This is a genomic window from Streptomyces sp. NPDC096136 (assembly GCF_044763325.1).
Classification (GTDB): domain Bacteria; phylum Actinomycetota; class Actinomycetes; order Streptomycetales; family Streptomycetaceae; genus Streptomyces.
Genome location: NZ_JBIWFZ010000014.1, coordinates 57672 through 113246, shown reverse-complemented (window position 1 = coordinate 113246; position 55575 = coordinate 57672). Strand labels below are relative to the sequence as shown.

Here is a 55575-nt window from a genome sequence, read left to right as displayed (position 1 = left end):
GTGCGCACTCCCGCTCCGCCCGCTGCGGATCCCCGCTCCGGCCCAGCGTCAGGTGCGGGGTCCAGCCCCCGGAGCGGCCCCGGCAGCCCGGGAACCGGTCGGTGAGGGCCCGCCGCAGCTCCTGCCAGGGCACGTCCCCGTCCTCGCCCGCCGCGGGGTCCAGCCACAGCGTCGCGTCCTCGCGCCGGCCGAAGGAGTGCACCCCCTCCAGCCGGGCGGTGAACGGCCGCACCGCCGCCGCGGCCCCGGCCAGCAGCGGCAGCGCCCGGGCGAAGGAGGACTCCGGTACGAAGCCGAACAGCAGGTTGACGTGCGCGGGCCAGCGCTCCACGGCGGGGTCGTGCGCCCGGCGCAGCTCCGCGACCGCCGGATCGTACGGCGGCAGCCAGGCCACCGCCGTGCGCGCGGTCGCCGGTACGCCGAGCAGCGCCTCGGCCGTGTCCGGAGCCCCGTACTCCACCGTGGCCTCCACCCCGAAGTGGTCGGAGGGGAAGAGCCCGTCCGGCGCGGGGGAGTCGCCCCGCAGCGCCGCGCCCCGTGCGCGTGCTCCGCCGGCGCGGGACAGCAGGATCCGGTCCAGCCGGCCCGCCCGCCCCGTCAGCGATCCGACGGCGGCCAGCGGATTGGCCCCGGGGTCGAAGGTGGGCGTGTCGTCGGCGGGGCCGTGCACGTCGTTCCAGGCGTCCCGCAGCCCCAGCGCGGCGGCCGGCCCCTGGGCCCCGGAGCGGCCGTCGTTGAAGTCGCCCAGCAGCGCGAGCCCCGCGTCGATCCCGCCCAGCCCCTCCGCCAGCCGCGCCAGTTCGGCTGTCCGCCGCCCGGCTCCGTCCTCGGTGTGGTCGCTGGTGAGGTGCGTCGCGGCGACGACCAGGGGGCCGCCGGCGGTGTCCACGGTGACGGCGGTGACCGCCTTGTGCGGGCCGAGCACGTGCAGGCCCGCCTCCCGCACCGGCAGCCGGCTCAGCACCAGCAGCCCGCTGTCCGCCACGTCCGCGCCGTGCGGATCGGTGCCCAGCGCGTACCCGGCCCGCACCCACGGCTCCGCCATCAGCAGGGCGAGCAGGGCCGGTTCCACCTCCTGGAGGGCGATCACGTCGGCGTCGGCCACCGCCAGGTCCGCCAGCAGCATCGGCCTGCGCCGGGCGGTGGCGATGCGCGGGGCGTCGTACCGGTCCCACAGGGTGTTCCAGGTCAGCAGCCGCACCCGCGCCGGGGGGTGCGCGTCGGGAGTGGCCCGCAGGGGCCGCCAGGCGCCGCCGTCCGCGGGGTCCCAGGCGTACGGGGTCCGCGCCGTGAAGAACGGCCCGCCCAGCAGCCGCCGGCCGCGCACCCGTCCGGCCCGCGTCGCGTCGATCCGGTCCAGACCGGTCGCCCGGTCCCACACCAGCTCGCCGTCGGCCTCGACGAACAGCACCCGGTGCCACGGGATGTCCCCGCCGGGCACGAACGAGGGCAGCGGCACCCGCTTGGGGGCGGCCCCGCGCCGGCGCACGCCGAGCGTGAACCGCGCCGGATCGAACCGCGGGTCCCAGCGGACCTGGTGGTAGAGCTGCTCACTGGTGCGCATCAGAGGTCCTCCCCCGCGTCGGCCGCCCCGAGGGAGCCGGCTCCGTCCCCTACCGTTCCGTCCGCCCCGACGTACCAGGTCCGGTGGGCCTGCCCGGGATGGGGCGGGCTGAACCGGCGCAGCTGCGCGGCCAGTACGGGTTCCGGCACCGGGTGCGCGCGGACCGCGTTGCGCCGCAGCAGCTCGGCCTCCCCGACCAGCACCACGACCCGGGTCACCAGCGCGTCCCGACGCCGTGCGACCGCCCCGGCCAGGCCGCGCTGCCGTTCCGTCAGCGAAGTGGCGTCCCACACCACGGTGCCCCCGGCGGCCAGGGCGCGGTCGAGCCGGTCCAGGCCCTCGCGCAGCACTTCCGGGTTGGCCCTTTGGTCGGCCCGCGCGCCCCGGGCCTCGCGCAGGTCGTCCAGGGCGATGTACGCGTCCACCCCCGGCAGGCCGCGCGCGAAGGTGCTCTTCCCGCTGCCCGAGGGCCCGCACAGCTGGATCAGCCGCGGGTACGCCGCCGGGTCGCGCCACCGCCAGGTCGCTGCCACGGCCTCGTCGGCGGTGGAGAGCGCACCCCGGCCGAAGGCCTCGCGGGCCTCGGCCCAGCAGCGGTCGGCGGCGTCGGCGTCCAGCCCGCCGAGGGCCTCGCGCAGCCCGACCCGCAGGGGGGCCAGCGGGTCGGCGCCGAGCAGCCCGGCCTCCTCGGCGCACAGCGCGGACCACTCCGCGCAGTCGGCCTCCTCGGCCGTCGCGCCCGGAAGGGCCGACGCCAGCGCGTGGAGCACCCCCAGGTCGGCGGCGGCCGCCAGCCGGACCAGCCCGGCCCGCCGCTCCTCGTCCGGGTAGGGCCTGCGCAGCACCGGGTGGAGCCCCACCAGGTCGGCGACCCGCCGCGCGGTCCGCATCCCGAGCGGCCCCGCGGCGAGCCGCGCCGCGAGGGCGGCCCGCGGCTCGCGGTGCAGCGCGGCGGCCAGGACCCCGGCCAGCCGGGCCTCCCCGGTGCGGCCGGCGCCGTCGAGCCGCGCGGTGACGGCGGCCAGGGCCCGTTCGTCCCCCGGGCGGGCCGGAGCCCCGGTGCCGAGGGCGGACAGCAGCCCGCCGAGTTCGGGTTCGGACCCGGAGCGGACGGCCCACAGGGGGGCGGCGGGGCCGAGCCCGTTCACCACCACGGGCGCGTACATCCAGTGCGTGCCGGTCCGCACGTGCCCGCCGCGCACCCACTTGGCCACGTACCGCCCGAAGTCCGCGCGGTCGAAGCCGGCCGTCGTGCGGACGACGTACCCCTCCTGCCGGGCGGTGTCGACGCGCAGCCTGCGCAGCGCCCGCTCGTCGTAGACCCCGCGCCAGAGCACCCGGGGCACGGGGACGCCGAGGCCGCGCAGGAACCGCACGGTGCGGTCCCAGTCCAGGCAGTGGTCGCCGTCCCACACCGAGAACCCGTAGAACCAGCTGTCGAGTTCCTCGTAGCCGAGGGAGTGGCGGGCGTACAGGTTCTCCCCGCAGATCCGCCGGCCGGCCGGGATCCGCGCCCCGATCCGGCCCTGGAGCCCCTTGACCCAGGTGCGGGAGGGGTGGTGGCCGGAGTCGAGGGAGCGGGCGTGCAGCCCGTCCGGGTACAGGGTGGTGTTCTCCCCGTCGAGCTTCTCGGTGACCACCACCTCCCGCCCGGCCAGCGCCGCCGTGCCCTGGGCGCGCACGTCGTCCGCCGTGGCGCCCGGGGACCACGGCAGGTGCGCGGTGCGGGGGTAGTGCGTGCGCATGGTCGGCTCCTGGTCGGGGGGACGGGGTGTCCGGTCACTGTAGGTAGCCGGAGCGGGGGCATCCACCCAATTCCCGGGGTGGGCGCTCTAGTCGGGCCGGTCCAGCTCGTGGAACTCCAGGCCGTCCGCGCCGAGTTCGGTGTTCTGCGCGTGCTCGGCCATCCGCGCGGCGTACTCGGGATGCGCGGCGAGCGAGGTGTAGTCGTCGAAGTCCAGGTCGATGACGCCGGCGAGATCCGCGAGGTACACGTCGAGGCCGGGGTACATCACGGCCACGTACGGCAGGTCGTCGAGGTCGGTCACCAGCACCGGGTACTCGCCCGTGGAGTCCGGTGAGCCCAGGTAGAGCAGGCGGCGCGAGTCGCAGCCGCCGACGAGCGGCAGGCACACGGCGGGCAGGAGACCCTCGAAGTCGCCGAACATGCCGGCCATGCCGTCGCCGGTGCCGTACATCCACTCCGCCGTCGCCCCCAGCCCCCGGTCGCCGAACACGGGCTCGGCCGGGTCCTCGTACCAGCCGACGCCGGCCAGCCAGGAGCCGTCGAAGGCCAGCCAGCGGCGCAGGCTGGGCGGCAGCGGCCTGCCGCCGGGCAGCCTCAGCCGGTCGAGCACCTCCGGCGCGACCGGCACCGGCTCGTCGAGGTCCGGGGCGTCGCAGCAGGGCCAGCCCCGCTCCCGGACCCGTTCGATCACCCGGTCGATCAGTGCGGCGCCGTGCATGGGCTCGTTCATGCGGTGCACTGTGCCACGCGCCGCCGACATCGCCCGCCGCGCTACCGGCACAGGGCCACGATCGCGGGGTCCACCCTGCCCTTTGCCGCCTCGCACAGCGCGGACATGTCGTACGAACGCCGGGGCGCGGGCCGGGGCGCGGGGTGTGCGGGCTGCCGTGCGCGCGGCTTCGCGGCGGGCGCGCGGTGGGTCGGCCGGGCGGGGGAGGCGCGGCGCGGGGGACGGCCGTCGGAGCGGTGCGGCGCGGCGGGTGCGGGCCGCACCGGTACGGCTTCCGGCTCCGGGGCCCGTACGGGGGCCGCCTCCTCGGCGGGCGGCGGCGCGTCCTGCGGCTCCGGGGCGGGCCCCAGCGGCAGCCCCTCCGCCGCGGGCGGCCGGGGCGTCCCCGCGGTCCGGACCGCGGCGGGCTCCTGCCGGGGAGCCTCGACGGGCGCCGGCGGCCGTACGGTCACGCACCCGGCGGCCAGCAGGAGGACGGGGACCCAGAGCGGGAGGCGGCGGCGCGACGGCATCCGCCCACCCTGCCGTACCGGGGCACCGCCCGGCGCCCCCGCTCACACGGACGGGTGAGTGCGGGGTCGCATACGTGGTCGGACCAGCGACTTTCACACCGCCAGCCCGCACCACGGACCGTATCAAGATCGACATAATCGGGCAATAAGGAGGGTCTGGAAGGTATGCGGCCGGTAAAGCCGTGAGGCCCCCGCCACCCGCGGCCGCCGTAACCCGACGGTCGCGCCCGCTGTTGCACAGGCGGCGGACCCACCCACGGTGAACGGAGTGCCCATGCCCCAGCTGACCGACGACCCCGGACGGAAGGGCACCTGGATGACCCCGGCGGAGTACGGGGCCTCGCGCGCCGCCGTGTGGACCGGAGCACTCGTCCTCGTCACCGACACCGACGGGCGGGTCCTCGTGCAGAGCGTCGACTACCGCCCGGACCGGCTGCTGCCCGGCGGCGCGGTGGACGCCGGGGAGGCGCCCGCGGCGGCGGCCGCCCGCGAGGTGCGCGAGGAGCTCGGGGTCGACGGCCGCTACCCGCGGGGCCTCGCCGTGGACTGGATCCCCGCCGACACCCCCGGATTCCCGCCCGAGATGCGCTTCCCCGGCGAGATCCTGCACGTGTACGACGGCGGCACCTGGGCCCCCGACCGGATCGGGTCCATCCGCCTGCCCGCCCAGGAGATCACCGGCATCGACTTCGCCGAGCCCGCCGACCTGCCCGCCCTGATGGAGCCGGGCGACGCCCGCCGGGCGCTCGCCGCCCTCCGGGCCCGGATCGGCGGCTCCGGGCCCGCCCTGCTGGAGGACGGCCGCCCCACCACCCCCACCGCCCTCGACCGGCTGGGGGTCCTGCGCACCCGCCGCGTCCCGCAACACGGCACCTGGCACCCCGGCCCCGTCCCCGCGCACCTGCCCGTCCGCGGACACTCCGGCTGGCTCTTCGCCCCCGACGGCCGGGTCCTCCTGCTCGTCGCCCGCGCCACCGGCGCCGCGCACCTGCCCGCCCCGAAGGCGGAGCCCGCCGTCGGGGCCCTGCCGCTCGGCTACCGGTACGCCGACCGGTCCGCGCTGGCCCGTACGGCGGCCCGCCTCACGGGGCTCGCCCCGGCCGGGGACCCGGCGTACGCCCGGCTGCTGGCCACCCCGGAACAGGTGCGGGAGCTCAGCGACTGGGGCCCCGCGGGCCGGCAGGAGCTGGCGGCGGTGCACGCCGCCCGCACCCAGCTCGGCCTCCCGGTCCCGCCCCGCACCCCGCCCACCGAGCTCCCGGAGCAGGGCCTGCGCTGGTGAGCGGCCCGCGCGGGCGCGGCGGCGCGGCCCGCCCGCCCCGCCCCCGCCGGAGCCGCGGACTCCGGGCCCGACGCCGCCCCCGGCCCCCGGGCGGGCCGGGCGGTCGTGTGGAATGGGGGGTATGGGGACCAGCGAGATACAGACGAGCGGGACGCCGGGGGGCACCCGGCAGACTCCGGCCGCGCCGCCGGCGCCGGGGGAGGCCCGGGAGCCCGCCGGGCGGCAGGAGGCCGCACCGCCGGCGGCGCACGCCGCCCCCGACCGCTGGCGCTACGCCCGCCACCTCGACCTCCTCGCCGCCGCCGCGGGGGCGGCCGGCGGGGCGGACGAGGCCGGGGCGGTGGCGGCCGTCCTGCGCGACCCCGACCCGGTGATGGCGCAGAGCGCCGTGGTCACCCACATCGACCGCCGGGCCGTGCGGCTGCTGCCCGGCGCCGGGTTCCGCGACTGGGCCCGCGCGCTGGACTCCGTCCTCGACGGGCACCCGTTCCCGGCCCGCCGGCTGCGCGAGTGGACCCTGCTCAAGGCGATGGCGAGCGGCGGGAGTTGGTCCGCGGCCGAGCTGGCCGCCGCCTCCGACTGGTGCCAGCGCACCGCCGTCCAGTCGCCCGCCTCCGACGAGGCGCTGGCCCTGCTGGCCGCCTCCGCCCGGACGCGCCGGGTGCGCAACGCCGCCGCCCGGCGGCTGCACCGGCGCGCGGCCCCCCGCTCGGAATGATCAATCCCACGGAGCGCTCGCCATACGGCTGTTCGGGGGTTTAAGGTCGGCGTACCCGGCCGGGTATCAGCGTTGAACCGATGCCATTCCGCTGGAGGATGACTCTCCGTGTCGCACGTTTCACAGGCTCCCGTCACCACCCCCGACACCGAGCCCGCACCGCCCGCACCCCGCTCGTTCGGCGAGGTGAAGGGCTGGTTCTCGGCGTATGACCAGGTGCTCTTCGACTGGTTCCTGGCCCGCCAGAACGACAGCGCCGACACGAAGGGCGACCTCCTCGAACTGGGCGCCTTCATGGGCAAGAGCGCGATCTTCCTCGCCGGCTACCTGCGGGAGGGCGAGGGGTTCACCGTCGTCGACCTCTTCGACTCGCCCGCGCCCGACGACAGCAACCTCGAAGAGGTGCGGGACTCCTACCCCACCCTGACCCGGCGCGGCTTCGAGGCCAACTACCTGGCGTTCCACGAGGAGTTGCCGACCGTCATACAGGCGCCGACCTCCGTCGTGGCGGACCGGGTGCGCCCGGACAGCTGCCGCTTCGTCCACATCGACGCCTCGCACCTGCACGAGCACGTCGTCATGGACATCGCCTCCTCGAAGACCGTCGCCGCCCCCGGGGCCGTCGTGGTCTTCGACGACTACCGCTCGGCCCACTGTCCCGGCGTCGCGGCCGCGGTCTGGGAGGCGGTGGCCGTCGGCGGACTGAAGGTGATCGCCGTGTCCGCCGCGAAGCTCTACGCGACCTGGGACGACCCCGAGCCCCACCAGGCGGCCCTGCTCGCCTGGCTGGACGGCCGCACCGACCTGTGGCACGGCGTGGACACCGTCTGCGGACGGCCGCTGGTGCGCATCGGCGACCACGGCGTGGCCGCCCCGCCCGCCCCGCAGCCGCTGCGCGCCACGCCCGAGCCGGTGACGCCGCCGCCCGCCCCGAAGCCCGCTCCCCGGCCGGGGGCCGGGTGGCGCAGGCTGGCCAAGGACCTGCTCCCGCCGGTGGTCACCCGCGCGATCGTCTCCGCCCGGCGCCGCCGCCGGGCGTGAGCTCCGGGGGTGTCCGGCAGGTCAGGGCCGGACACCCCCGGGCCGTCACAGCCCCTTGCGGACCCGGGCCGCGCGGCGGGCCTCGGCGGCCTGGCGCGCCTCGATCGTCTTGCGGGACTCCTTGCCCCGGCCGGCCCGGCCCGGGCGCGTGCCGAGGCCGCGGAAGCCCAGCTCCGTACCGCTCGGCCGACCCTTGGCGTCCGTCGGCAGGGCCCCGGACAGCGGGACCCCGGAGGGCCTGCGGGCGCCGGTGATCCGGCTCAGCGCCGCCTCGCCCGAGCGGACCTGGGTGATGGTCGGCCGGATCTTCGCGTCGGCCATCAGCCGGACCATGTCGCGCCGCTGGTTGGGCGTGACCAGGGTGACGACCTTGCCCGACTCGCCCGCGCGGGCGGTGCGCCCGCCGCGGTGCAGGTAGTCCTTGCTGTCGGCCGGCGGGTCCACGTTGACCACGAGGTCGAGGTCGTCGATGTGGATGCCGCGCGCGGCGACGTTGGTCGCGACCAGGACGGTGAGCAGGCCGTCCTTGAACTGCCCGAGGGTCTTCGTGCGCTGCGGCTGGGACTTCCCGCTGTGCAGGCCCTCCGCCCGCACGCCCATGGCCCGCAGGTGCTTCACGAACTGGTCGACCCCGTGCTTGGTGTCCAGGAACATGATCACCCGGCCCTCGCGGGCGGCGATCTCCGTCGCGGCCGAGACCTTGTCCGCCGCGTGGATGTGCAGCACATGGTGGTCCATCGTGCCCACCGAGGCCGACTGCGGGTCCACGGAGTGCGAGACCGGGTCCTTCAGGTAGCGGCGCACGAGCTGGTCGACGTTGCGGTCCAGGGTGGCCGAGAACAGCATCCGCTGCCCGTCGTGGTGCACCTGGTCCAGGAGCTCGGTGACCTGCGGCATGAACCCCATGTCGCACATCTGGTCGGCCTCGTCCAGCACCGTGATCCGCACCCGCTCCAGGTGCACGTCGCGCCGCTTGACCAGGTCGCTGAGCCGGCCCGGCGTGGCCACCACGACCTCGGCGCCGGTGCGCAGCGCCCCCGACTGGCGGCCGATGGACAGCCCGCCGACGACGGTGGCCATGCGCAGCCGCAGGGCCTGCGCGTACGGGGTCAGCGCCTCGGTCACCTGCTGCGCCAGTTCGCGCGTGGGGACGAGGACCAGCGCGAGCGGCCGCTTCGGCTCCGCCTGCCGGCCCGCGGTGCGGGCCAGCAGGGCCAGGCCGAAGGCGAGGGTCTTGCCGGAGCCGGTGCGGCCCCGGCCGAGGATGTCGCGGCCCGCGAGGGAGTTCGGCAGGGTGGCCGCCTGGATCGGGAACGGCTCCCGCACCTCCTGCTGGGCCAGGGTCTCCACCAGCTCGGCGGGCAGTGCGAGTTCGTCGAACGAGGCCACCGGGGGCAGGGCCGGCGTGGCCGTCCGGGGCAGGGTGAACTCGCCCTGCGGGCCCAGGGTCCGCGGGGCCTTGCCGGCGCCGCCCCCGCCCTTGGAGCGGGAGCCTGCCGACGCCGCGGCCTTGATGCCGAAACGCCCGTGAGCTGACGGGTTCTTCATGCAGAACCTTCCGTGAGGAGAACCGAGCGGGGTGGGGAGCGGGGTCCCGAACGGCGACGAGCCGGGGTCCGTACCCCTCGGTACGGTCCCCGGCTCGTCGTACGCGTCCGCACCGGGCGAAAGCGCCCCGCGCCTGAAGTCTTCCGGCCATTTTACCAGCGGGCCGCCGCGGGGGCGGGGGCCCGGGCGTCCACCCGGGGGCCCGGGCGTCCACCCGGCGGGGCCGGGCGCTCCGCCGGGTCGGGCAGATGTTCGAAGCGCCCGGTTGGCGGTGCTCCGAGTGTGGCGTGCGGGACGGGTGGGCAGTATCGAGACGGCCGCGCAGGCGGCCCGAGCGGAACGTCGAGTGAGGATCAGTACCGATGGCAACTGGCACCGTGAAGTGGTTCAACGCGGAAAAGGGGTTCGGGTTCATCCAGCAGGACAACGGCGGCCCCGACGTGTTCGTGCACTTCTCCGCCATTCAGGCGCAGGGCTACAAGTCCCTCGACGAGAACGCCCTGGTCGAGTACGAGGTGACCCAGGGGACCAAGGGTCCCCAGGCGGAGATGGTGCGGCCCATCTGACCGCCCTCCGCGCGCCCCGTGCGTGACAGCGGCCCCCGCCGGTCCGGCCGGCGGGGGCCGCTGCGTCACTCCCGCTCCGCCGTCTCCCGGACGGTGATCGCCGACACCGGGCAGGCGCGGGCCGCCTCCCGGACCATCGGGCTGCCGTGGCCGTCCTCGCGGCCGGGCAGCACCTCGCTGAGCCCGTCGTCGTCCTGGGTGAACACCTGGGGCGCCGCCAGCACGCACTGGCCGGCACCGATGCAGACGTCCCGGTCCACGGAGATCCGCACGGCGCTCACCAGGCCACGGGCAGTTCGAGCATGCCCTGGACGGTGTCCCCGGGTTTGAACGGGATCGTGTCCGGGTCGGCGTCCAGGCGCAGCCCGGGCAGCCGGTCGAACAGGGTGCCGAGCGCGACCTCCATCTCGGCCCGGGCCAGGTTCTGGCCCAGGCACTGGTGGATGCCGAAGCCGAAGGCCAGGTGGCGGTTGGCCGGCCGGTGCCAGTCGAGTACGTCGGGGGACGGGAACACGGCGTCGTCGCGGTTGATCACGGAGGTGGAGAAGACCACCCCGTCGCCCGGCCGGATCGTGACCCCGCCGACCTCGATCTCCTCGGTGGCGAACCGCAGCATCGCGTCCGCGATCGACAGGAACCGCATCAGCTCCTCCACCGCCCCGGACAGCAGCGAGGGGTCGGCCCGCAGCTCCGCCAGCTGCTCGGGGTGGCGCAGCAGGGTGAAGGTGCCCAGGGAGATCATGTTGGCGGTGGTCTCGTGCCCGGCGATCAGCAGGATCGCGGCCAGCGAGACCAGCTCGTCGACATCGGTCTCCCCGGTCTCCAGCCGGGTGTGGACCAGCTCGTCCAGCAGGCCCTCGCCCGGCTCGGTGCGCTTGCGCAGGATCAGCTCCCGCAGGTAGTCCTGCAACCGCTTGCGGGCGTCGTCGACGTCGGCGGGCGCGGGGCCGCGCAGCAGCCTGCGGGACTGGGCCTCGAAGAACTCGTGGTCCTCGTAGGGAACCCCCAGCAGGGCGCAGATGACCATGGACGGCACCGGCAGGGCGAAGGCTCCGACCAGCTCGGCCCGCGGGCCCTCCGCCACCATCGCGTCGATCAGCCGGTCGACGGTCTCCTGGATCCGGGGCCGCAGGGCGGCGGCCCGTTTGACCGAGAAGCTGGGGATCAGCATCCGGCGCTGGGTGTTGTGGACGGGGTCGTCCTCCCCGAGGAGCGCGGTCCGCTGCCGGGTGATCCCCTTGAAACGCGCGCTGGGGAGGGGGAAGGCCTCGTGGGTCCGGTCGGTGGACAGCCGCCCGTCCGCGAGCAGGGACCGGGCCTCGGCGTGGCCGGTCACCACCCACACCGGGCGGCCGTCGAAGAGGGTGACCCGGCTCAGCGGCCGGGTGTCCCGCAGGGGCTGGTAGGCGGCCGGCGGGTGGTAGGGGCAGGTGCGGTCCTGCGGGAAGGCGAGGGCGCCGGACGGGGCGCCGGAGAGGGTTTCGGACATGGAGAACAACACCTCGCAAGGGATGGTTCCGTCGTGCCGCATCCATTACATGCCTCAGGCACCTATCTTACCCATGCCACTTTCGGCCAGTCTGCCCGAGTTCACACGCGGGAGGGCCGGCCGCCCCGCCCGCGCGCCGCTCTAGAACCCCGCCTCCTCCAGGAGGTCCCGCAGCCCGGACGCCGTCAGCGGGCCGGCGTGGGTCGCCACCGCCTCGCCCGAGCGCAGCAGGACCACGGTCGGCGCGCCCGCCACCCCGTAGCGCCGGACCGTGGCCGGGCAGCGGGTGATGTCCGTGCGGACGGCCGTCAGCCGGGCGCCGTACTCCCCGGCCACCTCCGCGACGACGGCGTCCATCGCCCGGGAGGCCTCGACGGCCTTCGGCCAGGTGCCGGTGAAGTAGGCCAGCACCGGGGTCCCCTGTGCCATGCCGGTGATGAAGTCGAATTCCCGGTCCTCCAGGGGCCGGTGTACCCCACGGGTCATGGGCGGTGCTCTCCTCGTTCCGTATCTGCTCGCCGCCCAGCCTAGGCGGCGCGGCGGGGCCCGTTGTCAGTGGCGCCTGTGATCCTGTGGGCATGGACCTCAGCACGCCGCGCCGGAGGGTCTACGGCGCCGACCACGACGATCCCGACCCGGGCCCGCGCCCCGGCCACGCCTACGGCGAGCTCGTCGGCGGACCCCTGGACGGGCTGCTCCTCGACGTCACCGGCTGGAGCCCCGCCCGGCTCGCCGAGGAAGCCCGCCTGCCCACCGAGATAGGCCGCTACGGGCCCGGCGGCCGCGCCCACTACCGGCGCCGCGCCGCGGACCCGGGCCGCTGGGACTGGTCGGGGGACAGTCGGTAGGCGCCAGCCCGCCGGTTTCGCGCGAACCGCCCGGTTCGGAGATCATGAGACATCGCCTGGGGAAGGAAGTGGCCGTGGGGCACCTAGTCATGAGCACCGGCAGCATGCGCGAAGCGATGCGGCTGCTCACCGCCGTGGAGCGCACCCCCGAGCAGGAGCGGACGCTCGTCACCGTCCGCGAGAAGTGCCGGACCGTGGACGGGCGGCTGCACGGCCAGGGCATCGACCTCGACGTCTCCGTGGCCCAGGCCCTGGAGGAGCTCCTCGACGGCGCCGTCAGCGCGACGGAGGGACCCGCCTACCACTACGCCCTGCACGCGCTGATCTCCTCGCACTTCTCCGACACCCACGACCTCGGGGACTGGCGGCGCCAGTCCTGGTTCTGGACGGTGGACGAGGAGCTGGCGCGCGCCGGCCTCCCGGCCCGCCTCGCCATCTCCCAGATCCTGATGTCCGGCCCGCCCGTCCGGCTGCCCCCCGCCGGTGACACCACCCCCTGGATGGGGACCTTCCCGACCGAGCTGGCCGCCGAGTTCGTCGCCGCGCACGAGGCGGTGCTGGACCGGGTGGACCCGGAGGTCCGGGAGACCGTCGAGGTCTTCCTCAAGGCCGTCCGCCTGGAGGCCGAGGAATGGGCGGCCACCCGGGAGGACCGGCGCGCCCAGCAGGACACGATGTTCTTCTGGTGCGCCTGACGGCCGTCCCGCCGCCCGCCGGCGGCCGCGTCCCGCGCCCGCCCGGTGGCCCGCCCGGTGGCCCGTCCGGGAAAATTCCTCGAAGAAATTCTCCGGGAGCCGTCGATCCGGGCCCGCCCCGTTCGACGCAGGGGTGAGAGGCGGGGAGAGCCCCCGCCCTCCCGACCGAGGAGTCACCATGCCGCGCTTCCTGACGCTCATCCGCATCAACGAGCAGGACCTCCCCCCGAAGGACTTCCCGCCGGAGTTCGAGCAGCGCATGGGCGCCCTGCTGGAGGAGGTCACCAAGGCCGGGGTCATGCTCGACACCGCCGGACTGCTCCCCACCGCCCAGGCCACCCGCCTCGACTGGTCCGCGGGCGCGATCAGCGTCACCGACGGCCCCTTCACCGAGACCAAGGAGGTCGTCGGCGGGTACGCCCTCCTCCAGTGCAAGGACAAGGCCGAGGCCCTGGAGTGGACCAAGCGGTTCCTGGAGACCCACCCGACCTCCTGGCACGTCGGCGCCGAGGTCCGTGAGATCCAGGAGATGTGAGCGGGTGCGGGAGGCGGCCCCGGCCGCCTCCCGCGCCGCGTTTGCCCCGCCGGGGCGCGGCTGCTCTGATGGGTGGCCGTGACGGCAGTGACCACGGCCCGTGCGGTCGAGACGGTGTTCAGGATGGAGTCCGCGCGGATCATCGCCGGCGTCGCCCGGATCGTGCGGGACGTCGGCATCGCCGAGGAGCTCGCCCAGGACGCCCTGGTGGCCGCCCTCGAACAGTGGCCCGCCTCCGGGATCCCCGACCGGCCCGGTGCCTGGCTCATGACCACCGCGAGGCACCGGGCCGTCGACCTCGTGCGCCGCAAGGAGACGTACGCCCGCAAGCTCGCCGAGGTCGGCCGCGCCCTGGAGGACGTACCGCCGCCCCCCGAGCCCGCCGAGCCGGACGACATCGACGACGACCTGCTCCGGCTCGTGTTCACCGCCTGCCACCCCGTCCTCGCCACCGAGGCAAGGATCGCGCTCACCCTGCGCCTGGTGGGCGGGCTCACCACCCGGGAGATCGCCCGCGCCTTCCTGGCCTCCGAACCCACCGTCGCCCAGCGCGTCGTCCGGGCCAAGAGGGCCCTGGCCAAGGCCGGGGTCCCCTTCGAGGTCCCGTACGGCGCCGACCGGGAGCAGCGCCTGGCCTCCGTCCTGGAGGTCATCTACCTGATCTTCAACGAGGGCTACTCCGCCACCGCCGGCGACGACCTCCTGCGCCCCGCCCTCTGCGAGGACGCCCTGCGCCTGGCCCGGCAGCTGGCCGCCCTGATGCCGGACGAGCCCGAGGCGCACGGCCTCGCCGCCCTGCTGGAGTTCCAGGCCTCCCGCACCGCCGCCCGCACCGGCCCCGACGGCGCCCCGGTCCTGCTCGCCGACCAGAACCGGTCCCGGTGGAACCGGCTCCTGATCCACCGCGGGGTCGACGCCCTGCGGCGCGCCGGCACCGGCCCCTACTCCCTCCAGGCCGCCATCGCCGGCTGCCACGCGGCGGCCGTCCGCTACGAGGACACCGACTGGACGGCCATCGCCACCCTCTACGGGCGCCTCGTGCAGCTGGTCCCCTCACCGGTGGTCGAGCTGAACCGGGCCGTCGCCGTCTCCATGGCCGAGGGCCCCGAGGAGGCCCTGGCGCTGGTCGACGCCCTGGCGGGGGAGCCCGCCCTGCGCTCCTACCACCTGCTGCCGAGCGTACGGGGGGACCTGCTGGAGCGGCTCGGGCGCGCGCAGGAGGCCCGCGCCGAGTTCGAGAGGGCCGCCTCCCTCACCCGCAACGCCCGCGAACGGGACCTGCTGCTGGCCCGGGCCGCAGCCCTCCCCGGCGTCAGCCGCTGAGCCCCGCCGCCCGCGCCCGGCCGGGCTCGGGCCGCCGCGGGGCCGTCAGCCCGACGGGCCTGCGGAAGCCGCCCGTGCGGGCCACGCTCTGCACCGTCCGGCGCAGCGCCTCCTGGAAGTCGTCCATCGTGCGCCGCGCCGCCGGGGTGTCCACGTACAGGGAGTTCATGTGCAGCCCGTCCGCGTCCCGCTGGAACCACGAGCAGGTCCCGTTGCCCGTCGCCGACCACACGTGCGTGGTCGGCCGCCACTCCTCGTGCCGCTCGGCACCCGGACAGCGGCGCATGTCGATGTAGGAGAAGAAGTTCACCGCGTACGGCCAGGAGCGCAGGGCGAACTCCTCCGGCGCCAGCAGCTCCCAGGCCCGGACGAACGGCACGTCCAGGTGCCGCATCATCTCCCGGAACCCCTCCCCGACCCCGGCCACCACCTGGGCGAAGTCCTTGCCCGGGGAGGCGTCGAACTCGATCGGCAGCGTGTTGACGAACCACCCCACCGAGTTCGCCCACGTCGCGCGGCCGCGCTCGCTGACCGGCATGAACCCCCGGTACACCCCGGGACCGCCGGCCTCGCGCAGGCACACGGCGACGGAGGCGAGCAGCCCCATGAAGGGCTTGGCGCCGGTTTCCCGGCACACCTTCTCGAACACCTCGGCCTCCGCCGCGTCCAGCAGCCAGGACGCCTCGTTGACGATCGGGTACATCCGGCCCGGCTCGACGCCCAGGTCCAGCGGGCAGCGGGGGAAGAACTCCCCGTTGCGCTCGATGAAGGACTTCCAGTAGCCCAGGCGCTCGTCGTCCGCGTCGATGGAGAGGTAGCGGCGGCGCTGCTCGTCGGCGAAGTCGAGATAGCTCGGCGCCGGCGGCAGTTCGGGCTCCTCGCCGCGCAGCAGCGCCTCGTACGAGGTGAGCACCTGGTGGGCGACGACCGGCATCGACATGCCGTCGCAGACGATGTGGTCGAACGCCAGGTACACGGTCGCGGAGTCGGGGCGGACCACGGCGCCCATCACGAACAGCGGCCAGGACAGGGTGTCGATGCTCCGCTGGAACCGCTCCGACAGGAACGCCCCCAGCCGGTCGGCCGACCCGTGCGCGGCCACCTCCTCGGCCTCCAGGGCGAGTTCGTCCGCCGGCAGGGGAGCGCACGACACCTCCCCGGCCAGCCGCAGGAACTCGCACCGCAGCACCTCGTGCCGCTGGACGAAGCCCAACAGGGCCCGTGCCAGCACCGGTTCGTCCAGGGCGCCCTCGACCTCGAAGGTGACGGCCACCCAGGAGGCGACCCGGTCCCCGTCGGCGCGGCTCTCCTCCGCGACGGTGAAGTGCTTGTCCTGGTTGAACGAAGCCCTCCGGTCCGCCGCGCCCGGAGCGGTCGTGGAGCGCAACCGCCACTCGACCAGGCGTCCCGGTGCCACGTGGTGCATCTCCAGCGGAAACTGCCGCATTCACGCCATCCCTTCGTCCCCCGAATCAGCCCCGAGCGCCTAACGACACCCGGACCGCGGAAGTGACGCCCTCGCCCCCGCTCCCCTCCGCGGCGCGGTCCGCGGCCCGGTCGGGGGCGTCGACGCGCGCCTTCCGACGGGCCGTCCCCCGGCCGGGAGCCGGCGCCGGGGCGCACGTCACCCGCGGGGCCGCGGGACCGTCCGGGCCGGCGGAAGCTGGTGGCTGCGGCGCTGCTCCGGCGTCGGCGGGTGCAGGACGCGGCCCGCGGCCAGGCGTAGCAGCGGGCCGGCGCCGTCCGGGGCGGCCGGGGTCCACAGGCGGACCGTGCGGTCGCGCGAGGAGGTGGCGATGCGGCCGCCGTCGGGGGACCAGGCCAGCCCGTTGACCCAGTCGGCGTGCAGCCCGACGACGGCGACCGGCCCGGCCGCGACCGGGTCCCACAGCCGCACCGTCCGGTCGCGGGAGACGGAGGCGAGCCGGGTGCCGTCCGGGGACCAGGCGACGCACTGGACCCGGTCGTCGTGCCCGGCCAGCACGGCGAGCGCCCCGTCCGGCCCGCCGGCCCGGGGGTCCCACAGGCGGACGGTGCGGTCCCGGGACCCGGTCGCCAGCCGGCGCCCGTCCGGCGACCACGCCACCTCCCACACCTGGTCCTCGTGCCCCGCCAGGGTCCGCAGCCGCTCGCCCGTGCGGGCGTCCCAGACGATGACCGCCCGGTCCGTCCCGCAGGTGGCCAGCAGCCTGCCGTCCGGCGACCAGTCGGCCCCCGTGACCCAGTCCCCGTGGCCGCGCAGCACCCGGGTGGGCCCCCGGCCGTCCGCGTCCCTGACGTGGACGAGGCCGTCGCGCGCGGCCGTCGCCAGCCGGGTGCCGTCCGGGGACCAGCACACCGCCGACACCTCCGCGCCGTGCCCGCCCGGCAGTTCGGCCGCGGGGGTCCCGTCGCGCAGCCACAGCGCCGCCGCGCCGTCGCGGCGGCCCACCGCGAGCCGCGAGCCGTCCGGGGACCAGGCGAGGTCCCCGCACTGCCCCGTCGCCAGCACCTGCGCGGGCCCGAACTCCGGGGCGTGCCACAGCCGTACGGTGCCGTCCTCCGAGGCGCTGGCCACGCAGCCGCCGTCCGGCGACCAGGCCGTCTGCCACACCGATTCGGTGTGTCCGCGCAGCACGCAGGGCGGCGCGGCCGGCTCCCAGACGGCCAGCGTGCCGTCCCGCGAGGCGGTGGCCAGCCGACGCCCGTCGGGGGTCCAGGCGACCGCGTGCACGGTGTCCAGGTGCCCGGTGAGCCAGAGGGCGGGGCCCTCCCCGTCGGTCCCGGCCGGGGCCTCCAGATCCCAGATCCGGACGTTGCGGTGCTGGTCGCCGGCGGCGAGCCGGGTCCCGTCCGGGGACCAGGCCAGGCAGTCGACCCGGTCCATGCTCCGCAGCACCCGTACGCCGCGGCCCGTGGCCGCCTCCCGGAGCACCACGGTGCGGTCCGCGGAGGCGGAGGCGAGCAGGGAGCCGTCGGGGGACCAGGCGAGGGCCGTGACGGCGTCCTCGTGGGCGGCGCCGGCCGTCACGGGCCCGCCGCCGGCCGCCGGCCAGATCCGTACGGACCCGTCCTCCCCGGCGGCGGCGATCCGCCCGCCGTCGGGGGACCAGGCCGCGCTCCCCAGCGCCCCGGGCGGGGCTTCCAGCACACCGGCCGGGGCGAACGGGGCGGTGTCCCACAGCCGCAGCCCCCGGCCGGCCCCGGCCGACACCAGCCGGCGTCCGTCCGGGGAGAACGCCAGCGCGGCCGGCCCCTCGCCGTGCCCGCCCCCGGCTCCGGGCTGCCGCAGCGCGGCCACCGGCCGCCAGGCGGCGGTCTCCCAGAAGGTCAGCCGGGCGTCCCCGCCGACGCAGGCCAGCAGGGCGCCGTCGGGCGACCAGGCCACCGTACGGGGCGCCCCGCCCGGCACGTCGAGGACGACCGGCGCCGCCTCCCCGGCCCCGTCCGCGTCCTGCGGGCCCTCCTCCAGAGCGTGCGCCGCCCAGACCCGCACCCGGCCGTCCCCCGAACAGGCGGCGAGCCGCGCCCCGTCGGGGGACCAGGCCGCGCCGGTCACCGCCGCGCCGAAGCCCCCGCGCACCGCCCGCAACAGGGACCCGTCCAGCGCGGTCCGCAGCGCCTGGAGGGCGGTCGGGGTCGGCGCCCACTCGGTGGCCGCCGCGAGGGCGACCGAGACGGCCGTCTCCGGTTCGCGGCTCTCCAGCACCCGGGCCGCCACCGCGTCCGCCGTACGCGCCCGGGCCGCCCCGTCCGCCCGGGCGCTGCGCTCCACGTACTCCGCCACCAGCGCCGACACCTCCAGCCCGGCGGGGGCGTGCTCCTGCCAGGCACGGGCCGCGGCCAGCCGCTCCCCGGTCAGCAGGAAGGCCTCGCCCCGGCCCGCGAACTCCCACTCCTGGGCCCAGCGCTCCCATGCGCCGCGCCGCCGCAGCTGTTCCACGTGCTCCTCGACCGCCCGCCGCAGGGGCGGCCAGCGGCGCAGCAGCGCCTCGTGGGCCAGGTCGAGGACCCCCGCGTCCGAGGTCAGCAGCCGGCCGGCGACGAAGGCGTCGGTGATCTCCCTTTCGGCGGGCGCCAGTTCGGACCGGGCCACGCGCCTGCGGACGGGTTCCTCGCCCTGGACGGCGACCAGCCGCAGCAGGGTCCGCACCACCGGGTCCGGATCCCGCGGCCCGCCGCCGTCGGGGCCCAGCAGCTCGGCGCGGATCCGGTCGGCCTGCCCGACGAGGGCCCCCGCGACCCCGCCGACCTCCCGGTAGTGGGCGTACCCGATCACCGACCCGGGCCCGCCCGCCAGCCGGTACAGCTCCTGGAGGGTGTAGGCGAGCAGGGGCAGCGCGTCGCCGCCCCCGCAGTCGTCGACGATCCGGGACACCAGGCCCGCCTCGAAGGTGACCCCGGCGGCCGCGCCCGGCCGGGCCACGACCTCGTGCAGCGCCTCCCGCTCCAGGGCGCCGATCACCACCGGATCCCTTACCAGGAAGGCCAGTTCGGCCTCCAGGAACCCGGTCAGGAAGTCCGAGCGCAGGGTGCCCACCAGCCACAGCCTCGGCTGCCGCGCCAGCTCCTCCCGCACGGCGGCGGCGAACGCGGCCCGCTCGCGCGGCCCCGACAGGGTCAGCAGCTCCTCCAGCTGGTCCACCACCAGCACCCGCGGCCGCCCGTCGGCCGCCGGGCCGTCCAGGGCCCGCCGCAGCGCGCCGGCCGGGTCGGTGCCGGGGGTGAGGGGCGGGTACGCCGTCCAGCGCGTGCGGCGCCCGGTCAGCGCGGGCAGCAGCCCGGCACGGACCAGCGAGGACTTGCCGGAGCCGGAGGGCCCGACCACCGTCACGAACCGGTGCGCCCGGGCCGGCGCCGCCGGGTGCAGCCGGGCCACGAGCGCGGCGGTCTCCCGCTCCCGCCCGAAGAACACGGCCGCGTCCTCTTCCCCGAAGGCCTCCAGCCCCGGGTACGGCGGCTGCCCGGCCGTCCACGCCACGGGGGCCGCCACCGGCCGCCGCTCCAGCCAGCGCAGCCACAACTGGCCGCCGACCAGGGCGAGGAGCCCGACCCCCACGAGGGGTACCGACCACTGGCGCAGCAGCCGCAGCGGGAGCGGAACCTCGCCCTCGACGCTGGTGGCGTAGTTGGTCGCGATCCCGAGCAGGGCGCCGACCAGCATGAGCAGGACGTCGAGAACCAGTGCGAGCGGTCGTCGTTGCATGAGGCCAGAACCTAGCCGCGACACCCCTCGTGCGCGACCGCCGTCGGCGGACCCGCCGGCCGCCCGCCCCGCCCGGCGGCCGGACCCGGTCAGACCCGGGCGGCGTCCCGCACGCCGATGGCGGACATGACGCGCTCGACGGTCTCGCGCTGCTCGCCGACCGGGGCCACGTAGGCGACGGCGGCGCGGGCGGCGTCCTCGCCGAGGGTCCGGGTGATGGTCCAGGCGGCCAGGTACTGGGAGGCCAGGCAGCCGCCCGCCGTGGCGATGTTCCCCTCGACGTGGAACGGCTCGTCCAGCACGGGGACGCCCATGGCCTCGACGAAGGGACGGGTCGTCAGGTCCGCGCACGCGGGCCGGCCGGCCAGCAGCCCGAGCCGCGCGAGCACGAGCGCACCGGAGCACTGCGAGCCGATCAGCTGCCGTGCGGGGTCGAGCGGCAGCATCGACAGCAGCCGGTCGTCGGCGATCACGTCGCGGGTCTTCACCCCGCTGCCGATCAGGACGACGTCGGCCTCGCGCACGAACCCCATCGGGCGCTGCCCCGTCACCTCGACGCCGTTCATCGACGTGACCACCGGCGTCGGCGTGGTGATGAAGGCCTCCAGGCCGTCCGCGCGACAGCGGTTGATCAGGGCCGAGGCGATGAAGCTGTCGAGCTCGTTGAATCCGTCGAACGTGACCACTGCTACCCGCATCACCGCTCCTCTGGGAATCCGACCGTAGCCCCATGGTCGCAGGCGCGTCCGCGCCGTTCCACGGTGCGTCACGGGCCCGCCGGCGGCCGGGCGGCCGGTTCCGGGCGGCCGGTGCCCCGGCCCGCGGGCATCAGCTGGCCCGTGGCGGCCAGCGCGAGGCGGGAGAACAGGGTTCCCGAGAAGCCGAACAGGAGGGCGATCGCCAGGGAGATGGGCCGGGCGGGGGAGCCCCAGGAGTTGTCCAGGAACACCTGGCCCAGCAGGTTCAGTTCGGGGTCCGCCAGCATCCTCACGAGCAGCAGCCCGCCCGGCGCCGCCAGCGCCCCGCCGACCGGCGCCAGGACGAGGACCCCCCAGGAGGCGGGCCGCTGGGCGCGCAGGACGCCGATCAGCGGGGACAGGAACCCGCCCAGGCCGCCGAGCAGCAGCGAGAGGCGGTGGTCGAGGACCAGCCCGATCAGCAGCACCGCCCCGATGCCGATGAGGGCCAGCCACAGCGCGATGCGCTGGAGCTCGTACTCGCGTTCGAAGGCGTCGTCCTCGCGCTCGGCCAGCCGCTCGGTGACGGCGATCAGCGCGGCCCGCGCGTCCGCGGGGCCGCCGGTGTGCGCGGCGAGCTCCTTCGCGAGGGCCGCGCCGTCGGGCTCCGCGCCCCCCTCCAGGCGCAGGCGCAGCGCCCGGGCGCGCAGGGAGGTTTCCTCCGGGCCCTCCAGGCGCATCAGTTGTGCCTCGGCCTCGTGCAACACCCGCCAGGCGGAAGCCAGTTTGGACAGCGGGATGGCCACCACCCAGCGCCGGGGCAGCAGCCGCCAGGCGACCTGCCCGTTGCGCTCCAGGCGGTCCAGCCGGTCGGTGACCGCCTTCAGCGCGGCGGCCGTGACGGCCGCCTCCGCCCCCTCCCGGGGCGCGCAGGCCGCGCACACCGCCGCCCGGACCCGGCAACCGTGCAGGCGCGCCTGGAGCATCCGGTAGCGCGGGGCGGCGATCAGCCCGCGGCTGGTGATGTACACGACCCCGAGGTAGCAGGCGCAGACCAGCCACAGCGCCCCACGCCCCTCGCCGACCACGTATTCGACGAACACCCAGGCCCCCTCCGCCGCCGCCCCCGGCCGGCTCCATGCTCCTACGCGGCGGGGCCCCCTGTCCCGCGTTCGGCGCCCTCGCCCACCGAGGCCAGCAGGGCCTCCGTCAGGGCGGTCGCGTACGGCTGCGGGGAGCGCAGGGGAGCGGCGACGCCGAGGTGGCGGGCCGGCCGCGGCGGCGCGAGCGGGACCACGGCCGAGCCGGGCGGCGGGGCCAGGGCGATGTGCGGGACGAGCGCGACGCCGACGCCGGCGCCGACCAGGGTCTGCGCGAAGAAGTAGTCGGTGGTGGACGCGGCGGTCCGCAGCTCGAACCCGGCCCGGTCCGCGTAGCGGCGCAGGAAGGCCTCCGTCTTCAGGCACCCCATGACCCAGCGGTCGGCCGCCAGCTCGGCCGGCTCGACCGCGGCCCGCGCGGCCAGCCGGTGCCCGGCCGGCAGGACCGCGTACAGGGGGTCCTCCAGCAGCGGCAGCCAGGACAGCCCGGCCCCCGAGGGGAGCGGGCCGTCGAAGTGGTAGGCCAGCGCCAGGTCCGCCGCCCCGGCCCGGACCATCGGCAGCGAGGCCTCCGGCTCGGCCTCCAGCACCGTCAGCTCCACCTCCGGATGCGCGGCGACGAAGGCGGCCAGCGCCGCCGGCAGCAGGTGGCGGCCCCCGCTGGTGAAGGTGGCGACCGTCAGCCGGGGCCGGCCGGCGGCCAGCCGGTCGATCCGCGCGCGGACCAGGTCCAGCTCGGCCGTGATGGTCTCGGCCGTCTCCACCAGCAGCCGGCCCGCCTCGGTGAGGGTGACCCCGCGGGTGCTGCGCTCCGCCACCGGGTGGCCGAGGCCGCGCTCCAGCGAGGCGATGTGCTGGGAGACCGCCGAGGGGGTCAGCCTCAGGGCCGCGGCGGCCCGGTTGAAGCTGCCGTGGTCCGCCACGGCCCGCAGGACGCGCAGCCGGTGCACATCGATCAAGGGTGTTCCTCGGATCCGGTCGAAGGGGAGGGGCGTTCGCGCTGGGACCCTACAGCGGCGGGGCCGGGACCCGGGAAGCCGGACGGGCGCTCAGTGCTCCCCGCCGCCCGGATGCCGCTCCAGCGGCGCGGCTACCGCCGAGTTGCTCACACTGAAAGTGACGCTGCCGGCCCGGTAGCGGTCGTCGGACCACTCGATCGGGCGGCCCGTGCGGGTGGCCGAGACATGTCGTTGGCGCAGCAGCGGGCTCCCGCGCCGGATCTCCAGCAGCCGGGCGTCCTCGCTGCCCGCCGCGAGCGCGTCGATCAGGTGCTCGCCGTAGTGGGCGACGATCCCGGAGTCCGCCGCCAGGCCGTCCATCACCGAGCGGCAGTCCTCCGGCATGGCCTCGACGGCCGCCGCGACCCAGTCCGCGTACGCGGTCCGCTCCACCATGGTGGGCTCCCCGTCCAGCAGCCGCAGCCGCAGCACGGCCAGGATCTCCGTCCCGGGCGCCAGCGCCAGCCGCTGCGCCTCCTCGGCCGTCGCGGGCCGCCGGGTCCGCGACAGGAAGCGGCTGCGGGCCTCGTGGCCGACCCCCTCGGCCCACTGCGCGAAGCTGTTCAGCTCGCCGAAGCTGTGCCGGCGCTCGTGGCGCAGGACGATCCTGCGGGCCCCCTGGCTGGAGCCGACGAGCCCCTCGGCGGCCAGCGTGGCCACGGCCTGGCGGACCGTGCCGCGCGAAGCGGACCACCGCGCCGCCAGGTCGCTCTCCGACGGCAGCCGGGCGCCCACCGGGTACGCGCCGGACAGGATCGCCCGGCGCAGCTCCTCCGCGATCTCCAGATACCGGACCGTGCCCATGCCGTTCGTCCCCCGCTCGCCGTGTGCGGGTCCTCCCGCACCGCCACTCATGATCATCCCAGCAGGTTCTGTCACGACTTCTTTCGGTCATTCTCGTGTTTTCTCCGAGCCGTGCCCCCCGGTCCAGGCGCCGTTCACCGCCCGTACAGCCGACCCGGGCGAACTGGGGCCAACTTGTTCAGACAAGTGAAGCCTGACGAGTGATCCCCCTTCGTCTCCGGGAGAGACCGTGTTCCGTTCCTCCGCCCGTCGCGGTGCGGCCGTCCTGCTCAGCGCCGCCGCCCTCGCCACCCTCAGCGCGTGTGGCGCCGCCCCCGACCAGGCCGCCGCCGGCGGCGACGCCAAGGGCAAGGCCCAGCCGGCCACCGCCGCCTCCGCGGCCGACCTCGGCGGCATGGACGCCCTCGTCGCGGCCGCCGAGAAGGAGGGCCGGCTCAACGTGATCGCCCTGCCGCCGGACTGGGCGAACTACGGCGAGATGGTCAAGGCCTTCCAGGCCAAGTACCCGAAGGTCAAGGTCTCCAGCGAGAACCCGGACGCCACCAGCGCCGACGAGATCGCCGCCGTCAAGTCCCGCAAGGGCCAGAAGCGCGCCCCCGACGTCCTCGACCTCGGCATCGCCTTCGCCCGCAGCGGGGCCGGCGAGAACCTCTTCGCCCCCTACCGGGTCACCGCCTGGGACAAGATCCCCGCCTCCCAGAAGGACGCCGACGCCCGCTGGTACAACGACTACGGCGGCTACGTCTCCATCGGCTGCGACGCCGCGAAGATCCCCACCTGCCCGCAGACCTTCGCCGACCTGCTCAAGCCGGAGTACAAGGGCAAGGTCGCCCTCAACGGCAACCCGACCAAGTCCGGCTCCGCCTTCGGCGGCGTCTACGCGGCCGCCCTCGCCAACAAGGGCTCCTTCGCCGACATCCAGCCCGGCATCGACTTCTTCGGCCAGCTCCGCAAGAGCGGCAACTTCATCCCCGTCGAGTCCACCCCGGCCACCGTCGAGAAGGGCGAGACCCCCATCTCGATCGACTGGGACTACCTCAACGCCGGCTACGCCGAGCAGTTCAAGGACAAGGGCGTCGACTGGAAGACCGTCGTCCCCTCCGACGGCGTCTACGCCCAGTTCTACTCCCAGGCCATCAACAAGGACGCCCCCAACCCCGCGGCCGCCCGCCTGTGGATGGAGTTCCTGTACAGCACCGAGGGCCAGAACATCTGGCTGGGGGGCCACGCCCGCCCCGTCCTGCTCCCGAACATGACCCAGGACGGCACCGCCGACAAGGACGCCGTCACCAAGCTCCCCCAGGTCCAGGGCACCCCGTCCTTCCCGGCCTCGACCGAGCTCGACAAGGCCAAGGCCGTCCTCGCCGAGAAGTGGGACAAGGCCCTCAGCTGATGTCCGCACCCACCACCGCCCCTCACACGGAGGGACCCGCCGGCGGCACCACCCCCCGCCGCCGGCGGCGCGGCCCGCGCACCTGGCTCGCCGCCCTCCCCCTCCTCGTCTTCACCGGGCTCTGCTTCGGCATCCCCCTCGGCGCCATCGCCTTCGGCGCGGTCACCCGCACCGACCCGGCCACCGGCGCCACCCGGGTCACCGGCGAGCACCTGTCCCGCTCCCTCCAGGGCCCCTACCTCGGCTCCCTGACCGGCAGCGTCCAGCTCTCCGCCCTGACCGCCCTCATCGCCACCCTCCTCGGCGTGCTGATCGCCCAGGCACTGGTCACCTCCCGCTCGGGTGCCCTGCGCTCGGCGGCCCTGACCGCCTCCGGCGTCCTCGCCAACTTCGGGGGTGTCCCGCTGGCCTTCGCGTTCATCGCCACCGCCGGCATCTCCGGGGTGGTCACCCAGCTCGCCGACCTCACCGGCCTGGGCTGGGACCTGTACTCCTTCACCGGGCTCACCGTGGTCTACCTGTACTTCCTGATCCCGCTGATGGTCCTGGTCACCGTCCCCGCCCTGGACGGGCTGCGCCCCCAGTGGCGCGAGGCCGCCCAGAACAACGGGGCCACCGGACGGCAGTTCTGGCGCCACGTCGGCCTGCCGGTGCTCGCGCCCTCCCTGCTCGGCGGGTTCGTCCTGCTCTTCGGCACCGCCTTCGCGGCCCACGCGACGGCCGCGGCCCTCGTCGGCGGCTCCGTACCGCTGGTCACCCTGAAGATCGCGGACGCCCTCTCCGGCAACGTGCTCACCGGCCAGGAGAACGTGGCGCTCGCCCTCGGTCTCGACATGATCCTGATCGCCGGCCTGGTCATGGCGGTCTACCTGCCCCTCCAGCGACGGAGCGCCCGATGGCTGCGATGACCGAGACCACCGAGACCGTCCCCGGGGCCGCGCCGGAGGAAGCCGCCGCAGCCCCCGTGAAGGCCGCCGCCCGGGCCGGGAAGCCGGCCCGTCACCGCCCCCGCCCCCGGGTGTGGCGCGGCGCCGTACTCGCCCTCGCCGGCGCGTACTTCCTCCTCCCGCTCCTCGCCTCCTTCGTGTTCACCGTGCACGTCCCCGGCCAGGGCCTCACCTTCGAGGCGTACACCGAACTGCTCGGCGCCGACGGGTTCGTCCAGAGCCTGCTGCTCTCCCTGGGCCTGGCCGCCGCCACCATCGCCCTGTCCCTGCTGCTGGCCGTGCCCGCGCTGATCGCCGTGCGGATCGGCTCGCCCAGGCTGCGGCCCGTGGTGGAGGTGGTGTGCATGCTGCCGCTGGTGGTCCCGCCCATCGCCCTGGTCACCGGCATCACCACCGTGCTCCGCTGGGGACCCGAGCACCTCTCGCGGACCCCGCTCTACCAGACCTTCATCGCCGTGCAGGACGAGCGCTTCCCCGTCGTCCTGGTCCTCGCCTACACCGTGCTCGCGCTGCCCTTCGTCCACCGCTCGCTCGACGCGGGCCTGCGCGCCGTGGACGTCCCGACCCTGGTCGAGGCCGCCCGCAGCTGCGGTGCGAGCTGGCCGTACGTGGTGTGGCGGGTGCTGCTGCCGAACCTGCGGACCTCCCTCGCCGGGGCGGCCTTCCTCACCCTGGCGCTGGTGCTCGGCGAGTTCACCATCGCCTCCCTGCTGGGCTTCCGGCCCTTCGCGGTGTGGATCGTCTCCGTCTCCGGCGCCCAGGCCCGGATGTCGGTGGCCGTCTCCATCCTCAGCCTCCTCATCACCTGGCTGCTGCTGCTCGTCCTCTCGCGGGCCGGAACCGCGCCGTCCACCACGGCCTCCGCCCCCGCCACCTCCCGCAAGGAGTCCTGACCCGCATGTCCACCACCCTGACCGAGACCGGGAAGCCGGCCGAGTCCGCCGCCACCGGGGGCGCCCGCGTCGAATTCCGCGGCCTGCGCCGCGCGTTCGGCACCACCACCGCCCTCGACGGACTCGACCTGACCGTGGAGCCCGGCGAACTCCTCGCCCTGCTCGGCCCGTCGGGCTGCGGCAAGACCACCGCCCTGCGCGTGCTCGCCGGCTTCGAACACCCCGACTCCGGCGAGGTCCTCGTCGACGGCGAGGACATCACCCGCGTCCCGGCCAACCGCCGCGACGCCGGGATGGTCTTCCAGTCGTACAGCCTCTTCCCGAACCTCAACGCCCGCGAGAACGTCGCCTTCGGCCTGCGCGTCCGGGGCGTCCCGGCGGCCCGCCGCCGCGAACGCGCCGCCGAACTCCTGGACCTCGTCGGCCTGCCCGAGCACGGCGACCGCTACCCGCACCAGATGTCCGGCGGCCAGCAGCAGCGCGTGGCCCTCGCCCGCGCCCTGGCCCTGCGCCCGCGCGTGCTCCTGCTCGACGAGCCGCTCTCGGCCCTGGACGCGAAGGTACGGGCCAACCTGCGCGAGGAGATCCGCCGGCTCCAGCTCTCCCTCGGCATCACCACCGTGTTCGTCACCCACGACCAGGAGGAGGCCCTGTCCATGGCCGACCGGGTCGCCGTCCTCAACGCCGGGAAGCTGGAGCAGTGCGCCGCCCCCGCCGAGCTCTACGAGCGGCCCGCCACGCCCTTCGTCGCCGAGTTCGTCGGCACGATGAACCGCCTGCCGGGCCGGCTCGCCGGCTCCGGGCAGGTGGAGGTCGCCGGCACCCGGCTGCCCGTCGACGGCCCGGTCCCGGACGCGACCGACGTGGAGGTGCTGGTCCGCCCGGAGAACCTGACCGTCGCCGCCGACGCGGCGGGCAGCGCGACCGTGACCTCGGCCTCCTTCTTCGGGGCCGTCACCCGCCTCCACCTCGACCTTCCCGGAGGAACCCGGGTCAAGGCCGACGTCCCCTCCCGGGACGCGGGCGGCCTGACACCCGGCGCCCGGGCCACCGTGGGTCTGGCCGAGCGGCCCGTGCTCGTCGTGGCGAGGGCCGCGTGAGCGCACTCGCCGCCGTCCTCTTCGACATGGACGGCACCCTCGTGGACACCGAGGTGCTGTGGTGGGAGACCACCGAGGAGGTCGCGGACCGCCTCGGCCACCGGCTCGGCCCGGCCGACGCCCCCGAGGTCGTCGGCCGCGCGGTCGCCGACACCGCGGCCCACCTCGTACGGGCCGCCGGCGGCGCGGACGCCGGGGCCGTGGCGGACGAGCTCACCGAGGGCTTCTTCCGCCGGGTCGCCGCCGGCGCCCCCGTCCGGCCCGGAGCCCAGCGGCTGCTGACCGCCCTGGAGGCGCAGGGCGTGCCCTTCGCCCTGGTCAGCGCCTCGCCGAGGGTGGTCGTCGACCAGGTGGTCGGGGGCGCGCTGGCCCACGTGCCCTTCGCCTTCACCCTCTCCGCCGACGACACCGCGCGCACCAAGCCGCACCCCGACCCGTACCGGGCGGCGGCCGGGCTGATGGGCCTCGCACCGGGGGAGTGCGTCGCGGTGGAGGACTCCCCGGACGGCGCGGCCTCCGCCGAGGCCGCGGGCTGCCCGGTCCTCGTGGTGCCCTCGCTGCTCGGCGTGCCCGCCTCGGCCGCGCGCACCTTCGCGACCTCCCTGGAGGAGGTCACCCCGGAGCTGCTGCGGAGCCTCAGGCGCACAGCCCGATGATGTCGCGGATGCCGTCGGCGTAGGCCGCGGTCACCGACCCGGGCGGGCAGGCCGGCCCGCCGCTCAGCTGCGGCAGGCCGGCCCGGACGAAGGCGACGCACTGCCCGTAGAGCCCCGCCTCGTACGCGGTCCCGTCGTCCGTCGTGGTCAGCAGCGCGAGCAGGGTCCGCAGCAGGGCCTCGCGGGTCGCCAGCCGGGGCGGGCCCGCCGACCAGACGGCCATCAGCACCGCACAGGCCGCGGGGGCGGGCGGCCAGAGCCTGGTCCCGGCGAAGACGTGCCCCTCCAGGGCGTGGAAGGCCGCCGGATGCCCCTCGGCGGCGTGCCACAGGGTGTCCTCCAGATGCCCCGCCGAACGGCCGCAGCCGCACGTGATGGACGCCCAGTCGTGCCGTGCGATCGCGTCCCCCACGGCGGCGGGCACCAGCGGGCTGCTGCGCGCGGTGTCCTTGTCCTTCCCTCTCATGAGGCCCAAGTATGGGAGCAGGCGAGGGGGCCGGTCGAGCGGGCCGTCCGAGGGGCGGACGGCCGGCCTCGACGCCGCTGCGGAAAAGGGGTTGAACCGAGGGAACACCGCTGACATCGTCCGGGCCGTGACTTCCTTCCCCGCTGCCGACGGCACCCGGCTCACCTGTCACGTCTCCGGAGACGGGACCCCGCTCATCTGCCTGCCCGGAGGGCCGATGCAGGCCTCCGCCTACCTCGACGGCCTCGACGGGCTCCTGCCCGGGCGCCGACTGGTCCGCCTCGACCTGCGCGGCACGGGGGAGTCCGAGGTACCCGAGGACCCCGGCTCCTACCGCTGCGACCGGCTGGTCGCGGACGTCGAGGCCCTGCGCGGGCACCTCGGGCTGGAGACGGCCGACTTCCTCGCGCACTCCGCCGGGGCCAACCTGGCGGCCCTCTACGCGGCCCGCCACCCCGCGCGCGTGCGCCGGCTCGTGCTGATCACGCCCAGCGTCTTCGCCGTGGGGATCCCCGTCACGGGCGAGGACCGGCTGGAGACGGCGCGGCTGCGCTCCGCCGAGCCCTGGTTCGCACCGGCCTACGCGGCCCTGGAGGGGCTCGTCGCCGGGCGGGCCGCAGACGGCACGGGGGAGCTGATCGCCCCGTTCTGGTACGGCCGGTGGGACGGGGCGGCCCGGTCGCACTCGGCCGCCGGTCCGGCCCAGAAGAACCCCGGGGCCGGAGCCGCCTACGGGGCCGAGGGGGCCTTCGACCCGGAGGCCACCCGGGCCGCCCTCGCGAAACTGGACGTCCCCGTGCTGCTGGTGGCCGGAGAGGTGGACCTGGCGGCCCCGCCGCGCGCGCTGGCCGCATACGCCGAGCTCTTCCCGGACGCCGCGCTCACGGTCCAGCCCGGTTCGGGGCACTTCCCCTGGCTCGACGACCCCGCCCTCTTCGCGGGCGCCGTGAGCGCGTTCCTCGGCCGGTCCGGCCGCAGGTGACACGACGGAGCCGGGACGCCCCTGGGCGTCCCGGCTCGCGGTCGTTCACGTCGAAGGCGAGGAAAGCGGGGGGACTAATGCAGTGGATGGTTGAGAAGGAAGTCCGCCCATGGCCTCGCCGGGGCCAACGGTAGCAGTCAGGCCGGGATCAGGGCACGCAGGTTTTCCGGGGTCACGACCACCGAGTCCGGGTGCAGCCCGTCCGGGCGCTCCAGGCCTATGTAGGTGACCGGGTCGTCCGGCAGCCCCGCACCGTCCCACTGCGCGGTGCTGCGGGCCCGGCGGGCCAGCAGGCCGACCAGATGGCGGACCGTGAGGTACTCGCGCTCCACGATGCCGCGCACCAGGGTGCCGACCGTCGCCCGGTTCTCCTCCACCCGGTTGGCGCTCGGCGTGCCGCGCAGGTACAGGTGCAGCCACTTCGCCCGCCACCCGCCGTCGGCCCCGCGCAGGAACACCAGCGGCAGGGCGACCCGGCCCGGCCCCCGCAGCTCCGACTTCATGCGCACCGTGCGCGCTTCGAAGGGGCGGCCGCCCTGTTCGCCGTCGCGCAGCATGAAGCCGAAGAAGGACTCGGCCACCTTCTCGAAGCCCTCCCCGGAGAAGACGTGGACCTGCGGGACGATGAAGGCGCCCTGCACCGCGTCCAGGCGCAGGTTGATGAACTCCGAGGCCCCGTCGGGCGCGGGGGCGTCCGTGATGTCGCCCGAGTGCTCGCCGCCGACCGTCTGCAGGGCCGTGTACGACAGCCAGGACAGGGTGTCGTACGAGGAGTCCAGCATCACCGCCGACAGGTCGTAGTCGGTGCTCGCGGCCGTCTGCGTCCAGTGCACGAAGAACCGCAGCAGTTCCCCGTCGACCGGGGACAGCGAGCCGCGCGGCAGGACGCCGAGCCCGGCGGCCGTCGCCTTCCCGCTCAGCGGGAGGGCGACGTCGAGGACCGCGGGGTCGACCAGCAGGTGCCCGGGGTCGGGAAGGCGGCGGAGCAGCTCCGCGTCCAGGGCCGCGGCCAGCCGCCCGGCCTCGGCCGCCGGGAGGGCCGCGCGGGTGTCCGCGGTGACCCAGGCACGGCCCCGGTCGTTGACGAAGACCCGGCGCGAGGGCGGACCCCCGGCCCGGTCGTGGAGGTGCTCGCGCACCGACAGCAGGACCCGGCCGGAGACCCGCGGGGCGGCCTCCTCGGCGGCGGCCGCGACGGCCCCGCGCTCCCGGGGGCCCGGGCAGGCGCGCAGCAGCCGGTCCAGGGAGCGCAGCAGCCGGCCGGGCGCGGCGGCCGCCAGCAGCCGGGCCGCGCCGACGACGTCGCCGGAGCCGAGGAGTTCCTCGACCCGGCTCTCCAGGGTCCGGGCCTCCTCCTCGCCCCGGGCGACGGCGAACACCCGGGCGGCGTGCGGCCAGCGCGGGTACTCGTGCGGGTGGAGGCGTTCGCCGAGCCGCTTGAACTGCTCGCGGTGCGCGGTGACGTCGGCGAGCTTGGCGGGGGAGGCCGCGACCACCGCGTCCAGGGCGGCCAGCAGGGCCCGCCGGACCGGCCGCGACAGCCGCTTCAGCCGGGTCGGCTCCGTGAGGGACACGTCCCCGTCCGACAGGGCGCAGGCCAGGCGCAGCACGTCGGTGACGGTGTCCGCCAGCAGCTCCGCACCGAGTCCCAGGCGGGCCCGGTTGACCACGGCGCGGTTCTCCCGGACCGGGATCTCCGCCGGCTGGGGGCCTTCGGCGCAGTGCCCGGCGAGCAGCCCGAGGTCGCGCAGCCCCTCCTCGCCGAGCGGCGTGGTGCTGCCCGCCAGGGCCAGGTAGAGGGCGGTCGCCTCCTCGTCGGGGGCGCCGCCCCGGTGCAGGACCGTCATCCGGTCCCCGGCGGCCGCGGTCAGCTCCTCGTGCGCGGCGAGCATCTCCTCGTACGTGTGGCGGTAGTTGCCGTACGAAGGGAGGGTCAGCAGGTCGAGGACGCCGGTGCTCAGCTGCGCGAGGGCGCCCGGGCGCGCGGCGTCGTCGGCGAGGGCCTCGCGGACGCACCGCGCCCAGAACTCGACGGTATCCGGCACGTTGGCCGGGAAGTCCTTGAAGTACACGTTGTGCGCGACGTGGTCACCGGTCATCTCCCGGACGGTGTCCAGCGCGCGCGGCGGTCTCCACGACCGTCTCCTGCGCGAGCCCCGACAGGTGGTCCAGCAGCGGGGCGGAGAGCTTGAAGCCGACGGACAGCAGCGCGGCGTCGAACTGCCGCGCCGCCGTGCCGCCCTGCCCGGCCGGACCGGAAGGGGCCGGGACGCGCAGGGTGTGCCGGACGACGAGGGATTCGAGAGGATGTGCCATCCGGGCATGCTCCCAGAGCGGTCCGCCGGCGCGCACACGGGTTTCGTCCCGCGTACGCTCGGCGACGTGCCCCGATCCCGCCTCCACCGCGTCGCCGTCCTCGTCCTCGAAGGGGCCAAGCCGCTCGACGTCGGGATCCCCGCCCAGGTCTTCAGCACCCGCGCGAGCATGCCGTACGAGGTCCGGGTGTGCGGGGCGGCCCCCGGGCTGGTCACCGGCGGCGACGGCCTGTCGTACCACGTCACCCACGGACTGGAGGCGCTGGAGTGGGCCGACATCGTCTTCGTCCCCGGCTACCGCTTCCCCGACCGTGAGGACCCGCCGCGCGAGGTGGTCGGGGCGCTGACCGCCGCGCACGCCCGGGGGGCGCGGCTCGCCGCCATCTCGACGGGCGCGTTCGCGCTCGCCGCCACGGGGCTGCTCGACGGCAAGCGCGCCACCACCCACTGGCACTACACGCGGGCGCTGACGGCGAAGCACCCCCTCGTCCGGCTCGACGAGAACGTGCTGTTCGTGGACGAGGGCAGCGTCCTGACCTCGGCCGGCGCCGCATCCGGCATCGACCTGTGCCTGCACATCCTGCGCCGCGACCTCGGCGTCGCCGCCGCCAACCACGCCGCCCGGCGCCTGGTGGCTGCCCCGTACCGCAGCGGCGGCCAGGCCCAGTACCTGCCGCGCAGCGTGCCCGAGCCGCTCGGGGAACGGTTCTCGGCCACCCGCGAGTGGGCGCTCCAGCGGCTGGGCGAGCCCCTGACCCTCGAGGCGCTCGCCCAGCACGCGGCGGTGTCGGCCCGTACGTTCTCGCGGCGCTTCGCCCAGGACACCGGGTACACGCCGATGCAGTGGATCATGCGGGCCCGGGTCGACGTGGCCCGCGAGCTGCTGGAGCGCTCCGAGCGGAGCGTCGAGCAGATCGCCGCCGACGTGGGCCTGGGCACCGGGGCGAACCTGCGCCTGCACTTCCAGCGGATCCTCGGCACCACCCCGACCGAGTACCGGCGCACCTTCACCCGGGGCGAGTAGACGGAGCCCTGCCGGAGGACGCAGGCTGGCTGGCGAGATACTTTCGAACCGTGGCGATCTCGCCACTGTCGGGGGGTGGCCGCCGGGCGCGAACCTGATGGCGAACAGAAGGGGACACCGCTCATGACTCGCATCGCCATCAACGGATTCGGCCGCATCGGACGCAACGTGCTGCGCGCGCTGCTCGAACGCGACAGCGACCTGGAGGTCGTGGCCGTCAACGACCTCACGGAGCCGGCCACCCTCGCGCGGCTGCTGGCCTACGACTCGACGGCCGGCCGCCTCGGCCGCCCGGTGACCGTCGACGGCAGCACCCTCGTGGTCGACGGCCGGCGCATCGCGGTGCTCGCCGAGCGCGAGCCGGAGCGGCTGCCCTGGGCCGAACTCGGCGTCGACATCGTCCTGGAGGCGACCGGCCGGTTCACCTCCGCGGAGGCCGCCCGCGCCCACGTCAAGGCGGGCGCGCGCAAGGTCCTCGTCAGCGCCCCGTCGGACGGTGCGGACGTGACGCTCGCGTACGGCGTCAACACCGGCGCGTACGACCCGGAGCTGCACACGATCGTCTCGAACGCCTCGTGCACGACCAACGCCCTGGCGCCGCTGGCCTCCGTCCTCGACGAACTGGCCGGCATCGAGCACGGCTTCATGACGACGGTGCACGCCTACACCCAGGAGCAGGCCCTCCAGGACGGGCCGCACCGCGACCCCCGCCGCGCCCGCGCCGCCGCCGTCAACATCGTGCCGACCACGACCGGCGCGGCCAAGGCGATCGGCCTCGTGCTCCCGAACCTCGACGGGAAGCTGTCCGGCGACTCCATCCGCGTGCCCGTCCCGGTCGGCTCGATCGTCGAGCTGAACACCACCGTGGCCCGCGACGTGACCCGCGACGAGGTCCTCGCGGCCTACCGCGCCGCCGCGCAGGGCCCGCTGGCCGGGGTGCTCGAGTACTCGGAGGACCCGCTGGTGTCCTCCGACATCACCGGCAACCCCGCCTCGTCGATCTTCGACTCGGAGCTCACCCGCGTCGACGGCCGCCACGTCAAGGTGGTCGCCTGGTACGACAACGAGTGGGGCTTCTCGAACCGCGTGATCGACACCCTCACGCTCCTCGCGGGCTGAGACCTCCTGCCCCGGTCCACCGTCCAGGACCGGGGCAGGACCACGTCACGCCCGGGGCAGGACCACGTCAGCCCCGGGGCAGGACCACCGTGACGCCGCGCCCCGGCGCCGTGCCCATCGCGGCCAGGGCCGCCGGGGCCCCGTCCAGCGGGATCGTCGAGGTGACGAGGAGGTCCGGGCGCAGGACGCCGGAGCGGACCAGTTCCAGCATCGGGGGGTAGGCGTGGGCGGCCATGCCGTGGCTGCCGAGGACCTCCAGCTCCCAGCCGATCACCCGGTCCAGCGGCAGGGCCGCCGGGCCGGCCGCCGCCGGGAGCAGCCCGACCTGGACGTGCCGCCCGCGCCGGCGCAGCCCGGACACCGAGGCGGCGGCGGTCGCGGGGGAGCCCAGGGCGTCCAGCGAGAGGTGCGCGCCGCCTCCGGTGAGCTCCCGGACCGCCGCGGCCGTCCCGCCGGGCCCGGCGGCGGCGGGATCCACGCTGTGCGCCGCCCCGAACTCCAGGGCCAGTTCCCGCGCCCCCGGCGCGGTGTCGACGGCCACCACCCGGGCCCCGGCCGCGGCGGCGATCATCACGGCGGACAGGCCGACCCCGCCGCAGCCGTGGACGGCGACCCACTCGCCCGCCTTCACCCTGCCCTGCGCGACCACCGCCCGGAAGGCGGTGGCGAAGCGGCAGCCGAGCGCGGCGGCGGTCGCGTACGACAGCTCGCCGGGCACCGCCACCAGGTTCACGTCGGCGTGGTCCAGGGCCACGTACTCGGCGAAGGAGCCCCAGTGGGTGAACCCCGGCTGCGTCTGCCGTGCGCACACCTGGTGGTCGCCGGCCGCGCAGTCGGCGCAGCTCCCGCAGGCGCAGACGAAGGGCACGGTCACCCGGTCGCCGGCCCGCCAGTCCACCACCCCGGAGCCCACCGCCTCGACCACCCCGGCCAGTTCGTGACCCGGGACGTGCGGAAGGGCGATGTCCGGGTCGTGGCCCATCCAGCCGTGCCAGTCGCTGCGGCACAGCCCCGTGGCCTCGACGCGCACCACGACCCCGCCCGGGGCCGGCGCCGGGTCCGGCACCTCCCGTACCTCGGGCCGCTCCCCGTACCGCTCGAACACCACCGCGCGCATGGACCCCGCCCTCCTGTCGACCGGCCCGCAGGCTACCGCCCCCGCTGCCGGGCGGCGGCGGCCCGGCGCAGGGCCAGGGCCGCGAGCGCCTCGGGGGCGCCGGCCTGGCCGCGGATGCCGGGGAAGGCGTTGACGTCGACGATGAGGGGCCCGCCGCCGTCCTCGGCGATGACGTCCACCCCGTAGACGTCCAGTCCGAAGACGCGGCCGACGCGCAGGGCCAGTTCGGCCCACCCGTCGGGCAGCCGCTCCCGGCCGCGGGGCGGACGCGGTGCGCCGTCGGCGAGTTCGGAGCGGCGCAGGCCCGCGAAGACCCGGTCCCCGACCACCCACAGCTTGTGGTCCCAGCCGCTGTTCGGCGCGAACGGCTGCACGACGACCGGCTCCGCACCCCAGCGCGGCGCCAGCTCCCGCAGCCCGTCGGGGCCGTCGAGGCGCACGACCAGGTCGTCCTTGCGGCTGCGCCGGCTCTTGACCACCAGCGGCCACCCGGGATCCGCCGCCGACTCCAGCAGCGCCAGGGAGGCGAAGGTGCGGGTGGCGGCGAAGGGCAGCCCGGCCTCCAGGGCCAGCGCGGCCATCCCCGCCCGGTCCTGGCAGCGCTCGGTCGCGGCGGCGGAGTTCACCACCGGTGCTCCGCCGCGCTCCAGCTCGCGGGCCAGTTCCAGCGCCGCCGGGGTCCGTGCCTTGAGCAGGTACACGTCCGCGGACGCGCCGGCGGCCGCCGCGGCCCCCGCCCCGGGGTGCAGGACGTCCACCTCGTGCCGGACGGCGAGCAGCGCGGCGGTGGCGGCCAGCAGCGGATGCCCCGGGTCGGGGGTGATCAGGCCTATCCTCACGCGCCGTCCCCCGCCGCCACCTGGGCCGGGATGCCCACCGGCACCGGGTGCGGCCGCAGCGCCGGGCGCGGCGCGACGGACGCCCGGCCGCCGCCGGCGCGGGCCAGGTCCAGGACGGCGCCCGCCACCCGGGCGGCGGCCTCCGGGACCTGGCGGAAGCTCGGGAAGTCGTTCACGTCGACCACCACCGGCCCGTCGGGGCCCAGCAGCACGTCCACCCCGTACAGGTCCAGCCCGTACACCTCGCCCACCCGGGCCGCGATGTGCGCGACCTCGGCCGGCAGCGGCACCCGGCGCTCGCGGACCGCGGCGTCGGGGTGCAGGGGGGAACAGCGCTCGGTGGCGTGGAGTTCGCCGTTCACGCAGTACACCTTGATGTCGGTCCCGGGGTTCGGGACGTACGGCTGCGCGATCAGCATGCCCTCGCCCGCCAGGGCGGGCAGCAGCGCCGCGAGCCGGTCCGGCGAGGGCAGCAGGTGCACCCCGCGGCCGGAACTGCCGTCGGCCGGCTTGACGACGAGCGGGTACAACTCGTCCGGTACCTCCGCCAGCAGCTCCGGGCGGGCCACCGCGTACGTGGGCGGCAGGGGGAGCCCCCGCGCGCTGCCGAGGGCGGCGGCGAGCGCCTTGTCCCGCACCCCGCGGATCGACCGGGCGTCGTTGACGGTGGTCACCCCGGCGGCGGCCGCGGCCTCCAGGAGGGTGAGCCCGGGGCCTCCCGAGACGGTCTTGAGCACCCACGCGTCGTGCGTGCCGGCCCGGACCAGGTCGGTCATGCGCAGCAGCGAGCCGCCGGGCCGCACGACGTCCACCCGGTGGCCCCACGCGGTCAGCTGACGGATCACCTCGTTCGGCATGCCGTCGTGGCGGTAGTGCTCCTCCACCAGGAAGCAGAGCCTCATGGATCTTCCCCATATTCCCCGGACGTCCGCCGTCGGACCCGTCCGGCGCGTTGTGACGTCACAGGATGCCATGGCATAGCCCCGAAACCGCTCCAGAAGCAGCCTTAGTGGGCGCTACACAGCGTGATCTTCGTCAAGGGCTTTCCTAAACGATCACCAATCCTCTTATAGTGATGCCTCGTTGCCACAGGAACCCTCTCTTCCATATACGCCCCTTTTTTGAGGCTTTGATTGATGACGGCGTCGCCCTCCCCCCTCCGCCCCTCCGTGCTCGCCCTGCTGGTCACGGCGGTGGCAGCGGGCACCATCTCCGCGGCGGCAGTGGCCGCGGCCCCGTCGAACGTCCGCCACCCGCTGGCCTGGTTCGCCGCGTTCGGCACCCTGCTGCTGGCCATCGCCGCCTACGCCGTCACCTGGTCGGCGCGCACCACCCGGCAGCTGCGCGACGCCCTGGCCCTCCTCACCGGGGAGGTCGCCACCCGCGACGCGTACATCGCGCGCCTGACCGCCGACGCGGCCCGCGAGACGGCGGACCTCACCGACGAACTCGCCCGGCTCACCGCGGACCACACCGCCCGCGTCGCGCGGCTCACCGCCGAGCACGCCGCCGAGACCGACCGGCTGAGGGCCGCCCGCAGCGCCGAGGCCGCCCGGCTGACCGCCGCCCACACCGCCGAACTCGACCACCTGGCCACCGCCCAGCAGGCCACCCGCGAGAAGCTCGGCGAGGAACTGCGACGGGCCCAGTCGGGCCGGGCCGCCGCCATGGCCGCCGCCGCCAACGCGGCCGGCCGGATGCAGGCCCTGGCCACCGGCATGCTCGCCGACCTGCGCGAGATGGAGCACAAGCACGCCGACGAGGAGGTCCTCGGCGACCTCCTGCACCTCGACCACCGCACCGCCCAGGCCGGCCGCCTCGCCGACTCCATCGCCGTCCTCACCGGCGCCCGCTCGGGCCGCCGCTGGGCCAGGCCCATCGTCATGGAGTCGATCCTGCGCGGCGCCATGGGCCGCATCGGCGGCTACCAGCGCGTCCGGCTGCACTCCACCAGCGAGGCCGCCGTCGCCGGACACGCCGCCGAGGGCGTCATGCACGCCCTCGCCGAGCTCCTCGACAACGCCGCGAACTTCTCCCCGCCGACCGCCGAGGTCCACGTCTACGTGGAGGAGGTGCCGACCGGGATCGTCATCACCGTCGAGGACAGCGGCCTCGTCATGAGCGAGCTCCAGCTGCGCCGCGCCGAACAGGCCGTCGGCGCCGAGACCCTGGACCTCGCCGGGCTCTCGGGTACCCGCCTCGGCCTGGCCGTCGTCGGCCGCCTCGCCCGCAAGCACGGGCTGACCGTCTCCTTCCGGCCCTCCGCGCGCGGCGGCACCGGCGCGCTGATGATGATCCCGGAGGAACTGGTCAGCCACGCCCCGGCCGAACCCGTCCCCGCGCCGCCGCTTCTGGCGGCCCCCACCGCCGGCCCGGTCCGCGCGCCCGCCCCGGGCCGTACCGCCGTAGCGCCCGCCCCGGGCCGCGCCGCCCTGCCGCCCGCCCCGCGCGCCGACGCCGAGCCCGCTCCCGACGGCTCCCACGACCCCGAAACCACCGGCCGGAACCCGGTCCTCGGCGAGAGCGGACTGCCCCAGCGACGACGCGGCCGCACCCTGGCCGCCGCCCACCCGCAGGGCCCCGACGCCGCCTCCGCGGAGTCCCGCACCCAGGCCGCCCCCACCGGTGCGTCCCGGTCCGCCGCCCGCTTCGGCAGCTTCCGCCAGGCCGTGCGCGACGCGCCGGCGCGGCAGCAGCCCACGAATCCCCCGAACCCGGAAGGCGACACGAGATGACCGGCTCCACCACCGACGAGAAGCTCAGCTGGCTCCTGGAGGGCCTCCTGGAGCGCACCCCCGGCGCGCGGCACGCCCTCGTGCTCTCCCGCGACGGCCTCAAGCTGTGCCGCACCCCCGAGATCTCCGTCGACCAGGCCGACCAGCTCGCCGCCATCGCCGCAGGCATCCAGAGCCTCTCCCACGGCGCCTCCATCGAGTTCGGCGACGGCACCGGAGGAGTCCGCTCCGCCATGGCCGAGTTCTACGGCGGGATCCTGTTCATCGTCGAGGCCGGCGAGGGCGCCCATCTCGCCCTCGTCGCCGCCGAGGACGCCGACGCCGGACTCGTCGGCCACAACATGTCCGAACTGGTGGAGCAGCTGAGCGAGCACCTGATGGCCAGGCCCCGGGGATGAGCCGCGCCCGGCCGGTCCGGGACGACTCCCCGGACCGGCTCTACACCCTCACCGGCGGCCGCAGCAGCTCCGGGAGCGACGCCTTCGACCTGGTGACCCTCATCGTCGCCGAGTGCGACCCGGTGCCGGGGATGCAGTCGGAGCACGCGGCCATCCTGCGGATGTGCCGCTACCCGACGGCCGTCGTGGAGGTGGCGGCCGAACTCGGCCTGCCGGTGTCGATCGTACGGATCCTGCTCGCCGACCTCCTGGCCGCCGGACGCGTCAGCGCCCGGCACCCGCGCGCCACGACGTACTGCCTTCCCGACCCCGAACTCCTGGAGCAGGTGCTCGTTGGACTCCGCAACCTCTGACCCGGGCGCGCCCCGGCAGGCACTCAGCAGCACCGCCGACAACGGCCTGAAGATCGTGATCGTGGGCGGCTTCGGCGTCGGCAAGACCACCATGGTCCGCTCGGTCAGCGAGATCCGCCCGCTGAACACCGAGGAGACGATGACCCAGGCCGGCGCAGCCGTCGACCACACCGACGGCATCACGGCCAAGACCTCCACCACCGTCGCCTTCGACTTCGGCCGGATCACCCTCGACGCCCGCAACGTGCTCTACCTGTTCGGGGCCCCCGGCCAGGAGCGGTTCTGGTTCCTGTGGGACCGCCTGTTCTCCGGCACCCTCGGCGCGGTCGTCCTCGTCGACACCCGGCGGCTCGCGGACTCCTGGTACGCCATCGACCGCCTGGAGCACCACGGCACGCCCTTCGTCGTCGCCTGCAACGACTTCGGCGGCCCCGCCCACACCCCGGAGCAGATCCGCGGCGCCCTCGACCTGCCGCCCGAGGTGCCGCTGCTGTTCTGCGACGCCCGCTCCCGCGAGTCCAGCAAGCAGGTGCTCATCTCCCTCCTCCTGCACCTCCAGCACCTCCAGAGCCTCCAGCCCCTTGCCTAGAACCAGACCCGAGCCCTCCACGGCCGTCCCCCGCACCCTCCCGGAGCCCACGCAGTGACCACCCCCGAGCCGCAGCCCGTCTACCTCGGCGGACCCCGCTTCCAGAGCGACCCCGCCGCGCTGTACCGGGAGATGCGCCGCGACCACGGCGCCGTCGCCCCCGTCGTCCTCGACGGGGACGTCCCGGCCTGGCTGGTCCTCGGCTACCGCGAACTGCACCAGGTCACCAGCGACCCGCAGCTCTACTCCCGCGACTCCGACCTGTGGAACCAGTGGGACCGCATCCCCGCCGACTGGCCCCTGCTCCCGATGATCGGCCGCAAGCAGCCCTCCATCCTCTACACCACCGGCGAACGCCACCGCGAGCGCGCCGCCGTGATCAGCGAGGCCCTGGAATCCGTCGACCCCTTCGAACTCAAGGGCCACGCCGAGCGCTTCGCGGACGAGCTGATCGACGGGCTCTGCGGCAAGGGCTCCTGCGACATCGTCGGCGAGTACGCCATGCTCCTGCCGCTGCGCGTCCTCGCCCGCATCTACGGCTTCTCCGACGAGCAGGGCCCCGGCCTCGTCACCGCCATGAACGACATGATCAACGGCCGCGAGGGCGCCCTGGACGGCCAGCGCCACCTCGGCGAGTCCATGTACGCGCTGCTCGCCGCCAAGGCGGCGGACCCCGGACACGACGTCGCCTCCCGGATGCTCGCCAACACCGCCGGCTTCACCCTCGCCGAGGTGGCCCAGGACCTGATGGTGATGATGGCCGCGGGCCACCAGCCCACCGCCGACTGGATCGGCAACTCCCTGCGCCTGATGCTCACCGACGACCGCTTCGCCGCCTCCCTCGCCGGCGGCCGCCACAGCGTCGGCGAGGCCATGAACGAAGTGCTCTGGGAGGACACCCCGACCCAGAACGTCGCCGGTCGCTGGACCACCCGCGACACCAAGCTGGGAGGCCGCACCATCGCGCGCGGCGACCTGGTCCTGCTGGGCCTCGCCGCCGCCAACGGCGACCCGCACGTACGCACCGACGCGGGCGCCCTCACCGGCGGGAACAACGCCTTCTTCTCCTTCGGCCACGGCGAACACCGCTGCCCCTTCCCGGCCCAGGAGGTCGCCGAGGTCATCGCCCGGACCGGCATCGAGGTCCTCCTCGACCGCCTCCCCGACGTGGACCTCGACGGACCGGCCGCCGAACTGACCCGGCGGCCCTCGCCCTGGCTGCGCGGCCTGACCGCGCTCCCCGTGACGTACACCCCGACCCCCGCGCTTGGAGCCATCCGATGAGCTGCCCGATCGACCACACCGGCGCCGTCCCGGACGCCGCCCCGATCACCCTCGACCCCTTCGTCACCGACCTCGACGCCGAGAGCGCCGCACTGCGCGCCGCCGGTCCGCTGGTCCGCGTCGTCCTCCCCGGCGGCGTCGGCGTGTACGCCGTCACCCACCACGCCGAGGCGCGCGCCCTGCTCACCGACCCCCGCGTCGTCAAGGACATCGGGGTGTGGGGCGCCTGGCAGCGCGGGGAGATCCCCCTGGACTGGCCGCTGATCGGCCTCGCCAACCCCGGCCGCTCCATGCTGACCGTCGACGGGGACGAGCACCGGCGCCTGCGCACCCTCGTCGCCCAGGCCCTCACCGCCCGCCGCGTCGAGAAGCTGCGCGCCGGCATCGAGGCCCTGACCGAGGAGGCCCTCGACAAGCTGGCCGGCCTGCCCGCCGGCGAGACCGTCGACCTGAAGGCGGCCTTCGCCTACCCGCTGCCGATGAACGTCATCAGCGAGCTGATGGGCGTGGACTCCGCCGAACACCCGCGCCTGAAGGCCCTCTTCGAGAAGTTCTTCTCGACGCAGACCCTCCCCGAGGAGGTCCCCCAGATGATGGCGGACCTCGGCTCCCTCTTCTCCCGGATCGTCGAGTCCAAGCGCGCCACCCCCGGCGACGACCTCACCAGCGCGCTCATCGCAGCCTCCGAGGACGGCGACCGGCTCAGCACGGAGGAGATCACCAACACCCTCCAGCTGATGGTCGCCGCCGGCCACGAGACCACCATCAGCCTGATCGTCAACGCCGTCGTCGCCCTGGAGACCCACCCCGAGCAGCGCGCCCGCGTCCTCGCCGGCGAGGTCCCCTGGGAGAACGTGATCGAGGAGACGCTGCGCTGGGCCACCCCCACCTCGCACGTCCTGATCCGGTTCGCCACCGAGGACATCGAGGTCGGCGACCGGATCCTGCCGAAGGGGGAGGGCCTGGTCGTCTCCTTCGGCGCGCTCGGCCGCGACGAGGCCCAGCACGGGGAGACCGCGGGCGCCTTCGACGTCGCCCGCACCCCGAACCGGCACATCTCCTTCGGCCACGGCCCCCACGTCTGCCCCGGCGCCGCCCTGTCCCGCCTGGAGGCCGGCGTGGCCCTCCCGGCCCTCTACGCCCGCTTCCCGCACCTCTCGCTCGCCGTGCCGCGCGGCGAACTGCGCAACAAGCCGGTCCTCACCCAGAACGACCTGTTCGACCTCCCGGTGCGCCTGCACCCCTGACCTGCGGTCAGGGCGGAGCACCCGCCGGCGGGCGACGGCCGCCACGCCGGCCCGCCCGCGCTCCGACGGCGCACAGGGGCCCGGGAACCGGACGCGTTCCCGGGCCCCGTCACGCCCTCCCGGGGCCCGCGCGCACCCGGTCCGTACGACTTCCCGGTGAGGCACGGTCCGACCGCAGGGGGACCGGGCGTCCGCCCGCGGGCCGATGGGCGCCGCCCGCCGCCCGCCTAGGGTCCGTTGTCATGAACACCAAACGCCGTACCGCGGCCGCCGCGGCCTTACTCGCCCTCCTGCTCCCGGCCCCGCTCCTGGCGGCCTCCGCAGCCTCCGCGGCCCCCGCCGCCGTGGACACGCGCACCACCGGCCCCGAACTCCCGGCCCCCACCGGCCGCTACGCCGTCGGCCGGGAGGACCTCCACCTCGTCGACCGCAGCCGCACCGACCCCTGGGCCCACACCGGCCCCCGCGAGCTGATGGTGACCCTGCGCTACCCCGCGCAGCGCGGCACCGGACGCCCCCCGGCGCCCTACCTCAGTACCGAGGAGGCCCGGCTGATCCTCACCGACCGGCACATGGAGCAGGTCGTCGACCCCGCCGTCTTCGCCGCCACCCGGGCCCACGCCCGCGTGGGCGCCCGCCCCGTCGAGGGCCGCTACCCGCTGGTCGTGCTCTCGCCCGGCTTCACCGTCCCGCGCGCCACCCTCACCGCGCTCGCCGAGGACCTGGCCTCCCGGGGCTACGTCGTGGCCGCCGTGGACCACGCCTACGAGAGCGCCGCCACCGCCTTCCCCGGCGGCCGCATCCTCACCTGCCTGGCCTGCGACCAGGTCCAGGGGGAGGGGGGCCACGAAGCCGTCACCGCGGTCCGGGCCAAGGACGTCTCCTTCCTCCTGGACCGCCTCACCGGCCGCCACCCGGCCTGGCGCCACGCCGGGCTCATCGACACCGGCCGCATCGCCATGGGGGGACACTCCATCGGCGGCGCCGCCGCCCTGACGGCCATGGCCGCCGACCAGCGGATCCGCGCGGGCATCGACATGGACGGGGGCCTGCCCGAGCCCTACCCCGCCGCCGGGATCGGCGGCCGCCCCTTCATGCTGCTCGGCTCGGCCGCCAGCGTGCCCGGGCCCCAGTCCGGCAACTGGTCCGCGCTGTGGCCGGAGTTCGACGGCTGGAAGCGCTGGATCACCCTCGACGGCACCGACCACTTCGGCCCCACCGACTTCCCGGCCATCCGCGACCGGCTCGGCCTGCCCCACCCCGACGCGCCGCTGCCCGGCCCGCGCGCCGTGGAGCTGACCCGGACCTACGTCGCGGCCTTCTTCGACCAGCACCTCAAGGGACGGCCCGGGCCCCTCCTGGACGGCCCGCGCGCCGATGCCCCGGAGGTCCGCTTCCACAACCCCTGACGCCGCTGCGGGGGCCCGCGACGCGGGCCCCCGCACCCCGGCGGAGGTCACACCGGGACGGCCACGAACGTCCGGCCCGACTCGTTCTCCACCAGCACCGCCTTGACGTCCGCCGGGTCCACCGCCGCCGAGCCGTCCAGGGCGGCGCCCTTGCCCTCGCCGTGCTCCGCGGTGCCCACGACCCATCCGCCCGCCGTGGACCGCGTACCGTCCCGGGAGACCACCACCAGGCGGCACCGCTCCCCGGCCGGCACCCCGGTCACCGCCGCCCGCACCCGCACCCACCGGGCCGCCGGAGTGACCTGCACCGTCATCCGCGCACCGGTACCCGGGTCCGTGGCCGAGGCCACCCTGGTCCCGGCGGGCGGCGGCGAGGGCGCGGCCGACGCGCCCGGCGGCGGGGGCGGCGCGGCCGTGTTCCCCGCGTCCCCGCCCAGCCGCGCCCCGGCCCAGAACACGGCCGCCAGCGAGGCGGCCGCCGCCAGGCCCGCCACCGCGCCCCGCCACCGGGCCCGTGCCGCCCGTTCGCCGCGCACCTGCCGCAAGGTCCGCTGGAGCAGCAGGTCGCCGCCCTGCGGGGGCCCCTCGAGGAACGCCTCCTCGGGCACCTCGCCCAGCGCCCTCTCCATCTCGCGCAACGCGGCCACCTCCTCCCGGCACCCCGTGCAGTCGCCGACATGCTCCTCGACGCGCCGTACGTCCTCCTCGTCCAGGACACCGAGCACGTACGGTCCGAGCAGCTCCTCCTCGTGCCGCCGCGCGTTCACGCCACCACCTCCCGCAGTCCGCCGGGCTGCTGGGGCGGCCGGCCTGATCGTCTGTTCCCGCCGAAGCCGTCGGCGCCGCCGTCCGCGAACACCGCGCGCAGGGCCTTGAGCGCGTAGTGCGAGCGCGACTTGACCGTGCCCGCCGGGATGCCCAGGCGGTCGGCGGCCTCGGCGACGCTGTGCTGGCGGTAGTACAACTCCGTCAGCACGTCCCGGTGTTCCGGCGAGAGCCGGTCCAGGGCGCCCAGGACCGTCATCGCGTCCACCACGGAGTCCGCGTGGTCGCCCTCCACCGGGGGAGCGGCCGCCGAGCCGGAGACCTCCGGGGGGCGGGCGGCCCGGGCCCGGTACCGGTCCGTGATGATGTTGCGGGCCACCGTGAGCAGCCAGCCGCGCACCGAGCCCTTCCCGTTGACCAGGGCCTCGGAATGCCGCCAGGCCCGGATCAGCGTCTCCTGCACGACGTCCTCGGCGGCGGCCCGGTCGCCGGTCAGCCGGGTGGCGTACGCGAGCAGGGCGTTGCCGTGTTCCTCGTAGACCGCCCTGATCAGTGCCTCGTCGGTCGAGCCCCGCCGCGCGCGGGGCCACAGTGGTCCGGCCATTCACGCTCTCCGTCCGCCTCGTGCCACCTGGTGCGGTCGGAACACGCCCCGGAGACGGCGCCGGTTCACGTGAGCTGCGTCACTCAGGTCCGGCAGGTGCGGCCCTCGTTGAGGCAGGCGACCAGCTCGCCCATCCGCTCGTCGTCCATCACGTCCACGAACATCGCGTGGTCGGTGAGGGGGCTGTGCCGCTGCTCCGGGAAGGAGTCCAGTGCCAGCGGCACCCCCGGGGCCACCGCGTACGCCAGCGAGACGCGCAGCTCGGGCACCGGGAAGGTGCCCTGCGGGCAGACCCCGCCGGCGGAGGGGAACAGCAGGTGGGAACGGTGGTCCGGGGTGGCGGTGTCCAGCCCGTTCCAGCAGCTGGGGAAGACCAGCGTGCGGGTGACCAGCTGCCCCGCCGGGCAGCGCGGGTAGCCGGTGGTGGAGCGGTCCGGCAGGCCCGAACACCCCCAGCGGGCCCGCACCCCCGCGCCCCCGCCCGCCGTGTACGCGACGGCGTCCCCGGTGATGGCCCGCAGGAACCGGGGCATCGCCACCACCCTGCTCACCGGACTGCCGCGGAACTCCACCCGCACCGAGGCCTCGCGCAGGATCTCGCCCGCGTTGCCGTGCCCGGCGGCGCCCTCGTGCGGGCCGCTCCCGGGCCGGTCCGTACGGCGCAGCACCGGCCAGTAGTACACGGAACGGTCGCCGCCCGTGCAGCTCGTGGCGGCCGCGGCCAGGGAGGCGTCCGTCGACAGGGCGTCCGCGGACAGGTTCCCCACGTAGGCGTGCGTGTGGTGGGCGCCGGCGGGCAGCCCGGGCGAGACCACCAGGTTGTCCTCGTTCCAGTGGCCCTCCCCGTTGCGCCCGCACTCCACCGTGACCGTGCCGGTCGAGGCCCCCGGACCGGGCGCCGGCCCGGCCGGACCGGGCGGCACCCGGAGCAGGTCCACGTACGGGCCCGCCGCGGAGGCCCGCCCGGGACCGCCCGCCCGCCAGGCGCCCAGTACGGCGGCGGCCAGCCCGAGGCCCAGGACCAGGCAGGCGAGCAGCACCGGGAGCCGTTGTTCCTTCCCCAAGGGGTTCCCCATGGCGGTCACGGTCGCCGGTACCCCGCACCACCGTCAACCGGGCGACCGCACGAGCGGCGGCCCGCCCGCTCGTAGGTGTCGCGGCGCGGGCGGGAAGGGGCGCACGGGAGTTGGCGCGCGGGAGGCTTGCCCGGCCGGATCCCGGCCGGGGAGAGTTCTCCCCATGACACCGGAAGAGCTGCTGCGCGACTTCGCCCGCACCCGCGCCTCCCTCGACGGGGAGGAGGTCGTCTACGGGTGGAGCGGGGACGTGCACTCCTGGGCCCCCGGGGAGCCCTACCGGCGCCTCTTCGGCTTCGAGGGCCTCAACGTGTCCCGGCTCGTCGCCGACGAGGAGGGCGGCTACCGGATGCTCTCGCGGGAGGCCGCCTTCTACCTCGACCCCGCCACTCGGGAGATCCTGGAGACCTGGCAGGGGAAGTCCGTGGTCCACGTCTGGAACGACCCGGCCAACCTGAGGCTGCGGCCCTTCCCCGTCCCCCGGACCGAACTCGGCGACCAGGTCTGCTTCAGCCTGGAGATCCCCCTCGCCTACCCCTCCCCGCTGCCCGTCGCGGACTACCCGCTCCACTCCGCAGACGACACCTACCGGGCCCTGGAGCTCTTCCAGTTCCTCACCCCCGCCGCCGCCCTCGCCGGCCGTGCGCCGAGCGTCCCGGCGACCATGTCGTGGACGCGGATGTCCCCCTGGCTGCCCTGGATGGAACAGGGACAACGCCCCGGCGGCCTCGTCTTCCACTGCCGGGGCGCCAAGCTCGGCTCCTACGCCGAGGTCCCCGGGCGCATCCGCGCGTACATCGCCGGACGGCACCCGGAGTTCGCCCACGCCCCGGAGAAGTGGACCGAGCCGAACGAGACCAGCTGGACGTACTTCCGCGCCCTGCACCCGCGCGGCAACCCCGGGTAACCCGCCCGCCGCCCCGGCGGAACGGGGGAGGCGGCGGGTCCCGCCGCGGATTCCACAGGCCCTCCACAAGCACACCACAGGGGTCCCACAGGGTTCGGCAGGGTCCGGACAAGGGTTTTCCCCGTATCGGGTTCATCCCCGCGTTGCCTACTGTCTGCCCACCGGCGATCTCCCGCACCCCGAACCGCCCCCGCACCAACCCCACATGGTGTGAAGCGGAACGCGGTGGCGCGGATCGCCGGTACACGCAGTCGCCCAGCCCCGCCGTTGCGGCCGGGCGGCTGGAGCGCGGCGGCGGCCGGGGCGGTCCGACCAGCCCTCCCGGTCCCGCGGCGCCGGTTCCACCTCCCACACCGCACATACCGGCCGCTCCGGCCTGCCCGGAATCGGCACGTAAGGGGAACAACGTGCACGCACCCCGACGACGGCTCATATCCGTCGTGGCCATGTCCGTCACCCTGCTCGCAGGCTCCGCCACCGCCGCGGTGGCCGTGACGCCCGCGGGCGACCCGTCCGCCCGGACCCTCCCGGCGGCGGCCGCTCCCGCCGCCCCCGCCGCCGCCCCGGTCCAGAACCTGATCGTCGGCTACAAGTCCTCCGCCCCGGAGGCCGGATCCAACGCCGCGGCCGCGGACGACGCCACCGCCAAGGGCAAGAAGGCCGGCAAGAAGGCGAAGTTCGACCGCCGCCTGGGCACCGGCGCCGCGCTCGTCAACCTGGGCGGTGCGACCGCCGCGGCCGACGCCGCGGCCCTGATGGCCCAGTTCCGCGCCGACCCGGACGTCGCCTACGTCGAGCCGGACTCCCGCGCCTACGCCATGGCCACCCCGGACGACACCGAGTACGCCAAGCAGTGGGACCTCTTCGAGCCCACCGCCGGCATGAACGTGCCCGCCGCCTGGGACAAGACCACCGGCTCCGGCGTCACCGTCGCCGTGATCGACACCGGCTACGTGGCCCACTCCGACGTCGCCCCCAACATCGTCGCCGGCTACGACTTCATCTCCGACTCCACCGCCGCCCGCGACGGCAACGGCCGCGACAACAACCCGGCCGACCAGGGCGACTGGAGCGCCGCCGGCGAGTGCGGCACCGGCTCCAAGGCCAGCGACTCCTCCTGGCACGGCACCCACGTGGCCGGCACCATCGCCGCCGCCACCAACAACGGCAAGGGCGTCGCGGGCATCGCGTACAACGCGAAGATCCAGCCCGTCCGCGTCCTCGGCAAGTGCGGCGGCGCCACCTCGGACATCGTCGACGCCATCACCTGGGCCTCCGGCGGCAGCGTCGCGGGCGTCCCGGCGAACCCCACCCCCGCCAAGGTCATCAACATGAGCCTCGGCGGCTCCGGCACCTGCAGCGCCAGCTACCAGAACGCCATCAACGCGGCCGTCGGCCGCGGCACCACCGTCGTGGTGGCCGCCGGCAACAGCAACGCCGACGCGAGCTCCTTCACGCCGGCCAGCTGCAACAACGTCATCACCGTGGCCGCCACCAACCGCACCGGCGACCGCTCCTTCTACTCCAACTACGGCGCCAAGGTGGACGTCTCCGCCCCCGGCGGCGAGACCCGTCGCGCCACCGACACGCCCGGCACCGTCACCACGCCCGAGAACGGCATCCTCTCCACGCTGAACAACGGCACCACCACCCCCGGCGCGGAGATCTACAAGCCGTACCAGGGCACCAGCATGGCGGCCCCGCACATCGCGGGCCTCGCCGCGCTCCTCGTGGCCGCCAAGCCCTCCCTGACCCCGGCCCAGGTCGAAGCCGCCATCAAGGCCAACGCCCGCCCGCTGGCCGGCACCTGCACCGGCGGCTGCGGCACCGGCCTCGCCGACGCGGCCGCGACCGTCAACGCCGTGACCTCCACCCCCGCCACGCCGTTCTTCGAGAACACCGCGGACTTCGCCATCGCCGACAACAGCACGGTGGAGAGCCCGATCACCGTCACCGGCGTCACCGGCAACGCTCCGGCCGCCCTCAAGGTCGGCGTGAACATCGCCCACACCTACATCGGCGACCTGAAGGTGGACCTCGTGGCCCCCGACGGCACCGTCTACACCCTGCACAACCGGGCCGGCGGCAGCACCGACAACATCAACCAGACCTACACCGTCGACGCCTCCTCCGAGGTCGCGAACGGCACCTGGAAGCTGCGCGTGAACGACAACGCGGGCGGCGACACCGGCAGGATCGACTCCTGGAGCCTCGGCTTCTGATCCCCGCCGGGCCCCACGGTCCACTCCCCGGTCCGAGTCCCCGCCGGAGTCCCCCACCTCCGGCCTGACGGGGCGATAGTCCGGACCAACCCAGCCCGCGGACCTGCCGGTACCTCCCGTACCGGCAGGTCCGCGGCGCGCTGCCGTCGCCCGACTGAATTCTGCGTCACAATCCGGGTCTGCCGGGGGGCTGACCTCGTATTGTCGCGTCTCACAGGACGGGCGCGGACCGGGGAGCGAAAGGCTGGTGGCTGTGCGTGGCGGAGACGGGCAACGCTGACACCAACGTCGGACACGGCGTACTCATCGAGGCCGTCGGCCGTGCGCTGGCCGGACACGGCCGCGCCGTCCTCACCGGCCCCGCGGGAGCGGGGAAGAGCGAGGTGGCCCACGCCGTCGCGGCCGCCGCCGAAGGCCGCCGCGAGACCGTCCTGAGGCTCGCCCCCGACGCCGCCGACCAGCACATACCCGAGGCCTCGGCCGCCGCCCTGCTCGCCTCCGTCCACCGCAGCGCCCTCGACCGCCTCGCCGGACCCCAGCGCGAGGCCATCGCCCTCCTGCGCCGCGAGGCCGACGCCCCCCGCGCCGGACGCGACCACGTCGCCCTGCGCCTGGCCGTCGTCGAGGTCCTGCGCACCCTCGCCGCCCCCGGCCCCGTCCTGCTCCTCCTCGACAACGCCCAGTGGCTCGACGCCGAGAGCACCGACCTGCTCCGCTTCGCCCTGCGCCTGGCCCCGCCCCGCGTACGGGTCCTCGTCGCCGAACGCGGCCAGGGCGGCGCCCCCGTCGCCGAAGCCCTCTGCGGCCCCGGCGCGCCCGCCGTCCGCGTCCCCGCGCTCGGTGCCGACGAGGTCGCCGAACTGCTGCTGCGCCACGGCCTGCCCGCCCGCCTCGCCGGACGCATCCACCAGGCCAGCGGCGGCAACCCCCGGCTCGCCCTCGCCCTCGGCCACTCCCTCGCCGAAGCAGCCGGCCAGGGCGGCTGCGCCCACCACGCCGACCCCCTGCCCGTGGCCGGGCAGGCCCGCGAGGTCGCCCGCCGCCTCCTCGCCGAAGCCCCCGCCCGCACCCGCCCCACCCTGCTGCTCGCCGCCCTCGCCACCCGCCCCACCACCGTCCTGCTGCGCCGCGCCGGCCGTCCCGACGCCGAAGCGGAACTCGCCCAGGCCGAACGGGCCGCGCTGGTCACCGTCGGCGAGGACGGCGCCGTCGCCTTCACCGCCGGCGCCCTGCCCACCGCCCTGGCCGCCGACGCCGGCTGGCCCGAACGCTCCGCCGGCCACGCCGCGCTCGCCGCCGCCGTCGACGACCCCGTCCAGGCCGTGCGCCACCGGGCGCTGGCCGTCGACACCCCCGACGCGGAACTCGCCGCCGAGATCACCCGCGCCGCCGACGCGTGCCGCCGCCGCGGCCAGCGGGCCCTGGCCGCCGAACTCGGGCTGCTCGCCGCCGAACGCACCCCCGCCGCCCTGCCCGCCGAGGAACTCGCCCGGCTCGTCTGCGCCGCCGAGGACGCGGGCTGGGCCGGCCGCGCCGACCTCGCCCGCCGGGCCACCCGCGCCGTCCTGGCCCGGGACGCCTCGCCCGCCCAGCGCGTCCGGGCCCGGCTCGCCGTGATCGACGCCGCCGGACAGGCCCTGGCCGCCCTCGACGAGACCTTCGCCTTCGCCTGCGCCGAGGCCGACGCCGCCGACGACCCCTCCCTGCTGGCCGCCGTGCGGCTGCGGATCGCCTGGAAGCACAACCTCAGCGACGGCGACCCCGTACGCTCCCGCGACGCGGCCGCCGAGGCCGGAGCCCTCGCCAAGGCCGGCGGGGACCAGGTCGCCGAGGCGATGGCCCTGACCGTCCGGGCCCGGATGGGCCGGATCCTCGCCGACCCCGACGCCGAGGACATCCTGGACCGCGCCCTCGCCCTGCCCGCCCCCGAGGTCCCCCTCGGCATGCGCAACGCGCCCCAGTACCTCGCCGTCCGCCACGCCCTCTTCGACGACCGGCTCGACGACGCCCGCAGCCGGCTGCTCGTCCTGCTGCCCGCCGTCCAGCGCACCGGCTCCGCCGAGGACGTCTTCGAGGTGCTGCGCAGCCTCACCGAGGTGGAGCTGCGCCGCGGCCGCTGCGCCACGGGCGCCGCGCACGCCCGCCGCGCCCTGGAGCTGACCATCGAGGCGGGCCTCTCCCCGGGCCCCGCCTGGTACGTCGCCGCGACCGCCGAGGCGGCCGGCGGCAGCTTCGCCCGGGCCGCCGCCTACGCCCGCCGCGGCATCCGGGCCTCCGAGGAGGAGCACGACCAGGTCTTCCTGTCCCGGGGGCTCTACGCCCTCGGGACCGTCGAACTGGCCACCGGCGAGGCCGCGAAGGCCGTCGCCACCCTGCGCCGGGTCGCCGACCTGGAGGAGGCCCAGCAGGTGGTGGACCCCTCCATCCTGCGCTGGCACGGGGAGCTCGCCGAGGCCCTCGTCGCCGCCGACGACCCCGCCGGGGCGGTCGCGTTCCTCGACTCGGTCACCCCCGTCGCCCGCGCCCTGGGCCGGACGCCGGTCCTCGCCGCCCTGGACCGGGCCCGGGGGCTCGCGCTTTCGGCGCAGGGCGAGCCCGAGCCCGCCGTCGCCCTGCTCCAGGACACCGCCCGGCGTTTCGACGCGCTCGGCCTGCCGCTGGAGCGGGGCCGTACGCTGCTCGCGCTGGCCCGGGCCGAACGCCGGCGCCGCCGGCGGGCGCCGGCCCGGGAGGCGCTGCGGGAGGCCGCCGAGGTGTTCGAGCGGGCCGGGGCCGCCCCCTGGCTCTGCCTGGCCCGCGAGAGCGCCCCCGAGACCGGCGCCCCGCACCCGGGGGTGTCGTCCCTGACCGACGCCGAGGTGCGGCTGGCCCTGCTGGTCGGCGGGGGCGCCAGCAACCAGGAGGCGGCCGCGAAGCTGTTCCTCAGCGTCAAGACCGTCGAGGCCCGGCTCACCCGGATCTACCAGAAGCTCGACGTCCGCTCCCGGGCCCAGCTGGCCACCGCGCTGCGCAGCCACTGACCGGGCCGGCCGGACCCGGGCGGGCGGCTCAGCAGCCCAGCCGGTCGCCCGGGGTGACGCCGAGGACCTGGGTGAAGGCCTGGTACGCGTTCACCCGGCTCTGGACCTGCGCGGGGTTGCCGCCGTTGCACTCCAGGGCCCCGTTGATGGAGCGGATCGTCTCGCCGAAGCCGGCGCCGCCCACCATGGCCGCGTGCGCGGTCATCGTGCCCGGGCCGTTCTGCGTGTTCCAGTACCAGAGCGCCGTCTTCATCGCGACGGCCGGGTCCTGCTCCACCAGGTAGGGGTTGGCGAGCAGGTTGATGCCCAGGGCGTCGCCGGCCGCCTTGTAGTTGAAGTTCCACGACAGCTGGATGGGGCCCCGGCCGTAGTACGCGGCCTGGCCGGCCGGGCAGCCGTAGGGCTGGGAGGCGTCACAGTAGTGCGGGTAGTTGGCGGTGTTCTGTTCGACGATGTACACGAGCCCGCCCGTCTCGTGCGAGACGTTCGCGAGGAAGGCCGCCGCCTCCCGCCGCTTGACCGTGTCGTCCCCGGTGTTGGCGAAGCCGGGGTACGCGGAGAGCGCCGCCACCAGCCCGTTGTAGGTGTAGAAGGGGTTGCGGTTCGGGAACATCCGGTTGAACTGGGCCTCGCTGACCACGAACCCGGAGGGGTTGCCGGTGCCCGGGTCGGGGTCCTGGCCGCCCCCGCCGCCGCAGGCGCCCTGGTCCGACCAGACGCCCCACTGGCCGGTGGTGCCCGGGGTCTCGCCCTGGGTCCACCACTTGGCCTGCCAGTTGTGGCCGCCGTACGAGGCGTTCATGCCGTTGGTGTAGACGCCGGAGGAGCTCCAGGCGCCGGCGCAGGCGGGTGCCGCGGCTGCGGGGGAGGCGGGCAGGACGACGGCGAGCCCGAGGGTCGCGGCGGCGGCCGCGGCGAGGGAGAGGGCGCGGCGGCGAAGCGCACGTATCACGTAACTGCTCCTTGAGTGGGGGGAGTCGTCGCGGGGATGTGGGGGGCGACGGGTACCGCCACTGAACCGAAATGGTCTGAACCTGTCAAGGTCTAGACCAAATTTCGGAGTGCCGTGCGCACGGAACGCCGGAGCGGCGCGGCGACCGGGTCGCCACGCCGCTCCGGACCGCGGGATCAGCTGCCGGACGACAGGTTCCCGGACAGGACCGGGATGTTGGAGGCGATGTGCGAGAGGGTCTCGTCGCCCTTGGCCTGCGTGGAGTTCTCGGCGCACTGCTGGTTCTGCGGGTTGGACGCGATCGGGATGTCCTGGACGCCGACGTTGATGAGCGCCAGCACGGACTGGACGTTGACCTTGGCCGGCAGGCCGACGCAGAGCTTGTTCAGCGAGCCCTGGACCGCGCTCAGCTGCGGGCTCATCGCACCGGCGGTCTCCTGGTTGCCGTAGATCTGCTGCGCGCCGTTGCCGTTGACGGTGTTGACGCCGTTGTCGTTGCCGATCGCCATCGCCGGGGAGGCCGCGAGGGCGCCCGTGCCCAGGATGGAGGCGGTGACCGCGGCGGTGGCCATGAACTTCTTGAGCATCGTGGAGATCCTTCTGTCGCATGAGCTGTCCCCGGCGGGACGCCTGGATCAACTGCGCCCGGCCCCGGGGGTTATCGCCCGTCACCCGGGCGGCCCAACGATCCGTCCGCGGCGCTGCTCAGGCGGGTGGGGAGGGGGCCCCGGCGCCGCCTCCGGAGCGGATCGCCCGCAGGGCCGCGGAGTGGAGCGCCTGCGGGTCCCCGTGCGCCACCGGGCTGCCGGTGAGGGTGTACCACTCGTCCGCGTCGGTGTACTGCACCTCGAAGCGGACCCTCCCGTCCGGCCCGCCGGTGGTGCGCAGCGTCAGCGGGCCGGTGATGACGCCGACCTCGTCGGTCATGGCCCCGCCGGGGCCGGCGAGGACCTCGTCCTGCCACTGGTACCGCCGGGGTCCGGTCATGCGGCGCAGGTGTCGATCATGGTGGTGAGCATGGCCCTCTCGGCTTCGGTGACGGTCAGTCCGTAGTGGGACTTGACGGTGGTCCAGGCGCGCCCGTACTGGCACCAGCTCGACTTGTCCGGCGGCTGCCACAGGTCGGGGCTCTGGTCGCCCTTGGAGCGGTTGGAGGCGGCCGAGACCGCCAGCAGCTGCGGCCGCACCAGGTCGTTGGCGAAGGCCTTGCGCTTCGCGGCGTCCCATCCGGAGGCGCCGGAGCGCCAGGCCTCGGCGAGCGGGACCATGTGGTCGATGTCCAGCTTCGAGGCCTCGTTGACGACGGCGCCGTCGTACAGGCTCTTCCAGCTGCCCGACACGGCCCGGCACTCGGAGTCCTGGGCGACGTCCTTGCCGTCGCGCTTGAGGACCACCTCGCGGGTGTCGCACTTGGCGCCCTGCTCGGCCCAGTGCGTGAACCTGTCGCGGCTGTACCCGGCCATCGTGCCGGGTTTGCCGGTCGTCAGCGCCGCCAGCTGCGCGCGCGCCGCGGCCGCGCCGACCATGCCCGGCAGCACGTCCCCCGAGGCCGGCTTCGCGTCGCCGCCCGGGGGCGCGGCGGAGGGGGCCGGCGCGGAGGGCGCGCGGCTCGCGCTCGCGGCCGGACCGCCGGGGGTCTTCCCGTCCCCGGACTTCCCGGAGCCGCCGCACCCGCTCAGCCCGAGCAGCAGCGCCGCGGCCACCGCCCCGGCACGTGTCCCTGTCCGACGACCCACGTCAACCCCACCCCGCCCTGACGGAATTCGGCACACCGACCCGGGAAGACTACCCATAACCGGAC

At 75.7% G+C, this 55575-nt stretch carries 51 protein-coding genes and 1 pseudogene (1 of these 52 cut by a window edge); 26 read left to right on the top strand and 26 right to left on the bottom strand.

The window, feature by feature from the left end:
* The 4 genes from ACIRBY_RS26230 to ACIRBY_RS26215 all read right to left on the bottom strand — a co-directional run.
* Positions 1 to 1564, bottom strand: the 5' portion of a protein-coding gene (locus ACIRBY_RS26230) for a poly(A) polymerase (RefSeq protein ID WP_403904691.1). 1331 nt of this gene lie to the left of the window's left edge; the window shows 1564 of its 2895 coding nt (coding positions 1-1564); its start codon is at positions 1562 to 1564; its stop codon lies beyond the left edge, outside the window.
* Positions 1564 to 3309 carry an RNA ligase family protein gene (locus ACIRBY_RS26225; RefSeq protein WP_403904683.1) on the bottom strand — a complete coding sequence of 582 codons (1746 nt, stop codon included), beginning with the start codon at positions 3307 to 3309 and terminating at the stop codon, positions 1564 to 1566. Before ACIRBY_RS26225 ends, ACIRBY_RS26230 begins: the two co-directional genes overlap by 1 nt.
* A gap of 87 nt (positions 3310 to 3396) precedes the next feature.
* Positions 3397 to 4041, bottom strand: a complete 645-nt coding sequence (locus ACIRBY_RS26220; RefSeq protein ID WP_403904680.1) for a hypothetical protein — start codon at positions 4039 to 4041, stop codon at positions 3397 to 3399.
* A gap of 41 nt (positions 4042 to 4082) precedes the next feature.
* The gene (locus ACIRBY_RS26215; protein WP_403904678.1) at positions 4083 to 4553 is read right to left on the bottom strand and encodes a hypothetical protein; all 471 of its coding nucleotides are present in this window, start codon (positions 4551 to 4553) and stop codon (positions 4083 to 4085) included.
* 274 nt (positions 4554 to 4827) lie between these two features.
* Here ACIRBY_RS26215 and ACIRBY_RS26210 point away from each other — a divergent pair, with 274 nt between their 5' ends.
* The 3 genes from ACIRBY_RS26210 to ACIRBY_RS26200 all read left to right on the top strand — a co-directional run bounded on the left by ACIRBY_RS26210 (position 4828) and on the right by ACIRBY_RS26200 (position 7594).
* Positions 4828 to 5835 carry an NUDIX domain-containing protein gene (locus ACIRBY_RS26210; protein ID WP_403904675.1) on the top strand — a complete coding sequence of 336 codons (1008 nt, stop codon included), beginning with the start codon at positions 4828 to 4830 and terminating at the stop codon, positions 5833 to 5835.
* Between the two features lie 121 nt (positions 5836 to 5956).
* On the top strand, positions 5957 to 6553 hold the full coding sequence (locus tag ACIRBY_RS26205; RefSeq protein ID WP_403904672.1) for a hypothetical protein: 597 nt from the start codon (positions 5957 to 5959) through the stop codon (positions 6551 to 6553).
* A 108-nt stretch (positions 6554 to 6661) separates the two neighbouring features.
* Complete coding sequence (locus tag ACIRBY_RS26200; protein ID WP_403904669.1) at positions 6662 to 7594, top strand: class I SAM-dependent methyltransferase; 933 nt, start codon at positions 6662 to 6664, stop codon at positions 7592 to 7594.
* Positions 7595 to 7639: 45 nt separating this feature from the next.
* Here ACIRBY_RS26200 and ACIRBY_RS26195 read toward each other — a convergent pair whose 3' ends face one another.
* Positions 7640 to 9142 carry a DEAD/DEAH box helicase gene (locus ACIRBY_RS26195; RefSeq protein ID WP_403904667.1) on the bottom strand — a complete coding sequence of 501 codons (1503 nt, stop codon included), beginning with the start codon at positions 9140 to 9142 and terminating at the stop codon, positions 7640 to 7642.
* 362 nt (positions 9143 to 9504) lie between these two features.
* On the opposite strand from ACIRBY_RS26195, the gene ACIRBY_RS26190 reads away from it, so the two are divergent.
* Positions 9505 to 9708, top strand: coding sequence for a cold-shock protein (locus tag ACIRBY_RS26190; protein WP_042813842.1), 204 nt, complete (start codon positions 9505 to 9507; stop codon positions 9706 to 9708).
* A 65-nt stretch (positions 9709 to 9773) separates the two neighbouring features.
* Here ACIRBY_RS26190 and ACIRBY_RS26185 read toward each other — a convergent pair whose 3' ends face one another.
* The 3 genes from ACIRBY_RS26185 to ACIRBY_RS26175 all read right to left on the bottom strand — a co-directional run bounded on the left by ACIRBY_RS26185 (position 9774) and on the right by ACIRBY_RS26175 (position 11683).
* The gene (locus ACIRBY_RS26185; protein ID WP_366450571.1) at positions 9774 to 9980 is read right to left on the bottom strand and encodes a ferredoxin; all 207 of its coding nucleotides are present in this window, start codon (positions 9978 to 9980) and stop codon (positions 9774 to 9776) included.
* Positions 9981 to 9985: 5 nt separating this feature from the next.
* Positions 9986 to 11197 (bottom strand): cytochrome P450, encoded by a 1212-nt coding sequence (locus tag ACIRBY_RS26180; protein ID WP_403904663.1) that lies wholly within the window; start codon positions 11195 to 11197, stop codon positions 9986 to 9988.
* 141 nt (positions 11198 to 11338) lie between these two features.
* Positions 11339 to 11683, bottom strand: coding sequence for a thioredoxin family protein (locus ACIRBY_RS26175; protein ID WP_403904660.1), 345 nt, complete (start codon positions 11681 to 11683; stop codon positions 11339 to 11341).
* 92 nt (positions 11684 to 11775) lie between these two features.
* Between ACIRBY_RS26175 and ACIRBY_RS26170 the strand changes: the two genes are divergently transcribed.
* The 4 genes from ACIRBY_RS26170 (at position 11776) to ACIRBY_RS26155 (ending at position 14598) form a co-directional block, all read left to right on the top strand.
* Positions 11776 to 12045, top strand: coding sequence for a hypothetical protein (locus ACIRBY_RS26170; RefSeq protein WP_403904658.1), 270 nt, complete (start codon positions 11776 to 11778; stop codon positions 12043 to 12045).
* Positions 12046 to 12134: 89 nt separating this feature from the next.
* Positions 12135 to 12740 carry a hypothetical protein gene (locus ACIRBY_RS26165; protein ID WP_403904655.1) on the top strand — a complete coding sequence of 202 codons (606 nt, stop codon included), beginning with the start codon at positions 12135 to 12137 and terminating at the stop codon, positions 12738 to 12740.
* 178 nt (positions 12741 to 12918) lie between these two features.
* Positions 12919 to 13275, top strand: coding sequence for a YciI family protein (locus ACIRBY_RS26160; protein ID WP_390686496.1), 357 nt, complete (start codon positions 12919 to 12921; stop codon positions 13273 to 13275).
* 87 nt (positions 13276 to 13362) lie between these two features.
* Entirely contained in the window at positions 13363 to 14598 is a 1236-nt protein-coding gene (locus ACIRBY_RS26155; RefSeq protein ID WP_403904863.1) for an RNA polymerase sigma factor, read from the top strand.
* Here ACIRBY_RS26155 and ACIRBY_RS26150 read toward each other — a convergent pair.
* The 6 genes from ACIRBY_RS26150 to ACIRBY_RS26125 form a co-directional block, all read right to left on the bottom strand.
* Positions 14588 to 16045, bottom strand: coding sequence for a condensation domain-containing protein (locus ACIRBY_RS26150; protein ID WP_403904652.1), 1458 nt, complete (start codon positions 16043 to 16045; stop codon positions 14588 to 14590). The two genes, ACIRBY_RS26155 and ACIRBY_RS26150, sit on opposite strands and share 11 nt — an antisense overlap.
* 177 nt (positions 16046 to 16222) lie before the next feature.
* The gene (locus tag ACIRBY_RS26145) at positions 16223 to 19783 is read right to left on the bottom strand and encodes an AAA family ATPase (RefSeq protein ID WP_403904649.1); all 3561 of its coding nucleotides are present in this window, start codon (positions 19781 to 19783) and stop codon (positions 16223 to 16225) included.
* Positions 19784 to 19872: 89 nt separating this feature from the next.
* Positions 19873 to 20481 (bottom strand): DJ-1/PfpI family protein, encoded by a 609-nt coding sequence (locus ACIRBY_RS26140; RefSeq protein WP_403904646.1) that lies wholly within the window; start codon positions 20479 to 20481, stop codon positions 19873 to 19875.
* Between the two features lie 68 nt (positions 20482 to 20549).
* Positions 20550 to 21563 (bottom strand): hypothetical protein, encoded by a 1014-nt coding sequence (locus ACIRBY_RS26135; protein WP_403904643.1) that lies wholly within the window; start codon positions 21561 to 21563, stop codon positions 20550 to 20552.
* A 41-nt stretch (positions 21564 to 21604) separates the two neighbouring features.
* Complete coding sequence (locus ACIRBY_RS26130; protein ID WP_403904640.1) at positions 21605 to 22519, bottom strand: LysR family transcriptional regulator; 915 nt, start codon at positions 22517 to 22519, stop codon at positions 21605 to 21607.
* Between the two features lie 90 nt (positions 22520 to 22609).
* On the bottom strand, positions 22610 to 23362 hold the full coding sequence (locus tag ACIRBY_RS26125; protein ID WP_403904861.1) for a GntR family transcriptional regulator: 753 nt from the start codon (positions 23360 to 23362) through the stop codon (positions 22610 to 22612).
* A gap of 229 nt (positions 23363 to 23591) precedes the next feature.
* Here ACIRBY_RS26125 and ACIRBY_RS26120 point away from each other — a divergent pair, with 229 nt between their 5' ends.
* Genes ACIRBY_RS26120 through ACIRBY_RS26100 form a run of 5 tightly spaced genes read left to right on the top strand, consistent with a single transcriptional unit; the run spans position 23592 to position 28351 of the window.
* Positions 23592 to 24755, top strand: coding sequence for an ABC transporter substrate-binding protein (locus ACIRBY_RS26120; protein WP_403904637.1), 1164 nt, complete (start codon positions 23592 to 23594; stop codon positions 24753 to 24755).
* Entirely contained in the window at positions 24755 to 25663 is a 909-nt protein-coding gene (locus ACIRBY_RS26115) for an ABC transporter permease (RefSeq protein ID WP_403904634.1), read from the top strand. Before ACIRBY_RS26120 ends, ACIRBY_RS26115 begins: the two co-directional genes overlap by 1 nt.
* Positions 25651 to 26595 (top strand): ABC transporter permease, encoded by a 945-nt coding sequence (locus tag ACIRBY_RS26110; RefSeq protein WP_403904631.1) that lies wholly within the window; start codon positions 25651 to 25653, stop codon positions 26593 to 26595. Before ACIRBY_RS26115 ends, ACIRBY_RS26110 begins: the two co-directional genes overlap by 13 nt.
* 5 nt (positions 26596 to 26600) lie before the next feature.
* Positions 26601 to 27695 (top strand): ABC transporter ATP-binding protein, encoded by a 1095-nt coding sequence (locus tag ACIRBY_RS26105; RefSeq protein ID WP_403904628.1) that lies wholly within the window; start codon positions 26601 to 26603, stop codon positions 27693 to 27695.
* A complete protein-coding gene (locus tag ACIRBY_RS26100; protein ID WP_403904625.1) occupies positions 27692 to 28351 on the top strand; it encodes an HAD family hydrolase in 660 nt (219 codons plus the stop codon). Before ACIRBY_RS26105 ends, ACIRBY_RS26100 begins: the two co-directional genes overlap by 4 nt.
* On the opposite strand, the gene ACIRBY_RS26095 is transcribed toward ACIRBY_RS26100, so the two are convergent.
* On the bottom strand, positions 28332 to 28817 hold the full coding sequence (locus tag ACIRBY_RS26095) for a hypothetical protein (protein WP_403904622.1): 486 nt from the start codon (positions 28815 to 28817) through the stop codon (positions 28332 to 28334). The genes ACIRBY_RS26100 and ACIRBY_RS26095 overlap by 20 nt on opposite strands.
* A gap of 127 nt (positions 28818 to 28944) precedes the next feature.
* Between ACIRBY_RS26095 and ACIRBY_RS26090 the strand changes: the two genes are divergently transcribed.
* Entirely contained in the window at positions 28945 to 29799 is an 855-nt protein-coding gene (locus tag ACIRBY_RS26090; protein ID WP_403904619.1) for an alpha/beta fold hydrolase, read from the top strand.
* 137 nt (positions 29800 to 29936) lie between these two features.
* Here the strand turns inward: ACIRBY_RS26090 and ACIRBY_RS26085 are convergent.
* A pseudogene (locus ACIRBY_RS26085) lies at positions 29937 to 32115 on the bottom strand (hypothetical protein).
* A 66-nt stretch (positions 32116 to 32181) separates the two neighbouring features.
* On the opposite strand from ACIRBY_RS26085, the gene ACIRBY_RS26080 reads away from it, so the two are divergent.
* Complete coding sequence (locus ACIRBY_RS26080) at positions 32182 to 33138, top strand: GlxA family transcriptional regulator (RefSeq protein WP_403904617.1); 957 nt, start codon at positions 32182 to 32184, stop codon at positions 33136 to 33138.
* A 123-nt stretch (positions 33139 to 33261) separates the two neighbouring features.
* On the top strand, positions 33262 to 34257 hold the full coding sequence (gap, locus tag ACIRBY_RS26075; protein ID WP_403904615.1) for a type I glyceraldehyde-3-phosphate dehydrogenase: 996 nt from the start codon (positions 33262 to 33264) through the stop codon (positions 34255 to 34257).
* Positions 34258 to 34324: 67 nt separating this feature from the next.
* On the opposite strand, the gene ACIRBY_RS26070 is transcribed toward gap, so the two are convergent.
* From ACIRBY_RS26070 to ACIRBY_RS26060, 3 genes are read right to left on the bottom strand one after another with little or no spacing between them, the layout of a single operon-like run.
* Positions 34325 to 35374 (bottom strand): zinc-dependent alcohol dehydrogenase family protein, encoded by a 1050-nt coding sequence (locus tag ACIRBY_RS26070; protein ID WP_403904613.1) that lies wholly within the window; start codon positions 35372 to 35374, stop codon positions 34325 to 34327.
* A gap of 32 nt (positions 35375 to 35406) precedes the next feature.
* Positions 35407 to 36213: a RimK family alpha-L-glutamate ligase gene (locus ACIRBY_RS26065; protein WP_403904610.1), complete on the bottom strand. Its 807-nt coding sequence runs from the start codon at positions 36211 to 36213 to the stop codon at positions 35407 to 35409.
* On the bottom strand, positions 36210 to 37115 hold the full coding sequence (locus tag ACIRBY_RS26060; protein WP_403904607.1) for a RimK family alpha-L-glutamate ligase: 906 nt from the start codon (positions 37113 to 37115) through the stop codon (positions 36210 to 36212). The genes ACIRBY_RS26065 and ACIRBY_RS26060 overlap by 4 nt, the downstream gene beginning before the upstream one ends.
* 234 nt (positions 37116 to 37349) lie before the next feature.
* Here ACIRBY_RS26060 and ACIRBY_RS26055 point away from each other — a divergent pair, with 234 nt between their 5' ends.
* From ACIRBY_RS26055 to ACIRBY_RS26025, 7 genes are all read left to right on the top strand, one after another.
* On the top strand, positions 37350 to 38948 hold the full coding sequence (locus tag ACIRBY_RS26055; protein ID WP_403904605.1) for an ATP-binding protein: 1599 nt from the start codon (positions 37350 to 37352) through the stop codon (positions 38946 to 38948).
* Complete coding sequence (locus ACIRBY_RS26050; RefSeq protein WP_403904602.1) at positions 38945 to 39346, top strand: roadblock/LC7 domain-containing protein; 402 nt, start codon at positions 38945 to 38947, stop codon at positions 39344 to 39346. Before ACIRBY_RS26055 ends, ACIRBY_RS26050 begins: the two co-directional genes overlap by 4 nt.
* Positions 39343 to 39699, top strand: a complete 357-nt coding sequence (locus tag ACIRBY_RS26045; protein WP_403904599.1) for a DUF742 domain-containing protein — start codon at positions 39343 to 39345, stop codon at positions 39697 to 39699. The genes ACIRBY_RS26050 and ACIRBY_RS26045 overlap by 4 nt, the downstream gene beginning before the upstream one ends.
* Positions 39680 to 40288 (top strand): GTP-binding protein, encoded by a 609-nt coding sequence (locus ACIRBY_RS26040; RefSeq protein WP_403904597.1) that lies wholly within the window; start codon positions 39680 to 39682, stop codon positions 40286 to 40288. The genes ACIRBY_RS26045 and ACIRBY_RS26040 overlap by 20 nt, the downstream gene beginning before the upstream one ends.
* Positions 40289 to 40342: 54 nt before the next feature.
* A complete protein-coding gene (locus ACIRBY_RS26035; RefSeq protein ID WP_403904594.1) occupies positions 40343 to 41572 on the top strand; it encodes a cytochrome P450 in 1230 nt (409 codons plus the stop codon).
* Positions 41569 to 42819 carry a cytochrome P450 gene (locus ACIRBY_RS26030; RefSeq protein WP_403904591.1) on the top strand — a complete coding sequence of 417 codons (1251 nt, stop codon included), beginning with the start codon at positions 41569 to 41571 and terminating at the stop codon, positions 42817 to 42819. The genes ACIRBY_RS26035 and ACIRBY_RS26030 overlap by 4 nt, the downstream gene beginning before the upstream one ends.
* A 242-nt stretch (positions 42820 to 43061) precedes the next feature.
* Entirely contained in the window at positions 43062 to 44228 is a 1167-nt protein-coding gene (locus ACIRBY_RS26025) for an alpha/beta hydrolase family protein (RefSeq protein ID WP_403904588.1), read from the top strand.
* 47 nt (positions 44229 to 44275) lie between these two features.
* On the opposite strand, the gene ACIRBY_RS26020 is transcribed toward ACIRBY_RS26025, so the two are convergent.
* From ACIRBY_RS26020 to ACIRBY_RS26010, 3 genes are all read right to left on the bottom strand, one after another.
* Positions 44276 to 44995: an anti-sigma factor family protein gene (locus ACIRBY_RS26020; RefSeq protein ID WP_403904585.1), complete on the bottom strand. Its 720-nt coding sequence runs from the start codon at positions 44993 to 44995 to the stop codon at positions 44276 to 44278.
* Positions 44992 to 45597 carry a sigma-70 family RNA polymerase sigma factor gene (locus ACIRBY_RS26015; protein WP_403904583.1) on the bottom strand — a complete coding sequence of 202 codons (606 nt, stop codon included), beginning with the start codon at positions 45595 to 45597 and terminating at the stop codon, positions 44992 to 44994. The genes ACIRBY_RS26020 and ACIRBY_RS26015 overlap by 4 nt, the downstream gene beginning before the upstream one ends.
* Positions 45598 to 45680: 83 nt before the next feature.
* Positions 45681 to 46673: a DUF1996 domain-containing protein gene (locus tag ACIRBY_RS26010; RefSeq protein ID WP_403904580.1), complete on the bottom strand. Its 993-nt coding sequence runs from the start codon at positions 46671 to 46673 to the stop codon at positions 45681 to 45683.
* A gap of 163 nt (positions 46674 to 46836) precedes the next feature.
* Between ACIRBY_RS26010 and ACIRBY_RS26005 the strand changes: the two genes are divergently transcribed.
* The 3 genes from ACIRBY_RS26005 to ACIRBY_RS25995 all read left to right on the top strand — a co-directional run bounded on the left by ACIRBY_RS26005 (position 46837) and on the right by ACIRBY_RS25995 (position 52822).
* Complete coding sequence (locus ACIRBY_RS26005; RefSeq protein WP_403904577.1) at positions 46837 to 47580, top strand: DUF1838 family protein; 744 nt, start codon at positions 46837 to 46839, stop codon at positions 47578 to 47580.
* A 446-nt stretch (positions 47581 to 48026) separates the two neighbouring features.
* Positions 48027 to 49802, top strand: coding sequence for a S8 family peptidase (locus ACIRBY_RS26000; protein WP_403904858.1), 1776 nt, complete (start codon positions 48027 to 48029; stop codon positions 49800 to 49802).
* Positions 49803 to 50059: 257 nt separating this feature from the next.
* Entirely contained in the window at positions 50060 to 52822 is a 2763-nt protein-coding gene (locus tag ACIRBY_RS25995; protein WP_403904575.1) for an AAA family ATPase, read from the top strand.
* A 28-nt stretch (positions 52823 to 52850) separates the two neighbouring features.
* Here the strand turns inward: ACIRBY_RS25995 and ACIRBY_RS25990 are convergent, their stop codons facing one another.
* From ACIRBY_RS25990 to ACIRBY_RS25975, 4 genes are all read right to left on the bottom strand, one after another.
* A complete protein-coding gene (locus tag ACIRBY_RS25990) occupies positions 52851 to 53774 on the bottom strand; it encodes a glycoside hydrolase family 19 protein (protein WP_403904572.1) in 924 nt (307 codons plus the stop codon).
* A 176-nt stretch (positions 53775 to 53950) separates the two neighbouring features.
* Positions 53951 to 54361, bottom strand: a complete 411-nt coding sequence (locus ACIRBY_RS25985; RefSeq protein WP_403904569.1) for a rodlin — start codon at positions 54359 to 54361, stop codon at positions 53951 to 53953.
* 118 nt (positions 54362 to 54479) lie between these two features.
* Positions 54480 to 54761, bottom strand: coding sequence for a hypothetical protein (locus ACIRBY_RS25980; RefSeq protein WP_403904565.1), 282 nt, complete (start codon positions 54759 to 54761; stop codon positions 54480 to 54482).
* Positions 54758 to 55477, bottom strand: coding sequence for an HNH endonuclease family protein (locus ACIRBY_RS25975; RefSeq protein ID WP_403904563.1), 720 nt, complete (start codon positions 55475 to 55477; stop codon positions 54758 to 54760). The genes ACIRBY_RS25980 and ACIRBY_RS25975 overlap by 4 nt, the downstream gene beginning before the upstream one ends.
* Positions 55478 to 55575: the final 98 nt, after the last annotated feature.

Excerpts from the sequence above, each read along its gene's own strand:
- ACIRBY_RS26225 (WP_403904683.1), bottom strand. The coding sequence starts at position 3,309 with ATGCGCACGCACTACCCCCGCACCGCGCACCTGCCGTGGTCCCCGGGC.
- ACIRBY_RS26220 (WP_403904680.1), bottom strand. The coding sequence starts at position 4,041 with ATGAACGAGCCCATGCACGGCGCCGCACTGATCGACCGGGTGATCGAA.
- ACIRBY_RS26215 (WP_403904678.1), bottom strand. The coding sequence starts at position 4,553 with ATGCCGTCGCGCCGCCGCCTCCCGCTCTGGGTCCCCGTCCTCCTGCTG.
- ACIRBY_RS26210 (WP_403904675.1), top strand. The coding sequence starts at position 4,828 with ATGCCCCAGCTGACCGACGACCCCGGACGGAAGGGCACCTGGATGACC.
- ACIRBY_RS26205 (WP_403904672.1), top strand. The coding sequence starts at position 5,957 with ATGGGGACCAGCGAGATACAGACGAGCGGGACGCCGGGGGGCACCCGG.
- ACIRBY_RS26195 (WP_403904667.1), bottom strand. The coding sequence starts at position 9,142 with ATGAAGAACCCGTCAGCTCACGGGCGTTTCGGCATCAAGGCCGCGGCG.
- ACIRBY_RS26190 (WP_042813842.1), top strand. The coding sequence starts at position 9,505 with ATGGCAACTGGCACCGTGAAGTGGTTCAACGCGGAAAAGGGGTTCGGG.
- ACIRBY_RS26180 (WP_403904663.1), bottom strand. The coding sequence starts at position 11,197 with ATGTCCGAAACCCTCTCCGGCGCCCCGTCCGGCGCCCTCGCCTTCCCG.
- ACIRBY_RS26175 (WP_403904660.1), bottom strand. The coding sequence starts at position 11,683 with ATGACCCGTGGGGTACACCGGCCCCTGGAGGACCGGGAATTCGACTTC.
- ACIRBY_RS26170 (WP_403904658.1), top strand. The coding sequence starts at position 11,776 with ATGGACCTCAGCACGCCGCGCCGGAGGGTCTACGGCGCCGACCACGAC.
- ACIRBY_RS26165 (WP_403904655.1), top strand. The coding sequence starts at position 12,135 with ATGAGCACCGGCAGCATGCGCGAAGCGATGCGGCTGCTCACCGCCGTG.
- ACIRBY_RS26160 (WP_390686496.1), top strand. The coding sequence starts at position 12,919 with ATGCCGCGCTTCCTGACGCTCATCCGCATCAACGAGCAGGACCTCCCC.
- ACIRBY_RS26150 (WP_403904652.1), bottom strand. The coding sequence starts at position 16,045 with ATGCGGCAGTTTCCGCTGGAGATGCACCACGTGGCACCGGGACGCCTG.
- ACIRBY_RS26145 (WP_403904649.1), bottom strand. The coding sequence starts at position 19,783 with ATGCAACGACGACCGCTCGCACTGGTTCTCGACGTCCTGCTCATGCTG.
- ACIRBY_RS26140 (WP_403904646.1), bottom strand. The coding sequence starts at position 20,481 with ATGCGGGTAGCAGTGGTCACGTTCGACGGATTCAACGAGCTCGACAGC.
- ACIRBY_RS26125 (WP_403904861.1), bottom strand. The coding sequence starts at position 23,362 with ATGGGCACGGTCCGGTATCTGGAGATCGCGGAGGAGCTGCGCCGGGCG.
- ACIRBY_RS26115 (WP_403904634.1), top strand. The coding sequence starts at position 24,755 with ATGTCCGCACCCACCACCGCCCCTCACACGGAGGGACCCGCCGGCGGC.
- ACIRBY_RS26110 (WP_403904631.1), top strand. The coding sequence starts at position 25,651 with ATGGCTGCGATGACCGAGACCACCGAGACCGTCCCCGGGGCCGCGCCG.
- ACIRBY_RS26105 (WP_403904628.1), top strand. The coding sequence starts at position 26,601 with ATGTCCACCACCCTGACCGAGACCGGGAAGCCGGCCGAGTCCGCCGCC.
- ACIRBY_RS26095 (WP_403904622.1), bottom strand. The coding sequence starts at position 28,817 with ATGAGAGGGAAGGACAAGGACACCGCGCGCAGCAGCCCGCTGGTGCCC.
- gap (WP_403904615.1), top strand. The coding sequence starts at position 33,262 with ATGACTCGCATCGCCATCAACGGATTCGGCCGCATCGGACGCAACGTG.
- ACIRBY_RS26070 (WP_403904613.1), bottom strand. The coding sequence starts at position 35,374 with ATGCGCGCGGTGGTGTTCGAGCGGTACGGGGAGCGGCCCGAGGTACGG.
- ACIRBY_RS26060 (WP_403904607.1), bottom strand. The coding sequence starts at position 37,115 with ATGAGGCTCTGCTTCCTGGTGGAGGAGCACTACCGCCACGACGGCATG.
- ACIRBY_RS26055 (WP_403904605.1), top strand. The coding sequence starts at position 37,350 with ATGACGGCGTCGCCCTCCCCCCTCCGCCCCTCCGTGCTCGCCCTGCTG.
- ACIRBY_RS26050 (WP_403904602.1), top strand. The coding sequence starts at position 38,945 with ATGACCGGCTCCACCACCGACGAGAAGCTCAGCTGGCTCCTGGAGGGC.
- ACIRBY_RS26045 (WP_403904599.1), top strand. The coding sequence starts at position 39,343 with ATGAGCCGCGCCCGGCCGGTCCGGGACGACTCCCCGGACCGGCTCTAC.
- ACIRBY_RS26030 (WP_403904591.1), top strand. The coding sequence starts at position 41,569 with ATGAGCTGCCCGATCGACCACACCGGCGCCGTCCCGGACGCCGCCCCG.
- ACIRBY_RS26025 (WP_403904588.1), top strand. The coding sequence starts at position 43,062 with ATGAACACCAAACGCCGTACCGCGGCCGCCGCGGCCTTACTCGCCCTC.
- ACIRBY_RS26015 (WP_403904583.1), bottom strand. The coding sequence starts at position 45,597 with ATGGCCGGACCACTGTGGCCCCGCGCGCGGCGGGGCTCGACCGACGAG.
- ACIRBY_RS26010 (WP_403904580.1), bottom strand. The coding sequence starts at position 46,673 with ATGGGGAACCCCTTGGGGAAGGAACAACGGCTCCCGGTGCTGCTCGCC.
- ACIRBY_RS26005 (WP_403904577.1), top strand. The coding sequence starts at position 46,837 with ATGACACCGGAAGAGCTGCTGCGCGACTTCGCCCGCACCCGCGCCTCC.
- ACIRBY_RS26000 (WP_403904858.1), top strand. The coding sequence starts at position 48,027 with ATGTCCGTCACCCTGCTCGCAGGCTCCGCCACCGCCGCGGTGGCCGTG.
- ACIRBY_RS25985 (WP_403904569.1), bottom strand. The coding sequence starts at position 54,361 with ATGCTCAAGAAGTTCATGGCCACCGCCGCGGTCACCGCCTCCATCCTG.
- ACIRBY_RS25980 (WP_403904565.1), bottom strand. The coding sequence starts at position 54,761 with ATGACCGGACCCCGGCGGTACCAGTGGCAGGACGAGGTCCTCGCCGGC.